Origin of the sequence: Halomonas sp. DP8Y7-3 (assembly GCF_019801675.1) — a bacterium.
Classification (GTDB): domain Bacteria; phylum Pseudomonadota; class Gammaproteobacteria; order Pseudomonadales; family Halomonadaceae; genus Halomonas; species Halomonas litopenaei_A.
This window is the reverse complement of the sequence record NZ_JAHVIO010000009.1, coordinates 576716-634386: the sequence shown is the minus strand read 5'-3', so window position 1 is coordinate 634386 and position 57671 is coordinate 576716. Positions and strand designations below refer to the sequence as shown.

The 57671-nt window shown below is 62.6% G+C and carries 52 protein-coding genes and 1 tRNA gene (2 of these 53 running past the window's edge); 16 read left to right on the top strand and 37 right to left on the bottom strand.

Annotated elements, in window-relative coordinates:
• The 4 genes from KUV86_RS12505 to KUV86_RS12490 all read right to left on the bottom strand — a co-directional run.
• Positions 1-619: the start of a tripartite tricarboxylate transporter permease gene (locus KUV86_RS12505; protein WP_206940936.1), read on the bottom strand. Its footprint begins 908 nt before the window's first position; the window shows 619 of its 1527 coding nt (coding positions 1-619); the start codon lies at positions 617-619; its stop codon lies beyond the left edge, outside the window.
• Between the two features lie 10 nt (positions 620-629).
• Positions 630-1595: a tripartite tricarboxylate transporter substrate binding protein gene (locus KUV86_RS12500; RefSeq protein ID WP_222484991.1), complete on the bottom strand. Its 966-nt coding sequence runs from the start codon at positions 1593-1595 to the stop codon at positions 630-632.
• A gap of 149 nt (positions 1596-1744) precedes the next feature.
• Positions 1745-2914, bottom strand: coding sequence for a UxaA family hydrolase (locus tag KUV86_RS12495; RefSeq protein WP_206940942.1), 1170 nt, complete (start codon positions 2912-2914; stop codon positions 1745-1747).
• 2 nt (positions 2915-2916) lie between these two features.
• Positions 2917-3201, bottom strand: coding sequence for a UxaA family hydrolase (locus tag KUV86_RS12490; RefSeq protein ID WP_206940944.1), 285 nt, complete (start codon positions 3199-3201; stop codon positions 2917-2919).
• A 213-nt stretch (positions 3202-3414) separates the two neighbouring features.
• Here KUV86_RS12490 and KUV86_RS12485 point away from each other — a divergent pair, with 213 nt between their 5' ends.
• Positions 3415-4137 (top strand): GntR family transcriptional regulator, encoded by a 723-nt coding sequence (locus KUV86_RS12485; protein WP_222483910.1) that lies wholly within the window; start codon positions 3415-3417, stop codon positions 4135-4137.
• A gap of 80 nt (positions 4138-4217) precedes the next feature.
• Here the strand turns inward: KUV86_RS12485 and KUV86_RS12480 are convergent, their stop codons facing one another.
• The 11 genes from KUV86_RS12480 to KUV86_RS12430 all read right to left on the bottom strand — a co-directional run bounded on the left by KUV86_RS12480 (position 4218) and on the right by KUV86_RS12430 (position 17727).
• Positions 4218-5513, bottom strand: coding sequence for an adenylosuccinate synthase (locus KUV86_RS12480; protein ID WP_206940948.1), 1296 nt, complete (start codon positions 5511-5513; stop codon positions 4218-4220).
• Between the two features lie 158 nt (positions 5514-5671).
• Complete coding sequence (locus tag KUV86_RS12475) at positions 5672-6853, bottom strand: ATP phosphoribosyltransferase regulatory subunit (protein WP_222237500.1); 1182 nt, start codon at positions 6851-6853, stop codon at positions 5672-5674.
• Positions 6854-7124: 271 nt separating this feature from the next.
• Entirely contained in the window at positions 7125-8030 is a 906-nt protein-coding gene (gene hflC, locus KUV86_RS12470; RefSeq protein WP_222237501.1) for a protease modulator HflC, read from the bottom strand.
• Complete coding sequence (hflK, locus tag KUV86_RS12465; protein WP_206940954.1) at positions 8031-9284, bottom strand: FtsH protease activity modulator HflK; 1254 nt, start codon at positions 9282-9284, stop codon at positions 8031-8033.
• Positions 9285-9440: 156 nt separating this feature from the next.
• The gene (hflX, locus tag KUV86_RS12460) at positions 9441-10757 is read right to left on the bottom strand and encodes a ribosome rescue GTPase HflX (protein WP_206940964.1); all 1317 of its coding nucleotides are present in this window, start codon (positions 10755-10757) and stop codon (positions 9441-9443) included.
• 18 nt (positions 10758-10775) lie between these two features.
• Positions 10776-11021, bottom strand: coding sequence for an RNA chaperone Hfq (gene hfq / locus KUV86_RS12455; protein WP_045993095.1), 246 nt, complete (start codon positions 11019-11021; stop codon positions 10776-10778).
• A 126-nt stretch (positions 11022-11147) separates the two neighbouring features.
• Positions 11148-12107 (bottom strand): tRNA (adenosine(37)-N6)-dimethylallyltransferase MiaA, encoded by a 960-nt coding sequence (gene miaA / locus KUV86_RS12450; RefSeq protein ID WP_222484988.1) that lies wholly within the window; start codon positions 12105-12107, stop codon positions 11148-11150.
• An 11-nt stretch (positions 12108-12118) separates the two neighbouring features.
• The gene (mutL, locus tag KUV86_RS12445; protein WP_222484986.1) at positions 12119-14257 is read right to left on the bottom strand and encodes a DNA mismatch repair endonuclease MutL; all 2139 of its coding nucleotides are present in this window, start codon (positions 14255-14257) and stop codon (positions 12119-12121) included.
• Positions 14254-15690, bottom strand: coding sequence for an N-acetylmuramoyl-L-alanine amidase (locus tag KUV86_RS12440; protein ID WP_409995516.1), 1437 nt, complete (start codon positions 15688-15690; stop codon positions 14254-14256). The genes mutL and KUV86_RS12440 overlap by 4 nt, the downstream gene beginning before the upstream one ends.
• Positions 15690-16196, bottom strand: a complete 507-nt coding sequence (tsaE, locus tag KUV86_RS12435; RefSeq protein ID WP_222484984.1) for a tRNA (adenosine(37)-N6)-threonylcarbamoyltransferase complex ATPase subunit type 1 TsaE — start codon at positions 16194-16196, stop codon at positions 15690-15692. The genes KUV86_RS12440 and tsaE overlap by 1 nt, the downstream gene beginning before the upstream one ends.
• Positions 16177-17727, bottom strand: a complete 1551-nt coding sequence (locus KUV86_RS12430; protein WP_222484982.1) for an NAD(P)H-hydrate dehydratase — start codon at positions 17725-17727, stop codon at positions 16177-16179. Before KUV86_RS12430 ends, tsaE begins: the two co-directional genes overlap by 20 nt.
• A gap of 123 nt (positions 17728-17850) precedes the next feature.
• Here KUV86_RS12430 and queG point away from each other — a divergent pair, with 123 nt between their 5' ends.
• Complete coding sequence (gene queG, locus KUV86_RS12425) at positions 17851-18951, top strand: tRNA epoxyqueuosine(34) reductase QueG (RefSeq protein WP_222484980.1); 1101 nt, start codon at positions 17851-17853, stop codon at positions 18949-18951.
• An 80-nt stretch (positions 18952-19031) separates the two neighbouring features.
• Here queG and orn read toward each other — a convergent pair whose 3' ends face one another.
• The gene (orn, locus tag KUV86_RS12420; RefSeq protein ID WP_222484978.1) at positions 19032-19619 is read right to left on the bottom strand and encodes an oligoribonuclease; all 588 of its coding nucleotides are present in this window, start codon (positions 19617-19619) and stop codon (positions 19032-19034) included.
• Positions 19620-19712: 93 nt separating this feature from the next.
• Between orn and rsgA the strand changes: the two genes are divergently transcribed.
• From rsgA to asd, 3 genes are all read left to right on the top strand, one after another.
• On the top strand, positions 19713-20747 hold the full coding sequence (gene rsgA, locus KUV86_RS12415; protein ID WP_206940990.1) for a small ribosomal subunit biogenesis GTPase RsgA: 1035 nt from the start codon (positions 19713-19715) through the stop codon (positions 20745-20747).
• 43 nt (positions 20748-20790) lie between these two features.
• Positions 20791-21621 (top strand): sulfurtransferase, encoded by an 831-nt coding sequence (locus KUV86_RS12410; protein WP_222484976.1) that lies wholly within the window; start codon positions 20791-20793, stop codon positions 21619-21621.
• Between the two features lie 107 nt (positions 21622-21728).
• Positions 21729-22658 carry an archaetidylserine decarboxylase gene (asd, locus tag KUV86_RS12405; RefSeq protein ID WP_222484974.1) on the top strand — a complete coding sequence of 310 codons (930 nt, stop codon included), beginning with the start codon at positions 21729-21731 and terminating at the stop codon, positions 22656-22658.
• A gap of 27 nt (positions 22659-22685) precedes the next feature.
• Here the strand turns inward: asd and epmA are convergent, their stop codons facing one another.
• Positions 22686-23657 carry an EF-P lysine aminoacylase EpmA gene (gene epmA, locus KUV86_RS12400; protein WP_222484972.1) on the bottom strand — a complete coding sequence of 324 codons (972 nt, stop codon included), beginning with the start codon at positions 23655-23657 and terminating at the stop codon, positions 22686-22688.
• Between the two features lie 123 nt (positions 23658-23780).
• On the bottom strand, positions 23781-24347 hold the full coding sequence (efp, locus tag KUV86_RS12395) for an elongation factor P (protein ID WP_206940998.1): 567 nt from the start codon (positions 24345-24347) through the stop codon (positions 23781-23783).
• Positions 24348-24452: 105 nt separating this feature from the next.
• Between efp and epmB the strand changes: the two genes are divergently transcribed.
• On the top strand, positions 24453-25490 hold the full coding sequence (epmB, locus tag KUV86_RS12390) for an EF-P beta-lysylation protein EpmB (protein WP_222484970.1): 1038 nt from the start codon (positions 24453-24455) through the stop codon (positions 25488-25490).
• A gap of 189 nt (positions 25491-25679) precedes the next feature.
• Here the strand turns inward: epmB and leuA are convergent, their stop codons facing one another.
• Positions 25680-27386: a 2-isopropylmalate synthase gene (gene leuA, locus KUV86_RS12385; protein ID WP_222484968.1), complete on the bottom strand. Its 1707-nt coding sequence runs from the start codon at positions 27384-27386 to the stop codon at positions 25680-25682.
• A 997-nt stretch (positions 27387-28383) separates the two neighbouring features.
• Between leuA and KUV86_RS12380 the strand changes: the two genes are divergently transcribed.
• A complete protein-coding gene (locus tag KUV86_RS12380) occupies positions 28384-29658 on the top strand; it encodes a glycerophosphodiester phosphodiesterase family protein (RefSeq protein ID WP_261397624.1) in 1275 nt (424 codons plus the stop codon).
• A 247-nt stretch (positions 29659-29905) separates the two neighbouring features.
• Here KUV86_RS12380 and arcC read toward each other — a convergent pair whose 3' ends face one another.
• The 9 genes from arcC to pgi form a co-directional block, all read right to left on the bottom strand.
• The gene (gene arcC / locus KUV86_RS12375; protein WP_222484967.1) at positions 29906-30835 is read right to left on the bottom strand and encodes a carbamate kinase; all 930 of its coding nucleotides are present in this window, start codon (positions 30833-30835) and stop codon (positions 29906-29908) included.
• A gap of 77 nt (positions 30836-30912) precedes the next feature.
• Positions 30913-31923: an ornithine carbamoyltransferase gene (locus KUV86_RS12370; protein ID WP_206941006.1), complete on the bottom strand. Its 1011-nt coding sequence runs from the start codon at positions 31921-31923 to the stop codon at positions 30913-30915.
• A gap of 98 nt (positions 31924-32021) precedes the next feature.
• On the bottom strand, positions 32022-33278 hold the full coding sequence (gene arcA / locus KUV86_RS12365) for an arginine deiminase (protein WP_222484966.1): 1257 nt from the start codon (positions 33276-33278) through the stop codon (positions 32022-32024).
• 87 nt (positions 33279-33365) lie between these two features.
• The gene (gene arcD, locus KUV86_RS12360) at positions 33366-34793 is read right to left on the bottom strand and encodes an arginine-ornithine antiporter (RefSeq protein WP_222484965.1); all 1428 of its coding nucleotides are present in this window, start codon (positions 34791-34793) and stop codon (positions 33366-33368) included.
• 528 nt (positions 34794-35321) lie between these two features.
• Positions 35322-36530 carry a phosphoserine phosphatase SerB gene (gene serB, locus KUV86_RS12355; RefSeq protein ID WP_206941012.1) on the bottom strand — a complete coding sequence of 403 codons (1209 nt, stop codon included), beginning with the start codon at positions 36528-36530 and terminating at the stop codon, positions 35322-35324.
• Positions 36531-36594: 64 nt separating this feature from the next.
• Positions 36595-38856, bottom strand: a complete 2262-nt coding sequence (parC, locus tag KUV86_RS12350) for a DNA topoisomerase IV subunit A (RefSeq protein ID WP_222484964.1) — start codon at positions 38854-38856, stop codon at positions 36595-36597.
• A gap of 86 nt (positions 38857-38942) precedes the next feature.
• Positions 38943-40823: a DNA topoisomerase IV subunit B gene (gene parE / locus KUV86_RS12345; protein WP_206941016.1), complete on the bottom strand. Its 1881-nt coding sequence runs from the start codon at positions 40821-40823 to the stop codon at positions 38943-38945.
• 70 nt (positions 40824-40893) lie between these two features.
• Positions 40894-41529 carry a YqiA/YcfP family alpha/beta fold hydrolase gene (locus KUV86_RS12340; protein WP_222484963.1) on the bottom strand — a complete coding sequence of 212 codons (636 nt, stop codon included), beginning with the start codon at positions 41527-41529 and terminating at the stop codon, positions 40894-40896.
• A gap of 93 nt (positions 41530-41622) precedes the next feature.
• Positions 41623-43293, bottom strand: coding sequence for a glucose-6-phosphate isomerase (gene pgi / locus KUV86_RS12335; protein ID WP_222484962.1), 1671 nt, complete (start codon positions 43291-43293; stop codon positions 41623-41625).
• A 178-nt stretch (positions 43294-43471) separates the two neighbouring features.
• Here pgi and cmoA point away from each other — a divergent pair, with 178 nt between their 5' ends.
• Together cmoA and cmoB are read left to right on the top strand one after the other, a co-directional pair.
• Positions 43472-44215: a carboxy-S-adenosyl-L-methionine synthase CmoA gene (cmoA, locus tag KUV86_RS12330; protein ID WP_206941022.1), complete on the top strand. Its 744-nt coding sequence runs from the start codon at positions 43472-43474 to the stop codon at positions 44213-44215.
• On the top strand, positions 44216-45220 hold the full coding sequence (cmoB, locus tag KUV86_RS12325) for a tRNA 5-methoxyuridine(34)/uridine 5-oxyacetic acid(34) synthase CmoB (protein ID WP_222484961.1): 1005 nt from the start codon (positions 44216-44218) through the stop codon (positions 45218-45220).
• Positions 45221-45292: 72 nt separating this feature from the next.
• Here cmoB and KUV86_RS12320 read toward each other — a convergent pair whose 3' ends face one another.
• The 7 genes from KUV86_RS12320 to KUV86_RS12290 form a co-directional block, all read right to left on the bottom strand.
• A complete protein-coding gene (locus KUV86_RS12320; protein ID WP_222484959.1) occupies positions 45293-45544 on the bottom strand; it encodes a Rho-binding antiterminator in 252 nt (83 codons plus the stop codon).
• 430 nt (positions 45545-45974) lie between these two features.
• Entirely contained in the window at positions 45975-47402 is a 1428-nt protein-coding gene (cysN, locus tag KUV86_RS12315) for a sulfate adenylyltransferase subunit CysN (RefSeq protein ID WP_206941025.1), read from the bottom strand.
• A gap of 126 nt (positions 47403-47528) precedes the next feature.
• Entirely contained in the window at positions 47529-48485 is a 957-nt protein-coding gene (cysD, locus tag KUV86_RS12310; protein ID WP_222162835.1) for a sulfate adenylyltransferase subunit CysD, read from the bottom strand.
• Between the two features lie 223 nt (positions 48486-48708).
• The gene (locus KUV86_RS12305; RefSeq protein ID WP_222484956.1) at positions 48709-49446 is read right to left on the bottom strand and encodes a metallophosphoesterase; all 738 of its coding nucleotides are present in this window, start codon (positions 49444-49446) and stop codon (positions 48709-48711) included.
• 124 nt (positions 49447-49570) lie between these two features.
• Entirely contained in the window at positions 49571-50020 is a 450-nt protein-coding gene (locus KUV86_RS12300) for a DUF1249 domain-containing protein (protein ID WP_206941031.1), read from the bottom strand.
• 1 nt (position 50021) lies between these two features.
• Positions 50022-50648, bottom strand: a complete 627-nt coding sequence (locus KUV86_RS12295; RefSeq protein WP_206941033.1) for an NUDIX domain-containing protein — start codon at positions 50646-50648, stop codon at positions 50022-50024.
• Between the two features lie 113 nt (positions 50649-50761).
• Positions 50762-51460 carry a hypothetical protein gene (locus KUV86_RS12290; protein WP_261397623.1) on the bottom strand — a complete coding sequence of 233 codons (699 nt, stop codon included), beginning with the start codon at positions 51458-51460 and terminating at the stop codon, positions 50762-50764.
• Between the two features lie 358 nt (positions 51461-51818).
• On the opposite strand from KUV86_RS12290, the gene greB reads away from it, so the two are divergent.
• Positions 51819-52370, top strand: a complete 552-nt coding sequence (gene greB, locus KUV86_RS12285) for a transcription elongation factor GreB (protein ID WP_206941035.1) — start codon at positions 51819-51821, stop codon at positions 52368-52370.
• Between the two features lie 18 nt (positions 52371-52388).
• Here the strand turns inward: greB and KUV86_RS12280 are convergent, their stop codons facing one another.
• The gene (locus tag KUV86_RS12280) at positions 52389-53375 is read right to left on the bottom strand and encodes a methyltransferase (protein ID WP_222484954.1); all 987 of its coding nucleotides are present in this window, start codon (positions 53373-53375) and stop codon (positions 52389-52391) included.
• The gene (locus KUV86_RS12275; protein ID WP_222484953.1) at positions 53372-54286 is read right to left on the bottom strand and encodes a methyltransferase domain-containing protein; all 915 of its coding nucleotides are present in this window, start codon (positions 54284-54286) and stop codon (positions 53372-53374) included. Before KUV86_RS12275 ends, KUV86_RS12280 begins: the two co-directional genes overlap by 4 nt.
• A 133-nt stretch (positions 54287-54419) precedes the next feature.
• On the opposite strand from KUV86_RS12275, the gene KUV86_RS12270 reads away from it, so the two are divergent.
• The 6 genes from KUV86_RS12270 to KUV86_RS12245 all read left to right on the top strand — a co-directional run.
• A tRNA-Arg gene (locus KUV86_RS12270) sits at positions 54420-54496 on the top strand.
• Positions 54497-54661: 165 nt separating this feature from the next.
• The gene (locus KUV86_RS12265; protein ID WP_222484952.1) at positions 54662-55843 is read left to right on the top strand and encodes a tyrosine-type recombinase/integrase; all 1182 of its coding nucleotides are present in this window, start codon (positions 54662-54664) and stop codon (positions 55841-55843) included.
• A 568-nt stretch (positions 55844-56411) separates the two neighbouring features.
• A complete protein-coding gene (locus KUV86_RS12260; RefSeq protein WP_222484951.1) occupies positions 56412-56705 on the top strand; it encodes a helix-turn-helix transcriptional regulator in 294 nt (97 codons plus the stop codon).
• Complete coding sequence (locus KUV86_RS12255; RefSeq protein WP_222484950.1) at positions 56702-56923, top strand: hypothetical protein; 222 nt, start codon at positions 56702-56704, stop codon at positions 56921-56923. Before KUV86_RS12260 ends, KUV86_RS12255 begins: the two co-directional genes overlap by 4 nt.
• A gap of 445 nt (positions 56924-57368) precedes the next feature.
• Positions 57369-57542 carry a hypothetical protein gene (locus KUV86_RS12250; protein ID WP_222484949.1) on the top strand — a complete coding sequence of 58 codons (174 nt, stop codon included), beginning with the start codon at positions 57369-57371 and terminating at the stop codon, positions 57540-57542.
• Positions 57535-57671, top strand: partial view of a hypothetical protein gene (locus KUV86_RS12245; protein ID WP_222484948.1) — the beginning only. Its footprint extends 163 nt past the window's final position; 137 of the gene's 300 nt are visible here — the first part of the coding sequence; the start codon lies at positions 57535-57537; the stop codon falls past the right edge of the window. Before KUV86_RS12250 ends, KUV86_RS12245 begins: the two co-directional genes overlap by 8 nt.

The following is a 57671-nucleotide window of genomic DNA, read 5'->3' as shown; positions in this document are numbered from 1 at the left end:
TCAGCGCCGACACGGTCTCGATGCCGCCGAGCAACACCGGCATCCCGTAGGTGTAGCGGATATCACCACCAATCACCGCGACGCCGACCGTGGACAGCAATAGTCCCAGGCCAGCCCCCATGAAGCCCTTCAGGGTCGAGTCCTCGGACAGCGCAGAGATCAGGGTGAGCCCGAAGATCGCCAGCCAGAAATACTCGACCGGGCCAAAGCTGAGAGCCACCTGGGCCAGCAAGGGGGCCAGCAGCAGTAGCGCCAGCACCCCCACCAGCCCCCCCACCACCGAGGCAATGGTCGACAGGGTGACGGCCAGATCACCATCACCCCGCTGCGCCATGGGGTAGCCGTCGAAGGTAGTGGCAATCGCCGAGGGTGTCCCAGGCGTGTTCACCAGAATGGCGGAATAGGAGCCGCCGTAGATGGCGCCGGTATAGATGGCACCCAGCATGATCAGCGCAGACTCAGGTGCCATGCCGAAGGTGACAGGGACCAGCACGGCCACCGCCATGGTGGCAGATAGCCCTGGCAGCGCGCCGATCACGATGCCGGCGGTGACGCCCAGCAAGGCCAGCGCAAGATTCAGCGGCGACAGCGCGCCGAGAGCATGAGTGATGAGCTCCATGATCGTAACCTCAATCGATCAAGCCGAGTTCTCGTGCACTGGTCTCGTACTGGGCGCTCTGTTCCACCAGAAAATCCGCTACCTCATCATTGCCGACATCCAGCAGGACGAACCCCAGATCCTCCATTTCCTGGCGGAACTGCGGGTTCTGATTGATCTCGCCGAAGATCTGCGACAGCTTGGCCGTGACCGCGTCGGGGGTGCCAGCAGGCACCGCCATGCCACGGTAGGCACCGCCTACCATGTCGTAGCCCAGTTCCTGAAAGGTCGGAACATCGGGGAACAGCGGATGCCGCTCGTCAGCCGCGACCGCCAGCATGCGCACCTTGTCCTGATGATTGGCGGCGACCGTGGTGTAGCCCCACTCCGCCTGAACCTGGCCACCGAGCAGCGCGGTGACGGCAGCGCCGGTGCCCTTGAAGGGAATATAGGTGGTGGTCACGTCCGCCAGCTGCTGAAAACGCGTATTGGCCACGTCATTGGCGCTGTAGGTGCCGCTGCCCGAAAAGGTCACGGCGCCAGAGGCCTGGCGCGCCGCTTCGACCAGCTCTTCAAGGGTCTGATAAGGGCTGTCGGCATTGACCAGAATGGCATCCGGTGAATAGTGGAAGAAGGTGAAGTTATGGATGTCCTGGGTAGCGAATCCAGCATCCTTGCCCATGGGTTTGAGCACAATATGGGGCAGGTTGGTCCCCATGATGGTATAGCCATCGGCAGACATGTCATTGAGCTGCGACCAGCCGACCGCTCCGCCGCCTCCGGGCATGTACTGGATGACCAGTTGCTCGCCGGTCAGCTCCTGAAAGTACTTTTGCTGCAGGCGGGCGCTGATATCGGACTCGCCCCCGGGACCAAAGGGAATGACATACTGGATATCCTTCGACGGAAAGTCCTCGGCTTCCGCCATCGCCAGCGGAGCGACAAGGGAGGATGCTGCCAGCATCGCAGTCAGTGTGAAGGTAGTGGAAAGGCGCATGACGTGACTCCTGATATTGTCGTTATGGGGTGGTCAGGATCTGAGTGGCGAGCCCACATCGCTCGCCGTTCTTGCACAACTTTCTTTTCCAAACGCGTCGAACCTCCCGACCACTGCCGGGAGGACCTTGCACTAGCAGTGTCGCGGTCTCAGGCGCTTTCGTAGAGACGCGTCAACACGAACTCCCGATGACCCAGCGCTTCGGCGGCGGTATGTCGGCCGTTGGCCGTGCGCACCATCATCTCGAGCAGCTGATCACCCGCTTCTTCCATGTTGATCTCGCGCTTGAGGATGGAGGATACATCCACGTCGATATGCTCGCTCATGGTGCGCACCGTGCGCGGATTGGCGCAGATCTTGACGACCGGCAGGATGGGATTGCCGATCACGTTGCCCTGGCCGGTCGGGAAGAAGTGCACCACATAACCGGCAGCCGCGCACAGCGTGACCATTTCGGCAGCCGCGGACGAAGAATCCATGAACCATAGCCCTGGCTTGTCCGGGGTCTCGGCCTTGTCGAGCACGCCATCGACCTTGCAGCGACGACCGATCTTCTGAATGTTGCCCAGCGCCTTCTCTTCGATAGTGGTCAGGCCGCCCTCGATGTTGCCCTTGGTCGGCTGGGACTCGGACAGGTCACTGGTCTTGTGACGATCAATCATGGCGCTGTAGCGATCGAACATGGCCTGGAACTGCTGGCGTACTTCCGGCGTTGCGCAGCGCTCGGCCACCAGGTGTTCACCACCAGTCAGCTCTGACGTTTCACCGAACACCAAGGTGCAGCCCGCGTCATACAGCTTGTCGAACGCATCACCGACGGTAGGGTTGGCACCGCAGCCGGAGGTGGTGTCCGATTCGCCGCACTTGGTGGACACCCACAGCTCGCTGATGTCGCACTCTTCGCGCTGGATCTCGCTGGCGTACTGGACGAATTCCTTGGCCTTCTTGGAGGCGGCGCAGATGGTGTTGTGATCGCCATTCTGTTCGATCCAGAAGCCCTCGACCGGCTTGCCGGTGGTCTTGATGCCATCCACCACCTTGTTGGTCCAGCCCGGCTCGATGCCGATGACGATCACCGCTGCCACGTTGGGGTTGCAGCCTGTACCAATCAGCGTACGAAAGTGGAGATCCAGGTCAGCACCGAACTGCAGTCGGCCATAAGGGTGCGGCAGCGCCAGCGCGCCCTTGATGTTATTGGCCACGGCCTCGGCGGCAGCGTTGGAAATATCATCCACCGGCAGCACGATCACGTGGTTACGTACGCCCACCCGGCCATTCTCGCGACGATATCCCTGAAACTTGCGTCCCTTGATTTCCATGCTTACCACCTCTTGGTTTTGACGTTGTGGACGTGAAGGTGCTCACCCTGCTTGATCGGCTTGACCACCCGACCGATGTCCACCCCGTACTTGATCACGGTGTCGCCCTCGGCCAGATCTCGCGTGGCCAGCTTGTGGCCAATTGGAATGTCATTGCTGACGGCAAAGGTCACGGTCTGGTCCTGGTGCATCACCCAGCCGGTCAGGGTTTGCCCTGCCTTGATTCCCTCCACCACCACGACCCCGACGCTGTCGTCGGCATCGTGAACCACAAAATCGATGCTCATGCTGTGCTCTCCTGAACGAATGTTATTGACGTTGTGATATCGCCAGCTGACCGGACGGCCTGATCATGGCCGGGTGGTCTCGGGCGACGCTTGCCGCCCTCGCAACTCATGTATAGGACATAGGATATAGTACAGTCAAGTATCATCTACAGGTGGCCACCGCTATACTGTCCAGCAAGCACCGGACCTCGCGGAACGAAGAAAGGACATCCGATGGAACAACCCAACCTCAGCTATCGCCCGCTATATCAGCAGATCAAGGACGTCCTGCTGCAACGCATCGTGTCCGGCGAATGGGCGCCCGGCACGTTTATTCCCAGCGAATCCGCGCTCGCCAACGAGTACAAGGTCAGCGTGGGCACACTACGCAAGGCACTGGACTCCCTGGCCAGCGACAATGTGGTCATTCGCTATCAGGGCAAGGGAACCGTGGTCGCCACCCACGATCAGGACAGCTCGCTATTTCGCTTCTTCCACCTCACACGACTGGACGGCACGCGATCCCTACCGACGTCGCGAATCCTGGTCAGAACGAAGCGCCAGGCAAGCGAACAAGAACGTGAGGCACTGGCACTCGCCCATGGCGCTGAGGTCATTCACATTCAACGGGTACGAGAGCTCGAAGGCACCCCCGCACTGCTTGAGGATGTGGTGGTATGTGCCGAGCGATTTGCCACGCTGGACAGCCATCCAGAAACCCTGCCCAACACGCTGTACCAGCTGTATCAGCAGCGCTTTGGCAGCAACGTAAGCCACGCCGAGGAGCGCCTGTTTGCGGTGGCGGCAAGCAAGGATGAGCAGACCCATCTGGGCATTGCGGAAGGAAGACCTATTCTGGAGATTCGGCGCATTGCCAAGGATATTCAGGACCAGGCACTGGAATACCGCGTATCCCGTTGCGAGACACGCCATCATTGTTACTTCAATGAGTTGTAAAGTGGCTAACGGCAGCTAATGGGCGGGTCAAAAAGACAAAAAAGGCCGGCATCATTGCCGGCCTTTTACGGTCTTGCTGCTTATGCCCCGAAAGGATTACGCAGGACGATGGTCTCGTTGCGGTCCGGGCCGGTGGAGATGATGTCGATAGAGGTACCGACCTGCTCCTCGAGGAAGCTGATGTAAGCACGAGCAGCACTGGGCAGGTCTTCGACGCGCTTGACGCCGAGAGTGGACTCGCTCCAGCCGGGCAGGTCCTGGTAGACCGGTTCGACGGCCTCGTAGCCCTCGGAGTCCACCGGGTTGTCGAGCACGTCGCCGTCCTTGCTGCGGTAGCCGACGCAGACACGGATGTTCTCGAGGCCATCGAGCACGTCCAGCTTGGTCAGGCAGATGCCGGAGACGGAGTTGATCTGTACCGCATGGCGCAGGGCCACGGCGTCAAACCAGCCGCAACGACGGGCACGACCGGTGGTCGCACCAAACTCGTGGCCCTTCTCGGCCAGGTGACGGCCATGCTCATCGAATAGCTCGGTCGGGAAGGGACCGGAACCCACGCGAGTCGTGTAGGCCTTGGTGATACCCAGCACGTAGTCCAGGTACAGCGGACCAACGCCGGAGCCGGTGGCCGTTCCACCCGCGGTGGTGTTGGAGCTGGTGACGTAGGGGTAGGTGCCGTGGTCGATGTCCAGCAGCGAGCCCTGGGCGCCCTCGAACAGGATGTTTTCGCCATCCTTGCGCAGGTCGTGCACCAGGCTGACGGTGTCGGCCACCATCGGACGCAGCTCTTCAGCCATCTGCATGGCGCTCTCGAGCGTCGCCTGGAAGTCCACCGGCTCTTCACCGTGATACTTGGTCAGCACGAAGTTGTGATAGTCCAGCACTTCGCCCAGCTTGGAGGCAAACCGCTCGCGGTGCAGCATATCACCCAGGCGCAGACCGCGACGGGCAACCTTGTCTTCGTAGGCCGGACCAATGCCGCGACCGGTGGTGCCGATCTTGGCGATGCCGCGCGCTTTCTCGCGGGCCTGGTCAAGACGCACATGGTAGTCGAGGATCAGCGGACAGGCTGGCGACAGGCGCAGACGCTCGCGCACGGGCACGCCCTTGCTCTCGAGCTCACGGATTTCCTTGATCAGCGCTTCAGGAGACAGCACCACGCCGTTGCCGATGACGCAGGTCTTGTCTTCGCGCAGAACGCCGGACGGAATCAGGTGGAGGACCGTTTTCTCACCGTCGATCACCAGCGTGTGGCCGGCATTGTGACCGCCTTGAAAACGCACCACGGCGGAGGCAGATTCGGTCAGCAGGTCAACGACCTTGCCCTTGCCCTCATCGCCCCATTGGGTACCCAGTACGACTACGTTCTTGCCCATTGCTCTTCTCGTCTCTCTTGGTTGCGCCTTGGGGAAACACTGCACAGCTCGCGAATCGCGACTGGAGACAGCGTTTGCGTGGCGCCACTGTCGGTGTCAGCGCCAGACCCCGGCGCCCCGATTCGGCCTTCGTGAGAAGGCATCACCTTACTCTGGCGTTACGTGGTGAGGGGTTCTAGCACCCACTCCTGTCCTCTAGCGACCAGCTGCTCGCTGCAGTCGTGCCCTGGAGCACGCTGTCCCGGCAGGCCCTGGATCACGCGGCGGCCCTGTCGCCTAAGCTTCTGTACCGCCTCGTCGAGCCCTGGAGCGCCCTCATCAGCAGGCGCCCACACGCTATCTCCGGCCGGATCCTTGGTGGCCAGGGTAGCCAGCAGCTTGAGGTCCATGGAGAAGCCTGTCGCCGGACGGGCGCGGCCAAAGGCACGACCGGTATCGTCATAGCGACCGCCCTTGGCCAGTGCCTGACCATATCCCGGCACATACGCGGCAAACATCATGCCCGTGTGGTACTGATAGCCACGCAGCTCAGCCAGATCAAAGTAGCAGTCTACCTCGGGATGCTCGCGCTGCACGCCCTGGTACAGGTCATAGAGCTTGTCGAGGGCATCATTGACGGCCTGTGGCGCCTCGGCAAAGGCTTCGCGGGCCTGGTCGAGGACCTCGGGGCCGCCGTGCAGTTCGCCGAGGGTACGAAACATGGTGGCCAGCGCCGGATCGCTGACGGTGCGCGCGACCTCGGCCTCCAGCTGACCGGGTGACTTGAGCGCCAAGGCCGCGGAAATCGCATACTCCGCCTCCGCATCCAAGCCAGCCACTTCCACTAGATTACGGTAGATACCCACATGGCCCAGCGCCAGGTGAACTTCACCGGCACCCGAGGCCTCCAGGCTTTCCAGCGCCAGGCGCAGAATCTCGAGGTCGGCGGCCAGGCTGGCACTGCCGAACAGCTCGACACCGACCTGCACCGGGCTACGTCCGCCCTGATGCTTGTCGGCCTTGGCGCGCAGCACATTGGTGCAATAGCAAAGGCGTACCGGCCCCTCGCGTTTCAGCGAGTGCGCGTCGATCCGCGCGACCTGTGGCGTGACGTCCGCCGTCACCCCCATCATGCGGCCGGTGAGCTGGTCGGTAAGCTTGAAGGTCTGGAGATCCAGGTCCGTGCCGGTACCCGTCAACAGGGAGTCGAGAAACTCCACGGGAGGCGGCATCACCTGGTCGTAGCCCCAGAGATGAAAGAGGTCGAGCAGCGCCCGGCGCAGCTCCTCCATCCGGCTGGCCTGAGGAGGAAGCACCTCGTCCATGCCGTCGGGCAGAAGCCAGCGGTCAGCGATGGTCATGTCGATATCCTGCCTGGTCGATATCTTGCTGTGACGTTTTGCTTGTCCCGCACGCACGCCAAACCTCGCGCACAGGTGAATTCCGGTGATTCGTCTTGGGACAAGAATCAAGGACTTCGGCGTGCAGGCGAACGCGTTGAACTCAGCGATGTCGGGGAATGTCGGCCACAAAAAAACCGGGCCACGCCCGGTTGACGGATTCTATCACGTTTGGCCGCCAGTTGAACCCCGCAGGGGCGTCTTTCGCCCCTGCGAGTCGCAGCCATCTGATCTAGTTCACCACCCGAGGCGTACTGCCAGCATCGGGATTGGCGCTTTTCAGGTAACGGAAGAAGTCACTGGACGGGTCCAGCACCATCATGTTGCCCTCGCCTTCCGCGAAGGAATCACGGTAGGCATTGAGGCTGCGCCAGAAGCGGTAGAACTCGGTGTCGCCCTGATATGCCTGGGAGTAGATCGCGGCGGCTTCAGCGTCACCTTCACCGCGCAGTGTCTCGGCACGCTCGTTGGCCTGGGCCAGCAGCACCTGACGGCGACGATCGGCGTTGGCGCGAATGCGCTCGGACTCTTCCTGACCCTGAGCGCGCCATTCCCGTGCCTCGCGCTCACGCTCGGAGCGCATGCGATCGTACACCGCGGAAGACACATCCTCCGGCAGATCGATACGCTTCACGCGAACGTCGAGAATGGCAACACCCAGCTCGTCCTGCATCAGGGTATCGAGCTCTTCGGTGGGGCCAGACATCAGCTCATCACGCTTTTCAGAGATGATCTGCTGCAGATTCAGCTGACCGAATTCGTTACGCAGGCTCTCGTCGACACGGGGCTGGATCAGGCGCACCGCCATCAGCTCATCCCCTGCCGTCGCCTCGTAGTAGCGGGTGGGGTTGACCACCTGCCATTTCACGTAGGAATCCACGATCACCGCCTTCTGTTCCTGGGTCAGATAGCGGCTGGCATCAGTATCCAGCGTCAGCACCCGGGTATCGAACTTGCGGATGGTCTGGGTGATCGGCACCTTGAAGTGCAGACCCGGCTGAATGTTTTCCTCGATGACTTCACCGAAGCGCAGCTTGACCGCACGTTCGGTCTCGTCGACCACGTACAGGCTGTTGCTGGCTAGCCAGGCCACGGCGGCCAGGCCACCGACGATGAGCAGGGATCGGTTATTGATCATTTAGCGACCCTCCCGCTGAATACCACTGTCGCGGCCGCTGCGACTGGAACTTGAATTGGCGCTCGAAGAGCCGCTCTCGGCGCGAAGGCGCTCCAGCACCTGCGGATCGAGCGAGCTGGCGCTTTCGGATGAGGACTGGCTGCTGCCGCCACGACCAAGGCGGTCCATCGGCAGTACCATCAACGGACTGTTCTGATCGACGTCCACCAGTACCTTGCTGGTCTGGCCGAGCACCTCGGAGATGGTGTCGAGGTACAGGCGCTCACGCATGACCTCAGGCGCATCACGATATTGGGTCAGCAACGCCGTGAAGCGGTTGGCCTGACCGCGGGCCTCGGCAACCACCGACTCACGATAGCCTTGGCCCTGCTCAACGATACGCTGCGCCTGACCCTGTGCTTCCGGGATGATGGCATTGGCGTAGGCCATGGCCTGGTTGATCGTACGCTGACGATCCTCACGTGCCCGGATAACGTCATCGAAGGCATCCTGCACCGCATCGGGGGGCGAGGTGGACTCGACGTTCAAGGTCACCAGACGGATACCCGTGCCATAGTTGTCCAGGTAGGTCTGCAGACGACTGGCCACGGCGCTGCCGAGAATCTCACGACCGGAGGTCAGGATGTCGATCATGTCGGTGCCGCCGACCACATGGCGCAGGGCCGAGTCGAGGGCATTTTCCAGCGACAGCTCCGGATCACGCACGTTCAGCACGTAATCGCGGGGATCTGCGACCTGGTACTGGGCCGACATTTCCACGGACACGATATTTTCGTCTTGTGTCAGCATGGACTGGGTCTGGCTGACAGAGCGCACGCGGGTCACGTTGACCATGCGCACATCGTCGATCAACGGCGGATTCCACTGCAGACCCGGCGTCACGACTTCCTGGAACTTGCCGAAGCGCAGAACCACGCCACGCTCGGACTGGTCTACCAGATAGAAGCCACTGGCCGCCCAGACAGCCAGACCGATAACGATCAGCAGGCCCGGCAGCGCAAAGGTGTTGCGCGGACGATTGCCGCCGCCCTTGCCACCGCTGCCACCGCCACGCTTGCCGCCTCGGCCACCCAGCATGCCATTGAGCTTGTCCTGAAACTTCTTCAGGGCTTCATCCAGATCAGGTGGTCCCTGGTTATCGCCGCCACGGTTGTCACCGCCGCGGTTACCGCCACCATTGCCGCCTCGACGCCCCCCGCCACTCCAGGGATCGTGCTGGTTGCCGTTGCCGCCACCAGGCTCATTCCAGGCCATACGTCGTCTCCACTCTGTGCCCCCGCGTCACGAGGCGCATCGATTGCGATCCTTGGGTCACGCTGCACAGACCTCTGCGCTCGACGTCCATCCAGCGTTTCCCTTGTGGCGTCGCCATCCGGGCGACGCTCTAGCCGACCCGTCTGACGGATCGGTTCACGCTTCCCAGACGTCACGCTCCTTGAGTGCGTCGGGAAGGTAATCATTAACACGCTCACCCAGGCGAGCCATCAACTGATTGAAATCGCGCCGCGGCAAGCGAATCTCCAGCTGAGTCCTGCCCTGTTCATCGAAGGACTCTTCCCGCACCGCGTTCACCTCGTGCAAGGCGGCGCGCAGCTTGCCCTGCTCCGGCGTCAGGGTCAGGGAAAAGTCGATGATGTCCTCAGCCAATCGCTCGGTCAGGGCCTGCGTCAACAGGTCCAGCCCCAACCCCTTCTGGGCAGACAGCCATACGGTCTGAGGCACACCATGCTCATCACGCTCGATGCGCGGCGAGCTGTCGAACAGGTCAATCTTGTTCATCACCTTCAGTGACGGCACATCCAGCGCACCAATCTCGTCGAGCACGGCGTCCACCTGGGTGACGTTGAGCTCGCGATCTGGGTCCGCCGAGTCGATGACATGCACCAGCAGGCTGGCCTCGGCGGCCTCCTGCAGGGTGGCCTGGAAGGCTTCAACCAGCTTGTGCGGCAGGTGCCGGATAAAGCCGACCGTGTCCGCCAGTACCACCGGCCCCACGTCCTCGACGTTCAAGCGCCGCAGCGTAGGGTCGAGAGTAGCGAACAGCTGGTCCGCCGCATAGACCTCAGACGCCGTCAAGCTGTTGAAAAGCGTTGATTTACCGGCGTTGGTATAACCCACAAGCGAGACGCTCGGGATTTCCGCACGAGAACGTGCCCGCCGATTTTGCGTGCGCTGACTGCGCACCTTGTCCAGCCGCTTGTGAATCGACTTGATCCGTGCCCGCAACAGGCGACGGTCAGTCTCGAGCTGGGTCTCACCCGGGCCACGCAGGCCGATCCCCCCTTTCTGACGCTCAAGGTGCGTCCAGCCTCGCACCAGGCGCGTGGACATGTACTCCAGCTGGGCCAGCTCCACCTGCAGCTTGCCTTCATGGGTACGCGCGCGCTGAGCGAAGATATCAAGGATCAGGCCCGTGCGATCGAGCACCCGGCACTTGAGTGCCTGCTCGACGTTACGCTCCTGAGAGGGGCTGAGCGCGTGATTGAAGATCACCAGTTCCGCCTTGTGCACTGCCAAGGCCTCGCCGATCTCCTCCAGCTTGCCCGACCCCACGAAACTCTTGGGGTCAGGACGCTTCCGCGAGCCGGTGACGAGCGTCGCGGGCTCGGCACCCGCAGACCTCACCAGCTCGTGGAACTCACCGGGATCTTCGCGCTCCTTCTCGTCCTGAAAATCAATGTGGACGAGTACCGCCGTTTCACCGGCGTCGGGACGTTCAAAAAACAATCAATACCTCACGAAATATCAGCTCTCCGGCTGCGCCGCAGGATCCTGGGCCGGCAGACGCACGTTGCGTGACGGCACCACCGTGGAGATAGCGTGCTTGTACACCATCTGGCTGACGGTGTTGCGCAGCAGGATGACAAATTGGTCAAAGGATTCGATCTGGCCCTGGAGCTTGATGCCGTTGACCAGGAAAATCGATACCGGAATGCGCTCCTTGCGCAGAATGTTCAGGTACGGGTCTTGAAGGGACTGCCCTTTGGACATGTTGCTCTCCCTGAAGGTGTCTTAGGGTTTTAGGTTATGGTGGCGCCCGCTCCTGCCTTCAAGGCGACGGACATCACAGTATTCTGCGGGACCCTGAAAGCGGCCACACGAAATCGTTATCTTACGCTAAGTCCCAGCGCTGCGCACGAGTTTCAGGAGCCGCTCGGCGGGCTTGCCCGCCAGCGGATCCACCCATGTCAGTTCAGGCCAACTCCGCAGCCAGGTCAATTGACGCTTAGCCAATTGACGGGTGGCGACGACGCCCCGGTGGACGAAGGTGTCACGATCAAATTCGCCGTCCAGGTACTGCCAGGCCTGACGGTAGCCGACGCTCTTCATCGAAGGCATCGACAGCGACAGGTCTCCTCGTGCCTTCAAGGCGGCGACTTCGTCGAGGAAACCCGCATCCAGCATGAGCGAAAAACGGCGCTCGATTCGCTGGTGCAGCACCGAACGGTCGGCAGGAGCGAGACCTATGGACAACAGCCGAAAAGGAAAGGTTTCACGGCGCTGTTCACGCCACAGCTCACTCATTGGCCGACCCGCCAACGCGTAAACCTCCAGGGCACGCATCAAACGCTGGGGGTCGTTGGGGTGGATCCGCGCCGCCGAGGCCGGGTCCACCTCTGCCAGACGCCGATGCAACGCCTCCAGCCCCTCACGCTCAGCGTCTTGCTGCAGCTGGCGTCGCAGGTCGTCGTCCGCCGCCGGCAAGTTGGCCACGCCCTCGACCAGGCGCTTGTAATACATCATGGTGCCACCCACCAGCAGCGGCAGCTTGCCGTGGGCCGCGATATCGTGCATTTCGGCCAGGGCATCGTCGCGAAACTGCGCCGCGGAGTAAGACTCGGCAGGGTCACAGATGTCGATCAGGCGGTGGGGCGCCCGCGCCAGCTCCTGCGCAGACGGCTTGGCCGACCCGATATCCATGTCGCGGTAGATCATGGCCGAATCGACGCTGATGATCTCTCCGTCGAGACGCTCGCGAATATCGATGGCCAGGTCGGTCTTGCCCGCCGCGGTGGGGCCCATCAGCAGCACTGCCAGCGGCCGCTGATCCACTGTCGCGGCCGCTTCTGCGGCCATGTCCTTGCTCATCATTGGCCTCGCAGGAACAGCTTGTCCAGATCCTTGAGGCTCATCTGGGTCCAGGTGGGACGGCCGTGATTGCACTGACCGCTGCGCTCAGTGCGCTCCATGTCCCGCAGCAGCGCATTCATCTCGGCGACGGTGAGCTGACGATTGGCGCGCACGCTACCGTGGCAGGCCATGGTCGAGAGCATTTCGTTGATATGCGCCTCGATCCTGTCCGAGCGGCCATAGCGCTCCAGGTCAGACAGCATTTCACGCACCAGCGGCTCGACATCCGCATCGGCCAGCAGCGCCGGCACCTGGCGTACCAGCAGGGTCTCAGGACCGGCGGCATCCAGCTCCACCCCCAGCCGCACAAAGGCGTCACGCTCTCGCTCCGCGGTCTCCGCCTCGGCCCCGCTGACCGCCAGTGACACCGGCACCAGCAGCGGCTGGGCATCCAGCGCCCCACCGTGTACCTGGGTCTTCATGCGTTCGTAGACAATCCGCTCATGGGCGGCGTGCATGTCCACCAGCACCAGACCCTGGGCGTTCTGCGCCAGAATGTAGATACCGTGCAGCTGCGCCATGGCATAGCCCAGCGGCGGCGCCTGGGTGGCGTCTTCCTCGGGCATCTGCGGGGCGTTCATCCCATGCTGTCCGGCGACCTGGCCATCGCGAGGCATGCTGATCGGTTCAGGCCTGCGTCGTTCGGCCAGCGCCGTCTCGGCGGCCATCCCCCCTGCGCCTGGGGCACCAGGCTGCGGGTTCAACAGGCTCTCTTCATGCTCGGGATGGAGCTTGCGATAACCGTCCATGAACGCCCGCACCCGATCCGGGGTCACGTTCGACTCTCCCTCTTCCCTGCGGGGGTGCAGCGCCATGGGCTGCTGCTGCCAGGAGGGCGACGACGCCTCGGCTGACCTGGCCTGGGAGGATGCCGCAGCTGGTTCGCGAATCTCGCCGGTCTCCGGGTCAACGTCCAGGCCATCATCGCGCTTGGCGTAGCCCTGGTCGTGTCCCTCGACGCCTCCTTCGCGCTGGCCAGCACGAGCTTCTCCCAGCGCGCGATGCAAGCTCGAGAACAGAAAATCGTGCACCATGCGACCGTCGCGAAAACGCACTTCGTGCTTGGTCGGGTGAACATTGACGTCCACCACGGTCGGGTCGACGTCGAGATACAGCACGAACACCGGATGACGGCCGTTGAACAGGACGTCGCGGTAGGCCTGGCGAATGGCGTGAGCCACCAGACGGTCTCGCACCACACGTCCATTGACGAAGAAGTACTGCTGATCCGCCTGGGCACGCGAATGGGTCGGCAAGCCAACCCAGCCCCACAGCCTGAGACTGCCGGTGGCAATATCGAGGGTCAGGGCGTTGTCCAGAAAGTTCTTGCCCAATAGCGAGGACAGGCGTCGCTCCACCGAGTGATCGTCCCGTGCCACCGGCAACTGGTGGATCGTCTTCTGGTTGTGGCGAAGCGTCCAGCCGATATCAAAGCGCGATAACGCCTGACGCCGAAACGCCTCTTCCACATGATTGAATTCGGTTTTCTCGGTGCGCAGGAACTTGCGCCGAGCCGGCGTATTGAAGAACAGATCCCGCACCGCGACCGATGTCCCCCTGGGGTGCGGCGCCGGTGTCACGCGGGGTTCCATGCGGCGGCCCTCAGCCACCACACGCCAGCCACCCTGGGGGTCGTCCTGTACATTCGAGGTCAGCTCGAGCCGTGACACCGAGCTGATCGATGCCAGCGCCTCCCCCCGGAATCCCAGGCTGGCCACGCCTTCCAGCTCTTCCAGCGAAAGAATCTTGCTGGTGGCATGCCGCGACAGCGCCAGCGGCAGATCGTCTTCCCCGATGCCGGAACCATTGTCGCGAATGCGGATCAGCCGCGCACCGCCCGACTCGATATCCACTTCGATGCGCGAGCTTCCCGCATCGATGGCGTTCTCGATCAGTTCCTTGACCACGGACGCTGGCCGCTCGACCACTTCACCGGCGGCAATCTGGTTCGCCAGGCGCGGATCGAGGATCTGAATACGCCGGCGGGCATCCTGCTGTGCCTCCGGGTCGCTCAAGCGATGCCCAGCGCCTGGGGGCTCGTTGTGGACACCACGGCGACCGACATCGTTGCTGGATACGTGCTGGGGATCATTCATGAACTGGGAATCCTCAATACCTGCCCCACACGAATCACGTCGCCAGACAGCTCATTGACCTGCTTGAGCGCATTCAACGCCACGCCATGACGCGAGGCGATGGCCGACAGGGTATCGCCGGGCTGAATACGGTACTCGTTGGACGCCGTCGAGCGCCCCTGGTCACGCTGCCAGGCCAGCAGGCTGGCCGGCGGCGGGTTACGCTCGAAGTGCGCGCGGATCCCGCCAAAGACAGCGCTCATCATGCGCTGCTGGTAGGCACCATCCCGCAGTCGCCGCTCTTCTTCCGGGTTGGAGATGAAGCCTGTCTCCACCAGCAGCGAGGGGATGTCCGGCGACTTCAGCACCACGAAGCCAGCCTGCTCGACGCGGGGCTTGTGAAGGTCGTTGATGCGACCAATACGGCTCAGCACCTCATCGCCGATCGTCAGCGAATCATTCAGCGTCGCTGTCATGGTCAGGTCCAGCAGCACCCCGCGCAGCACCTGGTCCTTGTCATCCAGCGACAGGCTGCCATCGACACCGCCGATGAGGTCGGACCGATTCTCGGCAGCGGCCAGCCACTTCGCCGTCTCCGACGTCGCGCCACTCTGGGACAGCGCAAACACCGAGCTGCCGTGGGGCCTGGGGCTATTGAAGGCATCGGCATGAATCGACACAAAGAAGTCCGCTTTCTGCTCCCGGGCGATCAAGGTACGCTGGCGCAGCCCGACGTAGTAATCGCCGTCACGAATCATCACCGCCTTGAAGCCGGGAGTGTCGTTGAACTGGCGGGCCAGGCGATCCGCCATCTGCAACACGACATCCTTCTCGCGGGTGCCACTGGGGCCCATCGCGCCAGGATCCTCGCCGCCGTGGCCTGCGTCCACCGCGATGATAATGTCACGCTTGGGGTGCGGCTGGGCGGCATCCACCACCGGCGCAGCGGCCACCGGATCGCGCCCTTCCGCCACCGCTACGGTCTTGGCACGTTCCGCGGCGATTTCCTGCTCACGGATCATCGACTCGATCGGGTCGATGGGGTCTTCCACCGCACTTTCGCCCGGATATTCGAGATCCACCACCAGGCGGTGGCCATACTGATTGTTCGGCGCCAGCGAGAAGTGACGCGGCTCAATGGCGCGGCTCAATTCAAGCACCACGCGCAGATCGTTGCCTTCGCGCACGCCGGTGCGCACAGCGCTGATCGCGCTGTTCGACAGGTCCATGCTGTTGGGATCGGCCGCCAGGCTGGTATCCCCCAGGTCGATGACCAGCCGGCGCGGGTTGTCGAGCTCGAATACATTGGCGGTGGCCGCGGCAGACAGGTCAAACACCAGACGCGAATGGTCCGGCGCCGCCCATAGACGCATGTTATCGACGCTGGCGGCATGGGTCGCCGCGCAGACCACGGCAAGCCCCAGCCCCCCGACCAGAGTCAACAGCTGACGCATCATGCCTTGCCCCCTGCCAACCGCACGTCACCGCTGATCTGCTGCGCCAGGCGTTCGAGCACCTCGCTGCCATAGGCGGTCAGCGCGCTGATGTCGGCCCGGCGCCCCCGGGGCTCCGCGTGACTCAACGCCACCTCCAGGTCCGGCGGGGTCAGCCAGCCTTCACCGCGCTCGGCCCATTCGACCAGGCACAGGTTGCCCTCGGCGAACAGGTCCCTGCCACCAATGAATTCCAGCTCTTCAGGATCGCCAAGGCGATACAGATCGAAGTGATAGAGGGTAAGAGGCTCCTCCCCGAGCGCCAGCTCGTAGGGTTCTACCAGCGTGTAAGTCGGACTCTTCACCGCGCCTTGATGGCCGTATGCGCGCAGCACACCACGTGCCAGCGTGGTCTTGCCGGCACCAAGCTCTCCCGACAGGTGGACACGCCCACGCCCATCCAGGGCTCGTCCCAGGCATTCCCCCAGTGCGACCTGGCGGTCTTCATCATCGAGTCGCAGCTGCATCTTCCTCGCCCATCGTCGGATTGACTAATTTTCGTGCACAGGATGCCAGATCGCTGGCCAACAGACCACGCTCGCCGCCCTCTCGCGCTGCCATATCCCCGGCCAGGGCATGCACCAGCACTCCCACTCTCGCGGCACGCTCGAGTGACCAATCGAGCGAGGGACCCTGGGCAACCAGGCCAGCAATGATGCCGGTCAGCGTATCGCCCATGCCGCCACTGGCCATGCCGGGGTTACCGAACGGACACAGCGCGAGTCCCTGGGGACCAGCGATCAGGGTGCCGGCGCCCTTGAGCACGACCACCCCGCCCCAGCGTTCACGCAGGGCCCGTGCGGCACCCGGGCGATCCGCTTCAATCTCGGCCACGCTGCACCCGAGCAGGCGTGCTGCCTCCCCCGGATGCGGCGTCAATATCCAGTCATCGCGGCGCTGACCGGAGAAGCGCGAGACCAGCAGATTAAGCGCATCGGCATCCAGGACCAGCGGAATGGAGCGCCCCAGCGCGGTCTGCAGCACCGACTGGCCCCAGCTGCCCTGGCCAAGCCCCGGACCTACCGCCAGCACCGTCAAGCGCTCCAACAGTTCGTCCAGTTCACTGGCATGGGTCACACCCCGCGCCATCACCTCAGGACAGCGCACCAGACTGGCACCGACATGCTCAGGAGCTGTCGCCAGCAGCACTCTGCCCGCTCCGACACGGGCACAGCACTGTGCCGCCAGTAGCGCAGCACCGCCCAGGCCGGGCGCACCGCCGAAGATGCCGGCGAAGCCCGCAGCGCCCTTGTGCATGTCACGCTCTCTCGGCGGCAGCGCCGACTCGATCAGGCTGGACTGCAGTCGCCAGGCGGTCGGCTCTATGTCGTCATGAGCCAACGCATCGACACCAAGGGGCTCCACGACCACCTCGCCGGCCAACGCTGCGCCGCGGCCAGTGTGCAGGCCCAGCTTGTCGCCGATAAAGGTGACGGTCATCACTGCCTTGACGGCGAGACTCGGCTCGGCACCACCATCGGCGGTAATTCCCGACGGAATATCCACCGCCAGCACCGGCCGCCCACTGGCATTGATCGCGGCAATGCAAGCGGCGTAGTCGGCCCTGAGCTGTCCGGTAAAGCCGGTGCCCAACAGCGCATCGACCACTACCTCACCGTCCACCACGAGCTCGTCATTCCATTCAACAAAGGCCACGCCGGCATCATCTGCCATTTGCGCCGCACGCAAGGCGTCTCCTTTCAGCTGCCCACGTGGACACATCGACACCCGCTGCACCTGGCGCCCCTCGGTGGCCGCCAAGGCTGCCAGTACATGACCATCGCCACCGTTGTTACCGCCGCCACACAGCACGCTCAGCGACTTGGTGGCTGGCCAGCGCGCCTTCAACCAGCGCCAGGCGACACCGGAGGCGCGATGCATCAAGGCAAAGCCGTCCGTTTCTCCGGCAATCGCACGCCGGTCGAGATCACGTACCTGTTCGGCGGTGTACAGCGGCGTCTGACCTGGCTCAGGCGTGCCGACGTCGACGTTATCCATGCGGTTCTCCCTACGATCCGGATGCTTTACCATGACGACCCTTCTTCCAGTCTAAGCGGTTCCCGTGCTGAGCAAAGCTCGGTGGCCCGCCGCTACGCCATCTTGCCAGGGTTGTCCTCATTCATGTCCGCATCGTCTCCGCGCGCCGACGTCGATTTTCACGAGCTGGCAGCCCGCATTCGCACCTGGGGGCGCGAGCTGGGGTTTCAGCAGCTCGGTATCACCGATGTGGACCTCAGCGAAGACGAGGCCTATCTGGAGCGCTGGTTGGCGGCTGGCTACCACGGCGAAATGGGCTTCATGGCCAAGCACGGTACCAAGCGTACCCGGCCTGCGGAACTGGAGCCCGGAACCATCCGCGTTATCAGTGTACGCCTGGACTACCTGCCGCCGGAGGTCGAGACCACCAAGGTACTTGGCCAGCCTGACCGAGCCTACGTGTCACGCTATGCGACTGGGCGCGACTACCACAAGCTGATGCGCAAGCGCCTGCAGCGCCTGGCGAAGATGATCGAAGCAGAAGTCGGCACCTTCGGTTATCGCGCTTTTGTCGACTCAGCCCCGGTGATGGAGCGTGCCCTGGCCCGCAAGGCAGGTCTGGGCTGGTTCGGCAAGAACGCCATGCTGCTCAACCCCAAGGCGGGGTCGATGTTCTTTCTGGGCGAGCTGTATACCGACCTGCCGCTACCGCTGGACGCGCCCTTCGAGCAGGAGCACTGTGGCAGCTGCAGCGCCTGCCGTAGCGCCTGTCCCACTGGCGCCATCGTCGACGACAAGGTGGTCGACGCCCGAGCCTGTATTTCCTACCTGACCATCGAGCTCCACGGTGCCATTCCTGAACGCTTTCGGGCCGATATGGGCAACCGGGTGTTTGGCTGCGATGACTGCCAGCTGGTCTGTCCGTTCACCCGCTTCACCCGAGTCAGCCACGAAACGGACTTCGCCCCGCGCCATGACCTCGACAGGGTCTCGCTACTGAGCCTGTTCGGCTGGAGCGAGGAGGAGTTTCTCGAGCGTACCGCCGGCAGCCCGATTCGCCGCATCGGCTACGAACGCTGGCTGCGCAACCTGGCCGTGGGGCTTGGCAATGCGCCATGGAGTTCCGCCATCGAAAGTGCGCTACTGGTACGCCTGTCCTACCCCTCCGAGCTGGTGCGCGAGCATGTGCGCTGGGCGCTGGATCGTCAGCGCCGTCAACGCCCAGCGCTGATTCCGACCCAGTAACCCGTGCCGCTGGCACGCCCTTGTGGTTGGCCGAGCACACCAGCGAATCAGGACGGCGTCGTCAAAGCCCCCTGAGCGGTTCAGTTGTTGACGTCCGCCTTGAGGAAGGTCTTGCGATAGTGCGCAAGCTCCGCGATGGATTCCTTGATGTCATCCATGGCCAGGTGCACGTTGCGCTTGGAGAATCCTTCAAGGGCCTCGGGGTTCCAGCGCTTGGCCAGTTCCTTGAGGGTCGAGACATCCAGGTTGCGGTAGTGGAAAAAGGCCCAGAGTTCGGGCATTTCACGCTCCAGAAATCGCCGATCCTGGTGGATAGAATTGCCGCACATGGGCGAGCTGCCCGGGGCGACATGGGCCGCCAGAAAGGCCAGCGTCTGGCGTTCGGCCTCGGCGGTGTCGACGGTGCTCTTGCGCACGCGCTCCACCAGCCCGGACTCACCGTGGGTGCGGGTATTCCACTCGTCCATGCCGGCCAGCAGCGCCTCACTCTGGTTGACCGCGATGACAGGCCCCTCAGCGATGACATTGAGATCGCCATCGGTGATCAGCGTCGCCACCTCGATGATCCGCTCTCGCTGCGGATCCAATCCGGTCATTTCCAGGTCAATCCAGATCAGCAGATCGCTTCGCGGTGTGGTGGGAGCCTGTGCGGCAGATGCATCAGCCATGATCGTTTCCTTGCGTCGTAGGGCGCCCGCTGTCGGGACAGGGGGCGTCCGGGTAGGTACAATGCCGCCCATTGTACCGACCATCAGGTGCTCATGAGCAAACGCAAGTTGAGCCGTCAGCAACGCTGGCGCATCGAGAAGATCCAGGCCGAACGTGCCGAGCGAGCCGCCAAGAAGGCTGGGCGGGACGACGAGAAGTTGGCGGCTGGCGAATACGGCGCGGAACGCGACGGCCGAGTGATTGCTCACTTCGGACGCACGCTGGATGTCGCTGAGCGGGCCGGTGATACCCCGACTCGCTGCCATCTGCGAGCCAACCTCGAGGGGTTGGTCACCGGAGACCGTGTCATCTGGCGCGCCGGCGAGGACGGTAGCGGTGTGGTGGTCGCCAGGGGCGAGCGCGACAATGTGCTTGAGCGCCCGGACATGCGCGGGCTGCTGAAGCCGGTGGCCGCCAACATCGACCAGATCCTGATCGTCTTCGCGGTAGAGCCCGAGCCCCACGCCGGACTCATCGACCGCTACCTGGTCGCCGCCGAAGCCACCGGCATTACGCCGGTGCTGGTTCTCAACAAGACCGATCTGCTGCCCGAGCAAGGCGGTGAGCTACGCGCACTGCTCGACCGCTACCGCCATATTGGTTATCAGGTGGTCGCCACGACCACCGCTCACGCGGGTGGACTGGACGATCTGTATGCTCAGCTCGCCGACCGCACCTCCGTATTTGTCGGGCAAAGCGGGGTTGGCAAGTCCTCGCTGATCGACCGCCTGCTACCGGATGAGGAGCTGCGTATCGGCGCCCTCTCCGAGGACTCTCGCAAGGGCCGGCACACCACCACAACGGCCCAGCTCTATCGCCTTCCGCCACCCAGCGACAGCCTTGCCGCGGGAGAGCTGATCGACTCCCCCGGTATTCGCGAGTTTGGCTTGACGCACCTGGACGAGCGCCAGGTGACCGAGGGCTTTATCGAGTTCGCCCCCTACCTCGGCCTGTGTCGCTTCCGCGATTGTCGCCACCGGCAGGAACCGGGCTGTGCGCTGCTCGATGCTGTCGATGCTGGCGCTATTCACCCCGATCGCTTTGCCAGTTATCGTCGCATCGTCGATAGTCTGGATAGCCCGACCTAAATCCGCCGCCGCTATCGTCCGGATGATCCAGAAGGAGACCCCCATGAGCTCAGAAGACAATCTGCTGCCCCTGATCGCCGAGCCAGAGGACCTGGCGAGCGTGCTGGATCACGAGGATATTCTGGTGATCGACGTGCCGCTCAAGGCCGACAGCTACGCCCAGGGCCATGTCCCAGGGGCGATCTTCCTGGACCACCGCCGACTGCTGAAAGGCAGTGGCGACGTGCCCAACGACGTACCCGACGTTGAGGCCTTGTCAGCCCTGTTCTCGTCGCTCGGGCTGACCCGCGACACCCACGTGGTGGCCTACGACGACGAAGGGGGTGGCTGGGCCGGGCGCCTGCTGTGGACGCTTGAGCTGATCGGCCATCGCCGCTACTCCTATCTCAATGGCGGGATTCATGCCTGGCGGGCCGAGGGGCTGCCCCAGTCCACCGAGGAGCACGCCGCCACTCCCTCCGACTACCAGGCCGATATCCTTAATCCGGAGGTCGCCATTGACCGGCTCGAGCTGCAGGAGCGACTGGGCAGCGACCACTTCGCTATCTGGGATGCCCGCTCCGTGGGCGAGTTCGAGGGCACCAAAGGCGACAACAAGCGCCGTGGTCACCTGCCCGGTGCGGTCAACATGGAGTGGACGGATGCCATGGATCGTGAGCGTTCACTTCGTCTGCGCGACTATGCGGAGCTGATCACCGAGTTGGACGCCATGGGCATCACGCCAGACATGGAAGTGGTCACTCATTGTCAGAGCCATCACCGCAGCGGCTTTACCTGGCTGGTGGCCAAGGCACTGGGCTTCGAGCGCATCCGCGCCTATCCCGGCTCATGGAAGGAATGGGGCAACCGCGACGATACGCCGATCGAGGGCTGACGCCGCCGCCTCATTGCGCCAGAGCCACCCGCACGTCTCACACGCTCAGGCTCACCGCCACGGTGGCCTGAGCCTGTTCCAACCCGTTTATCCGGAGCCGTCATTTCGTGACCCTCGCCAAGCTGTTTGCCCTGATCCAGTACCCGATCCCCCAACACCTGCTGTCCAGGCTGGTGGGTCGTCTCGCCGACTGCCGTATCGGCTGGCTCAAGAACCTGTTGATCCGTGCCTTCATCAAGCGCTTCAACGTCGACATGAGCCAGGCCGTCGAAAGCGATCCTGGTGTCTACCCAAGCTTCAACGCCTTCTTCACCCGAGCGCTGACCGCCGACGCTCGCCCGCTGGAGGACGGTCTGCTGTGTCCCGCCGACGGCACGCTGTCACAGTGGGGCGCCATTGATCGTGGTCGCCTGGTGCAGGCCAAGGGGCATCGCTTCAGCGTCTCCGAGCTGCTGGGGGGCGATCCGCTGTCCGCAGCGCGCTATCAGGACGGTAGCTTCGCCACCGTGTATCTGTCTCCCAAGGACTACCATCGCGTGCACATGCCGATGGCGGGCACCCTGACCGAGATGGTCTACGTCCCCGGACGGCTGTTCTCGGTCAATGACGCTACTACCCGCCACGTGCCTGGCCTGTTTGCACGCAACGAGCGCCTGGTCTGTCATTTCGATACCGAGCAGGGGCCGATGGTGATGGTCCTGGTCGGGGCGATGATCGTCGCCGCCATCGAGACCGTCTGGGCAGGCCAGGTCACGCCTCAGTCCGGCCGAGTCGAACGCATACGCTTCGACCGCCCGGTACATCTGGAAAAAGGTGCGGAAATGGGGCGTTTCAAGCTGGGCTCCACGGTGGTGATGGCCTTTGCCGAAAAGGTCGACTTCGACGCCCTGCACGGCAAAGGGGGCAACGCCGTAGCGGTTCGCATGGGTCAGCGCCTGGGGGCACACCCCGGCCAGCAGGCAATTCCAGCAGCGGAAGACGCCAGCGAGGCGAAGGCAGAGGACCAGCCCGGCGCGGCAACAGACGACGCTGAATGACACTAAGGGAAGTGGCAGTGGCCCCGGTCAGCACCGGGGCGTGGCAAAGGCCATGACCTCATCAATACGCGACTTGCCGAGCGCCAGCTGAATCAGCCGGTCGAGGCCCAGGGCGACACCGCTGCCCTCGGGCATACCGGCCTCCAGGGCCGCCAACAGGCGCTGGTCGACATCCACCTCCGGCAAGCCCGCCTGGGCTCGAGCGCGATTGTCTTCGGCAAAGCGCGCTCGCTGCTCCTGAGCATCAGTCAGCTCATCGTAGCCGTTGGCCAGTTCGAGTCCCTGCAGGTACACCTCGAAGCGTGAGGCGACCCAGGCGCCATCCTCGGGATCCCGATGGCGCCTGGCCAGGGCTGCCTGGCTGGCCGGGTAGTCCAGCACCACATCGATGCCGTCGCGGCCAAGCGTCGGCTCGATGACCAGGCTCATCAGCAGGTCCAGGCAGTCATCGCGCTCCGCCGTGCTCATGTCCAGTCCGCCGGTCGCGGAGGCCAGCCTGCGCAGTGCATCCAGCTCGACCGCGAAGGGATCGATCGACAGCTCACGTGCAAACAGCGCTCGGTATCGATGACGCTGGGTAGGGCCAGGATCGTCTGGCAGCAGGGTGCGAATCAGCTGCTGGGTCTCCTCGATCAGTTGATCCAGTGACCAGCCAGGGCGATACCACTCGAGCATGCTGAATTCGATGTTATGACGCCGCCCGACTTCACCGTCACGGAAGCTGCGGGCAATCTGGAAGACAGGGCCTGCCCCTGCCGCCAGCAAACGCTTCATATGGAATTCTGGTGATGTCTGCAGCCACAGCGTTTCAGCACCCGCGGGAGTGCGGGCCTGGCAGGACAACGAGGCCAGGTGCACATCGGTACTGCCAGCATGCCCCAGGATAGGCGTCTCCACTTCCAGCACATCACGCTCGGTAAAGAACGCACGCACCCTTGCCATCAGAGCCGCACGGCGCCGCAGCGTGTCTAGCGTGGCGGAAGGTTGCCAATCGTTCATGCTTGCCTACCTTGGGTAAAAGACGAAGGGCCACGCGATCGCGTGGCCCTCGTTTAGCTATCGATCACTGCAATCGATCGCTGCAATCGATCGCTGCTGTCGATCGACGGCGTTCGCCCCGCCTCAGGCGCGGGAGACGTACTCGCCCTTGCGGGTATCGATCTTCAGCACTTCGCCCTGGTTGATGAACAGCGGCACGCGGACCACCGCACCAGAGGACAGCGTCGCCGGCTTGGAACCGCCCTGGGCCGTATCGCCCTTCAGGCCCGGATCGGTCTCGACCACTTCCAGCTCGATGAAGTTGGGCGGGGTAACGGAGATGGCGTTGTCATTCCACAGGGTGATGGTGTAAACCACCTGCTCCTTGAGCCACTTGTCGCTGTCACCCAGTGCCTTCTTCTCCACCGCATACTGCTCGAAGGAACCATCGGTCTTCATGAAGTGCCACATGTCACCGTCGGTGTACAGGTACTCCATGTCCAGATCCATGACATCGGCGCTTTCCAGGGAGTCGCCGGACTTGAAGGTACGCTCCCACACGCGGCCAGTCATCAGGTTGCGCAGCTTGACGCGGTTGAAGGCCTGGCCCTTGCCGGGCTTCACATATTCGTTCTCGACGATGGCGCAGGGGTCGCCGTCGAGCATCACCTTCAGACCGCCCTTGAATTCGTTGGTAGAATAGTTCGCCATGAAATCTGTTCCCTTTTGGTGCCCGTCCCGGCCATCGGCCCCGGTCGGCACACGACTGACATTCCACGAGGGCCAGCCCCTCGCGCCTATCGATGGATGGCCCGCATGATAACCCGAAGCCCGTCGCTTTTGCATTGCTCTGCCCCGGATGAGCCGGACCTTCCCGCCCCCGGTGGCTGGCAGCGCCAGCTGGCCGGAGCCATTCGCGACCCTGCCGAGCTATGCCGCCGCCTTGGCCTGGATGCCAGCCTGGTGCCTGGCGCCGAGGCCGGCCACTCCCTGTTCGAGGTGCGCGTTCCCGAGGCCTTTGCCGCCAGAATGCGTCACGCTGACCCGCAGGACCCCCTGTTGCGGCAGGTACTGCCCCTGTCCGACGAACAGTCGACGCCATCAGGCTACGTCACGGACCCGCTGCAGGAGGCGCAGCACACCGCCAGACGCGGACTGATCCACAAGTACGCTGGCCGGGTACTGCTGATCACCAGTCCCGCCTGCGCGGTCAACTGCCGCTACTGCTTCCGTCGCCATTTTCCCTATCAGGACAATGCGCCTTCGCGCTCTCAGTGGGACGATACCCTCGACTACCTGCGCGACGATGTCAGCCTGCGGGAGGCCATTCTGTCCGGCGGAGATCCCCTGGCCGCCAGTGACCGCCAACTGTCCTGGCTGGTCGAACGGCTGGACGCCATCAGCCATCTCAAGCGCCTCCGGATGCACACCCGGCTGCCGGTAGTGATCCCCGATCGGGTCGACGGACCGCTGCTCGACTGGCTTGGCAAGACGCGCCTGCAGAAGGTGATGGTGCTGCATATCAACCACGCCAACGAGATCGACGACGCGGTGATTCGCGCCTGCCAGCGACTGGCTCGAAGCGGCGTCACCCTGCTCAACCAGAGCGTGATCCTGAAGGGCGTGAACGACTCGGTCGATGCCCTGGAGGCCTTGTCAGAACGGCTGTTCGAGGCGGGCATCCTGCCCTACTACCTGCATGCCTTCGATCCCGTGGTCGGCGCCGCCCATTTCGATGTCAGTGACCAGCGGGCCGATGCCCTGGTCGATGAGTTACGCACTCGACTCCCCGGTTTCCTCATGCCGACGCTGGTGCGTGAGATACCCGGCGAGGCCAGCAAGACACCTCTGTAAAAACAACAGAAAAGCGAACGGGAAGGAAAGCGAGGAAAGCGAGGAAAGCGAGAAGGGAGAAGAGCAAGGAACAGGGATCGGTGACACCAGGGCGCCAGCGCCCAGGCCAAGGAAAAGGCCCCCGCCACAGGGAAGCTGCGGCGGGGGCCTCGTCATCGCGCCTGGCGGCGGTTAGGCTTAGGCTTAGGCTTAGGCCACGCTGTCGGCGGTGACGTTGGGCGCCACCTCTTCGGTGGACAGGCATCGGTTGATCGCGCTCATCACCCCCTTGATCGAGGCGCTGGTGATGCTCTCGTCGGTACCGACGCCGAACACCGCCTCACCCTTGACCCGAACCTCGACGTAGGCGATCGCCTCGGCGTCGGCGCCCTGACCACGGGAGTGCTCGTGGTAGTCGATGATCTCGACGTCATGGCCTTCACTGCGCAGCGCCTTGACGAAGGCCGCCAGCGGGCCGTTGCCTTCGCCGCTGATGGTGTGGCGCTCACCGTCCTTGGCGATGCAGGCCTCCAGCGTCACCGTCGGGCTGTCCGGCTCGGACGACAGACGGTGGCTGACCAGGCTGTAGGGCTCGGTCTTGGCCAGGTACTCGTCGACGAAGGTCTGGTAGATCATCGCCGAGGTAATCTCCTTGCCGACCCGATCGGCCACCTCCTGCACCACCAGGCTGAACTCCATGGACAGCCGGCGCGGCAGTTCGATGCCGTGCTCCTGCTCGAGCAGGTAGCTGACGCCGCCCTTGCCGGACTGGCTGTTGACGCGGATTACCGCCTCGTAGCTGCGGCCCACGTCGAGCGGATCGATGGGCAGGTAAGGTACCGCCCAGACGCTGTCCGGATCTTCCTTGCGCAGCGCCATGCCCTTCTTGATGGCGTCCTGGTGAGAGCCGGAGAAGGCCGTGAACACCAGATCACCCACGTAGGGGTGGCGCGGATGCACCGGCAGCTGGTTGCAGTGCTCGACCTCGCGCATGATCGGGGTGATGTTCGAGAAATCGAGCCCCGGATGCACACCCTGGGTGTAGAGGTTCATCGCCAGGGTGACGATGTCGACGTTACCGGTACGCTCGCCGTTGCCGAACAGGGTGCCCTCGACCCGGTCAGCGCCGGCCATCACCGTCAGTTCAGCGGCGGCCACGCCGGTACCCCGGTCATTGTGGGGATGCACACTGACGATCAGGTGATCACGGTGCTCAACATTGCGGCAGAACCACTCGATCTGGTCGGCATAGTTATTGGGGGTCGCGCACTCCACCGTCGCCGGCAGGTTGACGATCATCTTGTTGTCAGCGCTTGCACCGTAGGTCTCGCGCACCGCATTGACGACTTCAACAGCAAAGTCCATCTCGGTGGTGGTGAACAGCTCCGGTGAATACTGGAAGGTCCACTGGGTGTCGGGCGCCGCCTTCATCAGGTCGCGAATCTGGGTGGTGGCGTCAACTGCAATCTGGATGCACTCGGCCTTGTTGACGTTGAACACCACACGACGGAACACCGGATCCGTGGCGTTGTACACGTGCACGATAGCCTTCTTGGCGCCCTTCAGGGCCTCGAAGGTGCGCTCGATCAAGTGCGGACGTGCCTGAGTCAGCACCTGAATGGTCACATCGTCCGGCACCTTGTTGTCTTCGATCAGGCTGCGCACGAAGTCGAAGTCAGTCTGGGACGCTGACGGGAAACCCACTTCGATTTCCTTGAAGCCAATTTTCAGCAGCAGGTCAAAGAAACGCTGCTTGCGTTCCTGGTCCATCGGATCGATCAAGGCCTGATTACCGTCGCGCAGGTCGACGCTGCACCACTTCGGCGCGGCCTCGATACGCTGGTTGGGCCACTGCCGATCAGGCAGGTCCACGGCGACGAAGGGACGGTACTTGCTGGAAGGATCGTTGAGCATCATGGCGAATTCTCCGGATACGGGCTGTGTCTAGCGATCGTTGGTACGATCTTGCTCGCGGTATTGTCGAGCTATTGTTGGCAGGCCTGACGTGCGCCTTATGGGCTGTGGCCAGGCATAAACGGCGACGCCCCGCTCACCAAAGGAGAGCGGGGCGTCATAAGTCGTAGCGCAGTGACATCAATATCGGCACCCACACAAACCGTGACGATCCTCGGCTCATGACGAGCACAGGCACCTGAGCGAGCAGGGGCATGCTGATCCATCACAGGACGTTCCATCCCAGCACAACCGATCACTGGGCGGTCGGTACCGAGGCGGCTCATGCCGGGGCGATTCATGGCGGGTGACTGGACACTGACTAACATGGTTCAACCTCGATTCGACTAACTCTTGGCAACAAGCTCCAGGCGATGAAGGCGGCTCGGGAAGAGCCAGGGCAGGCGCCATCGCCACGCGCATTTACACGCGTAGTAGTAGTCGTAGGTCGAGGAGTCGAAGTGTCATGTTCATGCGCCTAGAAAATCAGTCTTGGCTGCCCTTGTCAACCATTCCCCTGCATGACCCCGCCCGCAACGCAGCGGCCAAGTCCCCTGTCATCCCTCGCAGAAGCGGCGCCAGCGGTACGCGCGAACGACGCTTTTCTGCTGATTTGCTGACCTACCTCGCTGTCACGCATTTGTCCTCTACCCCGTCTAGAGTAGGTGTCAGGTCACAGGCCCCGATACGGCCGCAAGCCATGGACAAGGCGGCACGCCACCGGTTGTCTCCCGGCCGCGGCTTTACGGTCCCTACACCCTATCTGGACGATTTCGGGACGCCACGCCTCGCACCCAAGGCCATTCAATCCCCCACGTCATTCCTACACTGCTGGAGACACAAGATGGTTGCGCTGAACCACAGCACCCCACTTGCTATTACGCGATATCGCACACCAACCGCCCCCCAGGACCGCAGTCCCCACAGGCCCCGTCACGCCGTTCTGAGCACAGCCCTGTGCTTGAGCGTTGGCATCAGCCTGCTGACGATGGCCCTGTCTTCCTCGGCAGTGGCAGCATCCGATCCCACCAGCGCATCGAACTCTCTACCGGTCAGCGTCGGCCCGCGGCCCTACTTCCTGATCGACGACATGGATGAGGACAACGCTCAGTCCGCCGAGCTCAAGGCCACACTTCAGCAGTGTGCGTCGTCCCTGGACCAGCTTGAGCCCAGCGACTTTTCGATTGGCCATCGCGGTGCGCCTCTCATGTTCCCGGAGCACACGAAAGAGTCCTACCTGGCGGCGGCAAGAATGGGTGCAGGGGTGCTCGAGTGTGACGTGGCCTTCACCGAAGACAAGGAGCTGGTGTGCCGCCACTCCCAGTGTGACCTGCATGGCACCACCAACATTCTGGAAACCGAACTGGCCAGCCAGTGCAGCGTGCCACCAGCCTTCAATGCCGACGGCACCCTGAGCAACGCCAGCGATATCCAGTGTTGTACCAGCGATATCACCCTGGCCGAGTTCAAGACCCTGGAAGGACGCATGGATGGCGTCGACACCAGTGCCGACACCCTGGAAGCCTATCTGGCTGGCAACCCACGCTGGCGCACAGAGCTCTACGCCGATCGCGGCACCCTGATGAGCCATGCCGAAAGCATCGCGCTGTTCCAGCAGCTCGGAGTCAAGATGACGCCGGAGCTGAAGACGCCTAGCGTGGAGATGCCCTTCGACGGCATGAGCCAGCAGGACTACGCGCAGAAGCTGCTCGATGAGTACGCCGAGGCAGGCGTGGCGCCAGCCGACGTCTTTCCGCAGTCATTCCTGCTGGAAGACGTGCGCTACTGGGTCGACAACACCGAGTTTGGAGATACCGCCGTCTATCTGGACGACCGCTATGACGTGGAAGGCTTTGACGTGACCGACCCCAGCACATGGCAACCGTCCATGCAGGAGCTGGCGGATATGGGCGTCAAGATTCTGGCCCCGCCGATGTGGATGCTGCTGGCCGCCGGCGACGACCCTGACAAGCCCATCGTGCCATCGGTCTACGCCGAAGAGGCCAAGCAGGCGGGACTCGAACTGGTCGCCTGGTCCTTTGAGCGCTCGGCACCCTTGACCCGGGATGGCGCCTGGTACCACCAGACCATTGATGACGTGGTAGACAACGATGGCGACAAGATGGTCGCGCTGGACGTCATGGCCAGGGATATCGGCGTAAAGGCAGTGTTCTCGGACTGGCCCGCGGCGGTCACCCTGTACGCCAACTGCATGGCAGACGAGCTGGCGCTCTAGGCTCCCGGCAAGAAGATTAGCGCCCACCACGTAAAAACGGCCGGGTGGCAAGCCACCCGGCCAGAACGCCTTCCGTGGCGTTGGCGCCCCTAACGCCATTCCGAGGGTTCCATCCTAACGACCCTGCCTGGCTGCGGCGCTCCCCCATCGGCGGTACCCAGGCCCCCTCAGACGAGGGGACCACCAGCGGCACTGCCATCTCGCCAAGTCCGTCACCAGCCAGGGGCACTCACTTGCGGCCAGCCATTCAGGCGAAAGACAAGCCCTGCGCCTCGACGGTAATGCGGGTGCCGGCACGTCCCGCCACGATGGCCTCGATATCAGCGAGTGCTCCGATCACCGCCGTCTTGCCGCTGGCTCGCACAAACTCACAGGCCGCCTGCACCTTGGGGCCCATGGACCCTCTAGCAAAGTCGAGTGCTTCCAGGCTGTCAGGATCGGCCTCCGCCACCCGCCGGCTCTGGGGCGTTCCCCACTCCAGATAGACACCGTCAACATCCGTGGCGATGATCAGCAGATCACTGGCGAGCTCTCGAGACAGCAGCGACGAGCACATATCCTTGTCGATGACGGCCTCGATGCCCTGAAGCTTGCCGTCCTCAGCGTACACGGTGGGAATCCCACCGCCGCCGGCACAGATCACCACCGTGCCCTGCTCGAGAAGCCAGCGCAGTGGGCGAATCTCGAAGATCCTTTTGGGCCTGGGACTCGGCACCACCCGGCGATAATGATCACCGTCCTTGGCCATGGCCCAGCCCTTGAGCTCCGCCAGACGGCTGGCCTCTTCCTTCGAGTAGATGGGACCGATCGGCTTGGTAGGATGAGCAAAGGCCGGGTCAGCGGCATCGACTTCCACCTGGGTCAACAGCGAGGCGAACGGCACCTCGCCAGGCAACAGATTGCCCAGCTCCTGCTCGATCATGTAGCCGATCATGCCCTCGGTCTCGGCCCCCAGCACATCCAGCGGGAAGGCATTGTCCTCGTCATAGGCCGCCCCCTGCAGCGCCAGCAGGCCTACCTGGGGCCCGTTGCCGTGGGCAATAACCAGCTCATTGCCCGATGCGATTCGCGCGATCTGCTCACAGGCGATACGAATGTTGGCGCGCTGGGCGTCCCCATTCATGACTTCGCCTCGTCGCAACAGTGCATTACCGCCAAGCGCTATGGTGATACGCATACGCTACTCTCCCGGTTCAGGTTGGCGAGCGGCACCAGGCCACTCGCCAGGTTCAGGCCAACATCGACGCCAGCGACTCACACATCTCCCAGCGTCGACACCATTACCGCCTTGATCGTGTGCATGCGGTTTTCCGCCTGCTCGAAGGCAATGCAGGCCGGGGATTCGAACACCTCCTCGGTGACTTCAATACCGTTCTTGAGGACCGGATACTGCTCGGCGACCTGACGCCCCACCTTGGTGTCGCAGTTGTGAAAGGCGGGCAGACAGTGCATGAACTTGACCCGTGGGTTGCCCGACGCCGCCAGCAAGGCCTGGTTGACCTGATAGGGCAGCAGCTGGTCGATGCGCTCGGCCCATGCCTCCACCGGCTCACCCATGGAGACCCACACATCGGTGTGAATGAAGTCGACGCCCTTGACCGCTTCCTGGGGATCTTCGGTCAGGCAGAGTCGTGCCCCACTCTGCTCGGCAAAGCGACGACAGTTGGCCAGGTGCTCTTCATCCGGCCAGAGCGCCCTTGGCGCGGCGATACGCACGTCCATGCCCAGCTTGGCGCCGATCAGCAGCAGCGAGTTGCCCATGTTGTTGCGCGCATCCCCCAGATAGGCGAAGGAGATCTCGTGCAGCGGCTTCTCTGCGTGCTCACGCATGGTCAGCACGTCAGCGATCATCTGGGTCGGGTGGTACTCATCGGTCAGCCCGTTGTACACCGGCACCCCAGAGAAGGCCGCCAGCTCCTCCACCACCTCCTGGCTGAAGCCGCGATACTCGATGGCGTCATACATGCGTCCCAGGACCCGAGCGGTATCACGCATGGACTCCTTGTGTCCGATCTGGGACGAGGTCGGGTCGATGTAGGTCACATTGGCGCCCTGGTCATAGGCGGCCACTTCAAACGCACAGCGGGTACGGGTGGAGGTCTTCTCGAAGATCAGCGCAATGTTCTTGCCCTTCAGCCGCTGGGTCTCGCAGCCGCTGTACTTGGCGCGCTTGAGATCACGAGACAGGTCCAGCAGGTAGCGCAGCTCGCGCTCGGAGTGATGCATCAGTGACAGCAGGTGACGATGGTGGATGTTGAACGCCATGAGTGTCTCCTTGACGGCTGCCTGGCAGCCGTCGATGGGAAGCCAAAAGAGAAAAAGACGGTTCCGCTGACGTCAGCGATCGACGTCACAAGCCGGTATCAGTAGTCGACGGCATCGCGGGAAATGGGGCAGGTCATGCAGTGACCGCCACCACGTCCGCGCCCCAGTTCGCTGGCACTGATGGTGATGACCTCTACGCCTGCCTTGCGCAGCAAGGTGTTGGTGTAGGTATTACGGTCATAGCCGACCACCACACCGGGCTCGAGGGCGACCACATTGTTGCCGTCATCCCACTGCTCGCGCTCGGCCTCGTAGCTGTCGCCGCCGGTCTCCACCACACGCAGCCTGGGCAGACCAAGGGCCTCGGCCACGACCTCGATGAAGCCTTGATTCTCGCGTCGCACGTCGATGCCACTGGGCTTGCTCTCGTCCGGGCGCAGGCTGAACGGCACGATATCCTTGACCACCTCCGGGAAGACCGTGACCAGATCGCGATCACAGAAGCTGAACACCGTATCCAGATGCATCGCGGCACGAGAACGCGGCAAGCCCGCCACGATGACCCGTTCGGCTTCACCCGCCCGGAACAAGGCGCTGGCCACCTGGCCGATGGCCTGGTGCGAGGTACGCTCCCCCATACCGATCAACACGACGCCGTTGCCCACCGGCATGACATCGCCACCTTCCAGCGTTGCAGCACCGTGGTCCTGATCAGGGTCGCCATACCACACCTTGAAGTCGGCGCCGACAAACCTCGGGTTGAAGCGATAGATGGCTGACGTCAGCAAGGTTTCCTGGCGCCTGGCCGGCCAGTACATGGGGTTGAGGGTGACGCCACCGTAAATCCAGCAGGTGGTATCGCGAGTGAACAGGGTGTTGGGCAACGGCGGCAACACAAAGCTCGAGCGCCCCAGATAGTCACGGAAGGTCTTGAGGGTCTCGCCACCATGACTCTCGGTGATATCGGCCCAGGACACCCCGCCGATCAGAAAGTCGGCTAGACGCCGAGGCTCAAGGTCGGTCAGCCAGGCGCGAACTTCATCCGCAAGTCCATGGCCGACCAGGTTGGAGGTGATCTTGCGGTCCAGAATCCAGCGTACCGCGTCACGATTTTCCAGTGTTTCGGTCAGCAGATTGTGCATCTCGAGCACTTCGACATCACGCTCACGCATCTTGGTCACGAAGTCGAAATGATCACGCTTCGCCTGATTGGTCCAGAGCACATCATCGAATAACAGCTCGTCGCAATTACTGGGCGTCAGCCTGAGGTGCGCAAGCCCCGGTGAACACACCATGACCTTGCGAAGCTTACCCACTTCCGAGTACACACCCAATCGAGAACCGCCTGTCTTCATCGCTTTTCTCCTTCCCCTATAAACAAGGGAATTCGTATCAGAAAGTCACTCTCCAGAACCTCTTTCACCTACTCTATTCGACTCCCCCTAGAGGCTTAACCACCCTTGATAAAGACCTGCTACTGCCAAGGCAAAAGCACCGACAGTCGCCATAAAAATGATCATCTCGTAGCGCTTGAAAACAGCCTCACCGCGCTCACGCTTAGCCCAGATAAACAGGATCGCGCCTGGCGCGTAGAGAAGCGCCGAGAGCAGCAGATACTGGATACCTCCCGCATACAGAAGCCAAAGGGCATACAGCGTGGCCAAGCCACTGATGCAAGCATCCTTCAGGCGATCTTCCGGGGAGCCCTCGTACCCCTCGCTCTTCAACGTCAGCATGAGGGCATAGGCAGCGGACCAGAGGTAAGGCACCAGAATCATCGAGCTGGCGAGATACAAGAGACTGAGATAGGTCGACTCGCTGAGCAGCGTGAGCAGAAGAAACACCTGGATCAGGCCATTAGATAGCCATAGCGCTTTGACCGGCACCTTGTTGACGTTTTCCCTGCTCAAGGCTGCTGGCATGGTGCCGTCACTGGAAGCGGCACGAAGTATCTCGGCGCACAGTAGCGTCCACGACAGCAAGGCTCCCAATAGCGAGACCGCCAAGCCTGCGCTGATCAGGTATCCCCCCCAGGGACCCACCACATGGCTGAGTACCAGCGCCATGGAAGGGTTTTTCAGGCCCGCGAGTTCAGGCTGGGACATGATGCCCATGGACAGGACGTTGACCATGACCAACAGCAGCAGTACGCCGAGAAACCCGAGCACAGTGGCCCGTCCCACATCGCGACGCTCCCGAGCCTTCGAGGAATAGATGCTCGCGCCCTCGACGCCGATGAACACCCACACCGTCACCAGCATCATGTTGCGCACCTGATCCATCACGTTGCCAAGATCAGGGTTGGCCTGCCCCCAGATGTCCAGAGTGAAGACGTCCAGCCGAAACCCAATCGACGCCAGCACGATGAACAACACCAGCGGAACCACCTTGGCGACGGTGGTCACGATATTGATATACGCCGCCTGCTGAATGCCCCTCGAGACAAGCCAGTGAACACTCCATAGCAGCACTGATGCGCACAGCACCGCGAGCGGCGTATTGCCATCACCGAAAGCAGGAAAGAAGAAACCGAGGGTACTTAAAAGAAGAACGAAATAACTGACATTTCCGAGCCAGGCGCTGATCCAGTAGCCCCAGGCAGAAGAGAAACCAAGGTAGTCACCGAACCCCGCCTTGGCGTAGGCATAGATACCGGCATCCAGTTCCGGCTTTCGATTGGCCAGCGTCTGAAAGACGAACACCAGCGCCAACATGCCGACCGCCGTAATACTCCATCCGATCAGCATCGCTCCGGGAGATGCACTTGCCGCCATGTTCTGCGGCAGTGAAAAGATTCCTCCACCAATCATCGAACCAACGACCAGCGCAAGCAGTGCACAAAGCCCGAGCTTATGTCTGGGTGTTTCCATCGAGGCTTCCTCGCAGGAAAAAAGTTTGCCGATTCAGCCTACGCTCTTTTTTCTCCGCGATAACGCCCCAAACCGAGGTATTCCCTTCTTCGGTGACTCGTATCAACAGCGTGAAGTAAGACGAATTTATTCGACATCGATCATGAAATGCGGCTCCGCAACCCATCATTGATCTGCATGCCTGGACGGCAACGATAGCCACCTCATGTGACCACCACTTGGGTCAAGTATTGAGCACTTTCACGAACGTCCACTCCTCTGCCTCAGGACGCCATAAAAAGAGACACCTGCACCAGAAAGCCGCCCAAAAGAAGTCGTAAACAGAACAACACACAGCATGAGAGAACGCGCAGAGCATACGAGAACGCACCGAGACACGGCGAACACGCAGGGAGAAAGCACAGGAAAAACGAAAAAGAGGAGTCCGAAGACTCCCCTTTCGAGTGTGCTGGCATGGTGCCCCATCCAGCGTGATGTCCTTTCCGGTCAGTCTTGGCCGATCAGTCTTGGCCGGTCAGTCTTGGCCGGTCAGTCTTGCTCCAAATCCGCCTGGCGATAGCCGATCAGGTACAGCACGGCATCAAGACCAAGGGTCGAGATACTCTGTCTCGCCTGGGCTCTGACCATGGGCTTGGCCCTGAAGGCAATTCCCAGGCCGGCTGCCGCCAGCATCTTGAGATCGTTGGCACCATCTCCCACGGCGATGGTCTGCTCCATGGAGATGCCCTCGCGCTGGGCGATCTCGCGCAGCAACAGCGCCTTGCGATCGGCATCCACAATCGGCTCACGCACCTCACCGGTGACCTTGCCGTTCTCGATGACCAGCTCATTGGCGTGGATTTCATCGAAGCCTAGGCGTTGCTGGAGATAGCGCGCGAAGTAGGTAAAGCCACCGGACAGGATAGCGGTGCGATAGCCCAAGCGCTTAAGCTGAGCCATCAGTGTCTCGACGCCGTCCATTAACGGCAGCTCAGCGGCGATCTCGGCCAGCACGGACTCATCCAGCCCCTTGAGCTTGGACATGCGCTCGCGGAAGCTCTCCTGGAAGTCCAGTTCACCGCGCATGGCCCGCTCGGTGACCTCCGCCACTTCGTCATAGACACCGTGACGCCTGGCCAGCTCATCGATGACCTCGGCCTTGATCAGGGTCGAATCCATGTCGAAACACACCAGACGACGGTGGGTACGCCAGATCGAGTCTTCCTGCAGCGCGATATCCACCCCGTGGGCCGCGCCCAGGGCCAGGGCCTTCTCGCGCAGCGACTCGAGATCGATCTGTTCGCCGCGCAGCCAGCATTCGACGCAGCTGCCCTGGGCCGGTGCCTCGCCGTCCAGCGGCTCGCGTCCGGACAGGCGATGCATCAACTCCACCGTCAGGCCATGCTCTGCCGTCAGCGCCCCCACTTCGGCCAGGATGCCAGCAGGCAGTCGCGGCGCCAGCAAGGTCATGATCCAGCGCGGCTGACCCGCGGTCTGACTCCAGCGATGGTACTCCTCGGCGCTGATCTGGATCGCCTGCACATCGAGCCCGAGCTCGTCGCCGGTGTGGGCCAGCGCACCTTCCAGGTCCGCCTCGTGATCCAGCGCCACCAGAGCCTCCAGCGAGACGATGCCAAAGGTCACGCTCTGGTTGATATCGAGAAGTCTTGCCCCGCTGCGGGCCAGCGCCTTGCCAAGTCCGGCCAGCTGGCCAGGACGAGCCTGGCCGGTGGCACGCATCAAGATTCTTCTGGTCATGTAGTCTGTCCTGTAACCTCACCGCCTTGTATGGGGTGGCGACAACGTGAACCCCCACCGAGGATCAGGCCTCGACGCGCTCCAGCCGATCAACCTTCTGCAGACCGCGCGGCAGCTTGCTGCCCCGACGCCCGCGTTCGCCGCGATAGTAGTCGAGTTCGCCATTCTTGAGCGATAGCTTACGTTTGCCAGCATGGACCACCAGGGTATCTCCTGGGGCCAACACGACCAGTCCACGCACGAATTCTTCACGCCGGGCGGCCCGGGCGCCAGGAATGTCGAGCATCTTGTTGCCCTTGCCCTTGGACATCTCCGGCAACTGCTCCAGCGGGAACAGCAGCAACCGCCCCTCGTTGGATACCGTGGCCACGGTCAGCTCTTCGGCCGCCGGCAGCTCCACCGGGGGCAGCACGTTGCAGCCCTTGGGCAGTGACAGCACCGCCTTGCCGGAGCGATTCTTGCCGGTCAGGTCCTCGAGTCGCGCAACAAAGCCATAGCCGCCGTCGGAGGCCAGCAGGTAGCGGGAGTCGCCGGGTGCCAGCATGACCCCGGCCATATGCGCACCGGCCACCACGTTGACCTTGCCGGTCACCGGTTCGCCCTGGCCACGGGCGCTGGGCAACTGATGGGCCGGCAAGGTGTAGGCACGGCCGGTATCGTCCAGCAGTACCAGCGGCTGGTTGGTCTTGCCCCGGGCGGCGAGATGGAAGGCATCTCCCGCCTTGTAGGACAAGCCAGCCGGATCGATATCGTGGCCCTTGGCCGCGCGAATCCAGCCCTTCTCGGACAGCACCACGGTGACCGGGTCGGCACCGACCAGCTCGACTTCGGACAGCGCCTTGGCTTCGCCACGCTCGACGATGGGCGAGCGACGCTCATCGCCGTGTTCTTCCGCCGCCTGTCTGAGCTCCTGCTCGATCAGATCGGTCATGGCCTCGTCGCTGCCCAGCAGCTTCTCGAGCCGCTTGCGCTCCGCCTCGAGCTCACTCTGCTCGGTGCGGATCTTCATTTCCTCCAGCTTGGCCAGATGACGCAGGCGCAGCTCAAGGATGGCCTCGGCCTGACGGTCGCTGAGACCGAAAGCCTCGATCAGGGCGCTCTTGGGCTCATCCTCTTCACGGATGATCCGGATCACCTCATCGATATTGAGGTAGGCGATCAACAGACCTTCCAGCAGGTGCAGGCGATCGTTGACCTTGCCCAGCCGATGCTCCAACCGCCGGCGTACCGTGGTACGGCGGAAATCGAGCCATTCGCCCAAAAGCTCCGGCAGTGGCATCACCCGCGGACGGCCGTCGAGACCGATCACGTTGAGGTTGACCCTGACGTTCTTCTCGAGGTCGGTGGTGGCAAACAGGTGCGCCATCATTGCCTCGATGTCGACCCGATTGGAGCGGGGCTCGATCACCAGACGGGTCGGCTCCTCATGGGTGGACTCATCGCGCAGGTCGGCCACCATCGGCAGCTTCTTGGCCTGCATCTGGGCAGCGATCTGCTCGAGCACCTTGGCCCCGCTGACCTGATACGGCAGCGCGGTGATGATGACCTGGCTTTCTTCCTTGTCGAACTCGTAGCGGGCGCGCATCTTGACGCTGCCACGGCCACTTTCATAGATCTTTCTGAGGTCGGCGCGGGGAGTGATGATCTCCGCCTGGGTGGGAAAGTCCGGTCCCGGCAGGTGCGCCATCAGATCCGCCGTCGTCACCGAGGGGTTACGCAGCACCTGGCAGGTGGCCTCGACCACCTCGCGCACGTTATGGGGCGGAATATCCGTGGCCATACCCACGGCAATCCCGGTGCCGCCATTGAGCAGCACGTGGGGCAGCCGTGCCGGTAGCACCACCGGCTCGTTCATGGTGCCATCGAAGTTGGGCGCCCAGTCCACGGTGCCCTGACCCAGCTCACTGAGCAGCACCTCGGCAAACTTCGACAGCCTGGCTTCGGTGTAGCGCATCGCCGCGAAGGACTTGGGATCGTCTGGGCTACCCCAGTTGCCCTGGCCATCGACCAGCGGATAGCGATAGCTGAACGGCTGCGCCATCAGCACCATGGCTTCATAGCAGGCGCTATCGCCATGGGGGTGAAACTTACCCAGCACGTCACCGACGGTACGCGCAGACTTCTTGTACTTGGCATTGGCGTTCAGCGACAGTTCACGCATGGCGTAGACGATGCGCCGCTGTACCGGCTTCATGCCGTCGCCAATATGGGGCAATGCCCGGTCGAGAATGACGTACATCGAATAGTCGAGGTAGGCCTTCTCGGTGTATTCGCGCAGGGACAGTCGCTCGACGTCGCCCTCCGCCACCTCAATGTCCAGAGTCATGTTCCCTCGTTCTCATCCTGGTCGCCGCAAGCGACGACATGGTATTCCCAGGCGCAACCGGCGCCGGCCGCTCTGCCTCGGCCGGATCAGACGTCGATATCGGCCAGGTTGCCGTAGTCTTCAAGCCAGCTCTTGCGGTCCGAGGCGCGCTTCTTGGCCAGCAGCATGTCCATCATCTCCAGCGTGCCGTCGCCATCTTCCCGGGTCAGCTGCACCAGGCGGCGCGTCTCTGGCGCCATGGTCGTCTCGCGCAGCTGCAGCGGACTCATCTCACCCAGGCCCTTGAAGCGCTGAACATTGGGTGTCCCGCGCTTGCCTTCCAGAGAACGCAGAATGGCGGCCTTCTCGCTCTCGTCCAGGGCGTAGAAGACCTCCTTGCCCAGATCGATGCGGTACAGCGGCGGCATGGCGACAAACACATGGCCGGCGTCGACCAGCGAGGGGAAGTGGCGCACGAACAGCGCGCACAGCAGTGTGGCGATGTGCAGCCCGTCAGAGTCAGCGTCGGCGAGGATGCAGATCTTGTGATAGCGCAGCTTGGACAGGTCGGCGCTGGCCGGGTCGGCACCGATGGCCACGGCAATGTCGTGGACCTCCTGGGAGCCGTAGATATCATGGGAGTCGACCTCCCAGGTATTAAGGATCTTGCCGCGCAACGGCAGGATCGCCTGGGTCTCGCGGTTGCGTGCCTGCTTGGCGCTGCCGCCAGCGCTGTCGCCCTCGACCAGGAATAGCTCGCTCATGGCAGGGTCCTGACCGCTGCAGTCGGCCAGCTTTCCGGGCAGTGCAGGACCAGAGGTCACCTTCTTGCGGGCCACCTTCTTGGAGCTCTTCTGGCGCCGCTGAGCCGCGCTGATGACCAGCTCGGCCAAGGCCTCTGCCTGGTCCACATGGTGGTTGAGCCACAGCGAGAAGGCGTCCTTGACCACCCCGGACACGAAGCCCGCCACGGTGCGCGACGACAGCCGCTCCTTGGTCTGCCCGGCGAACTGCGGATCCAGCATCTTCACCGACAGCACGTAGGCGACGCGCTCCCACAGGTCTTCGGCGGTCAGCTTGACGCCACGGGGCAGCAGGCTGCGGTACTCGCAGAATTCCTTGAGCGCGTCGAGCAGGCCGGAGCGCAACCCATTCACATGGGTGCCCCCCTGGGCGGTGGGGATCAGGTTGACGTAGCTTTCCATCAACGAGTCGCCGCCTTCGGGAAGCCACTGGATCGCCCAGTCCACCGCCTGCTCGTCGTCGGCAAAGTGACCGACGAAGGGCGAGCTTGGCAGGACCTCGTAGCCGTCCGTGGTCTGGGCCAGGTAGTCGCGCAGACCGTCCTCGAATTGCCAGGTGGTGGCGGTGCCATCGGCCTCGACCAGCTCCACCTTGAGCCCGGGGCACAGCACTGCCTTGGCGCGCAGCAGGTGCTTGAGGCGGCCCACGGCCAGATTGGGACTATCGAAATAGCTGACGTCCGGCCAGAATCGCACCACCGTGCCCTTGGCCCGCTTGGCCGCAGTACCGATGACGTGCAGATCCTCGACCTTGTCGCCGTGCTCGAAGGCCATGGCGTGGCGCTCGCCATCGCGCAGCACTTCCACTTCCAGGCGCCTGGACAGGGCGTTGACCACGGATACCCCGACACCGTGAAGACCGCCGGAAAAGCGATAGCTCGATGAGGAGAACTTACCGCCTGCGTGCAGGCGCGTCATGATCAGCTCGATCCCCGACACTCCGTGCTCGGGGTGCACGTCGATGGGCATGCCACGACCGTTGTCCGACACCTCGATACCGCCATCATCGCGCACCACCACGCGAATCTCGTTGGCGTGCTCGGCGAGGGCCTCGTCGACACTGTTGTCGATGACCTCCTGCACCAGGTGATTCGGGCGGGAGGTGTCGGTGTACATGCCGGGGCGCTTGCGAACGGGCTCCAGCCCGGAAAGCACCTCGATCGAACTGGCACTGTATTGGGTCATGCGTGGTCCATCATCAGGATGACTGGAATCGTCTCTTTTCTGCCTTGGCGCCAGTCGCGAGGGCCTGCGCCTAGTCCATCACCGGCGCCATCACGCCTGGTTCAAGGCGATGCCCGGCGTGGGCGAACACCGCTGGCAGGTAATCGGCCAGGGCATTGAAGCCGTGCTCCCCTCCGGGATGCAGCACCGCTCTGGCGCCGCGATAGGCCTCGAACGCATCGTGACTGTTCAATGTCTCGTCCTGGGTCACCAGCAGCAGCAGGTAACGCCATGGGGTCACGCTCTCGGGCGTCAGCTGGGCCACCTGGTCACGATGCCCCTGCTCGACCACGAAGCGTTCTCCGGTGTAGGCGTTCACAAAGCTCTGGCCCAGCATAGTATCGACCAGCCGCGCCGGGCGCACCGCCGGATTGACCAATACCGCCTTGAGCCCGTGTCGCTCGGCCAATACCGTGGCCAGAAAGCCACCCATGGAACTGCCCATGACCAGCGGCTGCTGCCCGAGACGCGACATCAAGGACTCGCCCAGTGCCAGCGCATCGACGGCGCGTGACGGCAGATCCGGGGTCTCGCAGGGCAGGTCCAGTGCGTCGCAGGCGGCCTTGACCAGGCGTGCCTTTGGCGACGCCCCGGCGCTATTGAACCCGTGCAGGTACAAGATGCCGGTGGCGACTGGCGACGTCTGAGGCGTCATGGGGCTCAGCATAACGGAAAACCTGTATAAATGGCCAGTTTACTGACAGGGCCGCCCCGCTGACCCACTGCGGGAGGCAGGGAACCAGCGGGAACTGTCATCGCTTCAGCGCTCCCGCGAGGCCTGCCAGGTTGCCTCGATCAGGCCTCGGGTGGAATCGTCCATATCATCAAGACCCTGACGGCCTTCAATGATGTCACGGGTCTCGTTGGCGATCTTCTTGCCCAGTTCAACGCCCCACTGGTCGAAGGGATTGATGCCCCAGATGGTCGCCTGCACAAACACCTTGTGCTCGTACAGCGCAATCAAGGCGCCCAGGGTTTCCGGCGTCAACCGCTCCAGCAGCAAGGTGGTAGAGGGCTGATTGCCACGATAACGCTTGTGCTCGGGCCGTGGGCCGTCCTCGGCAATGGCGTCATCACCCAGCATCAACACGCGCGACTGGGCAAAGCAGTTGGCCAGAGTCAGGCGGTGCTGACCCATCAGGTGCTCACGGGTGGCCGGATCCTCGACATCCTCGTAGCGCGCCAGGGGCGCAATGAAGTCACACTCCACCGCCTGGGTGCCCTGGTGCAGTAGCTGGTAGAACGCATGCTGGGCGTTGGGACCGAGCTGTCCCCACAGCACCGGGCAGGTGGAATAGTCCACAGTGTCACCGTCATTGGTGACCGACTTGCCGTTGGACTCCATCTCAAGCTGTTCGAGATAGGCGGCGAAGTACTCCAGTCGACCGTCGTAGGGCAAGATCGAGTGGGCGCGGATGTCCAGGAAGTTGTTGTTCCAGATACCGGCCAGGGCCAGCAGCACCGGCAGATTGTCGGCCAAGGGCGCCTTCTGGAAATGCACGTCCATGGTATGGGCACCGGCCAACAGCGCACGGAAGCCCTCCATCCCGATCACCAGTGCGATGGGCAGGCCAATGCCCCCCCACAGCGAGTAGCGCCCGCCGACCCACTCCCAGAATTCGAGCTGGTGGTCACAGGCGATGCCCCACTCGGCCATCTTCTCGGGACTGGCGGATACGCCGATGAAGTGCTGACGCAGTACCAGCTCATGGTCGACGCCTTCCTGGCGCGAGCCCACCAGCCGGGACAGCAGCCAGTCCCGCGCCGTATTGGCGTTGGACAGGGTGTCGATCGTGGTGAACGATTTTGACGACAGCACGAATAGCGTGGTTTCAGGATCGAAGCGCGTCAGGTAGTCGACCAGCTGCGAGCCGTCCATGGTCGAGGCGAAATGGACCTCCACCGGATGAGTCCCCTGAGGACGATAGTCGGCCAGGGCGTGGGTCACCATCAGCGGCCCGAGGTCGGAGCCGCCCACCCCCAGGTTGACCACATCACGAATCGGCTTGCCGGTGGCGCCGCGCCACTGCCCCGAGTGGAAGCGCTCGACCATGGTGGCCATCTTGTCCAGGGTGGCATGCACCGCCGGCACCAGGTCTTCCCCCTCGACCACCAGCGACGCATCGGCGGGCAGGCGCAAGGCGGTATGCAAGGCAGGCCGATCCTCGCTGATATTGACCTTCTCGCCGGCCAGCAGACGCTGAGTGGCTGCCGGCACCCCTGCCTCCTCGGCCAGGTGCAGCAAATCCGCGAGGGTGTCCTGATCCCAACGCTGCTTTGACAGGTCCAGCTTGAGGCCAGCCGCTTCCCGGCTGAAGGTGGCGAAACGCCCCTGGTCCTGACGGAACATATCGCACAGGTGGCGCTGTCCCACCTGTTGGGCCTTGTCCTGCAGGGACCGCCAGGCCTGGGTTTGGTCGATCGTCGGCATCTATCCTCTCCTTGGGCATAGTCTGGGGAGCGGCAGCCTTGGCTGCATCCATGTCACGTCTGCGACGGTTCCCCAGGTCAAAGGTGTAACGGGTCAGCGACGGCAGCTGCCTCATCGTGCAGCGCGGGCCCAGGACGCGTACAATCACAGCCCCCGAGCCCGACAACACTGGCAATCCATGAGTGACGCATCTTACCGTGACGCCATCTTTTCCACACCCCTGGACAAGGTAGCGCGCTTTTCGTTCGACGAGCGTGTCGTCGCCTGCTTCCCCGACATGATCCGCAGGTCCGTTCCTGGCTACGGCCAGATCCTTGGTATGCTGGGCGTGCTGGCCGAGCGCCATCTACGCCACGGCGCCCACGTCTACGACCTTGGCTGCTCGCTGGGCGCCGTAGGCCTGGCGCTGGCCGGCCAGCTTCCGCGGGACGCCTTCACCCTGACCGGTATCGACCTGTCCCCGGCCATGGTGGAACGGGCACGTCAGACCCTGGCAGAGGAGTGTCCCGAGCACGCCATCGAGGTCATCGAAGGGGACATCCGTCACATCGATTACCGCCCCAGCGGCATGATCGTGCTCAATTTCACGCTGCAGTTCCTGGCACCGGAAGATCGCAACGACCTGCTGGCACGGCTGTATCAGGCGCTGGAGCCCGGCGGCGTGCTGGTGCTGTCGGAGAAGATCAAGTCCGGCGACGAGCAGGACAACGCCTGGCTGGTGGAGCGCTACCATGATTTCAAGCGGGCCAACGGCTACAGCGACATGGAAATCAGCCAGAAACGCAACGCCCTCGAGAACGTGCTGATTCCCGATACCCTTGAGCAGCATCATCAGCGCCTGGCGGATGCCGGCTTCGGCCGCTCGCTGACCTGGTTTCAGTACCTGAACTTCGCCTCCATGATTGCCTTCAAGGAGGCTTGAGTGATCCCCGAGCATCAGCGTGATCTGTATCGCGCCTTCCTTGAACACTCCTTTCGCCACGCCGGCATGGGCACCTGGCTTGCCAGACTGCCCGAACAGTTTGCCAGCGGTCTGGACCGTCAGCGTCATGGCGACCTTCCCGCCTGGGAAAAGGCCGTGGCCAAGCTCCCGGCGCTACCCGACAAGCGCCAGGTCCACCTTGACCAGGACACCGTCGAGGTATCGCTTGAGCTGGATGAGAGCCGTCAGCGTCAAAGCGAGAGCCTGCTTCGGGCGCTGATCCCTTGGCGCAAGGGGCCCTACCGGCTGGCTGGCATCACCATCGATACCGAATGGCGCTCGGACTGGAAATGGCAGCGCCTGGCGCCGCACCTGGCGCCGCTGCGGGGCCGCAAGGTGCTCGACGTCGGTGGAGGCAATGGCTACCACGCCTGGCGCATGGCCGGGGCCGGGGCCGACTTCGTGCTGGTCATTGATCCATCGCCGCGCTTCTACTGGCAGTTCCAGGCCGTCAAGCACTTCGTCGGCGAGGCCGATGGCGGACGCACCCATTTCCTGCCGGTCGGTATCGAAGACGTTCCTGATCGGCTCGGCTTCTTCGACACGGTGTTTTCCATGGGCGTGCTCTACCACCGTCCATCACCGCTGGAGCACTTGATACAGCTACGGGACGCCCTGCGCCGCGGTGGCGAGCTGGTGCTGGAAACCCTGGTGGTCGAGGGCGATGAAACCCGCGTGCTGGTGCCGGGAGACCGCTACGCCGCGATGCCCAACGTCTACTTCCTGCCGTCGTCCAAGGCCTTGGTTGGCTGGCTTGAAAAGGTCGGATTCTGTGACGTGCGCGTTGTCGATGAGGGCCCTACCAGCCTGGACGAACAGCGCGCGACGGACTGGATGACCTTTCAATCACTGAATGATTTTCTTGATCCAGAGAACCCCCAACTCACCCGAGAGGGACATCCGGCACCACGGCGTGCGGTGATCATCGCCACCCGGCCAGCATGACCGACGGCAAGACGCCCTGCCGAGTCTATCGGCAGGGCGTCGTCATGCAGCACGCCATCGCGACTGCAGGTGTCAGACGAAGTCCAGCACCATGAAATGAGGGTTGTCGACCAGCACCTCCATGCGGGTGATGTCATCGAGCAGCACCAGCCGGTCACCTCCTTCTGTGCGCAGCGACAAGCACTCCTCATGGTCCTCATTGAACGAGGTGTCTACCGCTTCGCCCTGTTTTTCGACCCCACCCTTCAAGGAAAGCTTGACCGGAAAATGGTACAAGCAAGCAAGTTCAATATTATCGTAGAGATGGCAAGCCACCATGCTCATGCCCTCCCCTGTTGATCAACTCACCCAGGTGTTAACTCACCCAGGTATTAACTCACCCAGGTATCAACTCGCCTAGGTATTAACTCGCCAGTGTCGAGATCTGTGGATCACGTTGAGATTGCCGATATGCGTCGCCCTGTCGATGCCGTGACATGTGACATATCTCACATGCGAGGCATCCTGCCTTTGGTCTAGCCCAGATACCAGCGCGGCACCATTTGGTTGCACAAACCGCGTTAGTTTCACCGAAAAGCACGAGCCTTGCCGCTCAGACAGAGCGCTGGTATTGCGCCAATTCGAGCTACCATTCCTGATCCAGCGGATGCTTCCATCGGCTATCCAGAACGGGCATCCAGCACGGCCATCCCCGCACATAACAAAGGCTCCTGCGTCAGCACGCAGGAGCCTTGTTCGCACTGCCTTGACGGCGTCAGCGGTTCAGTAGGTCACGTACATCCTTGGCTTCCCAGTGGGGGAAGTATTTGCGAACCAGGGCGTTGAGCTCCAGCTCGAAACCTGCCCAGTCGACTTCCCCGACAGACGCGCCCTCGGCACTGGCGGCACCCCGAATCATGCCGGCGCCGACGGTGACGTTGGTCAGACGATCGATGACGATAAAGCTGCCGGTGCCGGCAATCTTCGCATAGTCGTCGATCGGCACTTCGGCCGTCAGCGCTACCCGGCAGCGAGCGATGGCATTGAGCTCAAGCTGCTGCGCCTGGTGACGCTCCAGGGTGTTGACGTCGACCTGGTAGTGAATCGCCTCGACCTGTCCGGACACGGCACGCCCGGCCATGCGGATATCGTATTGGCGACCAGGCACCAGCGCGTCGTCATGCATCCACACGATATCGGCGTCGAAGGCACTCGACAGGGTGATGTCGGCATCGGCTGCCACCAGCCAGTCGCCACGAGAGATATCGATCTCGTCTTCCAGGGTCACGGTGATCGCCTGCCCCGGATAAGCGTCATCCAGGTCGCCGTCGAAGGTCACGATGCGCTCGACCTTGCTGAGCTTGTTGGACGGCAACACCTTGACCGACTGGCCAGGGCGCAGGATGCCCGCCTCCAGGGTGCCCGCATACCCCCGGAAATCGAGGTTCGGACGATTGACGTACTGCACCGGGAAACGCAGGTCACTGAGGTTCTGGTCGCGGCTGACTTCCACCGTTTCCAGCAGTTCGAGCAGGGCCGGGCCCTGGTACCAGTTCAGGTTGTCACCGCGCTCGACCACGTTGTCGCCCTTGAGGGCAGACAGCGGTACGAAACGAATGTCCGACGCCGACAGCTGCTCGGCAAAGGCGCGATACTCGGCGACGATCTCGTCGAAGCGCTCCTCGGCGTAGTCGACCAGGTCCATCTTGTTGACCGCGATGACCAGGTGCTGGATGCCCAGCAGGTCAGCGATAAAGCTGTGACGACGGGTCTGGGTCTGCACGCCGTAACGGGCGTCGATCAGAATCACCGCCAGGCCCGCGGTGGAGGCACCGGTGGCCATGTTGCGGGTGTACTGCTCGTGCCCCGGGGTATCGGCGATGATGAACTTGCGCTTGTCGGTGGAAAAGAAGCGATAGGCCACATCGATGGTGATGCCCTGCTCGCGCTCCGACTGCAGACCATCTACCAGCAGCGCCAGATCCACCTCCTCGCCGGTGGTGCCCTTGGTCTTGGAGGCCTGGGTGATGGCCGCCAACTGGTCATCGAAGATCATTTTGGAATCGTGCAGCAGGCGACCGATCAGGGTCGACTTGCCGTCATCGACGCTGCCGCAGGTGATGAACCTGAGCAGGTCCTTGTTTTCGTGCTCGTGCAGATACTGCTCGATGTTGTCAGCAATCAGACTGGACTGGTGAGACATGCTGTACCCCTATGGGTGACCCGACGTCGCGCTGGACGTCCGGCCCTTGATCTGTCATCTGCGTCCTTGTCCCCGGTCACTGTCGGCCGGGTCAAGGCGCGTGGCTGCGTGCGGTCGGTGCCGTCGTCAGAAGTAGCCTTCGCGCTTCTTCTTCTCCATGGAGCCGGCCTGATCGTGGTCGATGGCGCGGCCGGAGCGCTCGCTGGTACGGGTCAGCAGCATCTCCTGGATGATCTCCGGCAGGGTCTGGGCCTTCGACTCCACCGCACCGGTCAGCGGGTAGCAGCCCAGGGTCCTGAAGCGCACCCACTTTTCCTCGGGCTGCTCGCCCTCGGCCAGGGGCATGCGGTCGTCGTCGACCATGATCTGCATGCCGTCACGCTCGACCACCGGACGCGGGGCCGAAAAGTACAGCGGCACGATGTCGATGTTTTCGAGATAGATGTACTGCCAGATGTCCAGCTCGGTCCAGTTGGACAGCGGGAAAGCGCGAATCGACTCGCCCTTGTTGATGCGAGCGTTGTACAGGTTCCAAAGCTCGGGGCGCTGATTCTTGGGGTCCCAGCGGTGATGCTTGTCACGGAACGAGAACACGCGCTCCTTGGCACGGCTGGCCTCTTCATCACGGCGGGCGCCACCGAAGGCAGCGTCGAACCCGTACTTGTCCAGCGCCTGCTTCAGCGCCTGGGTCTTCATCACGTCGGTGTAACCGCTGGACCCATGGTCAAACGGGTTGATCCCGGCAGCCTTGCCTTCCTGGTTGGTATGGACGATCAGCTCCATGCCCGCCTCTTCGGCCATGCGGTCACGAAAGGCGATCATCTCGCGGAACTTCCAGGTGGTGTCCACGTGCATCAACGGAAACGGCGGCGGCCCCGGATAGAAGGCCTTGCGCGCCAGGTGCAGCATCACCGAAGAATCCTTGCCGATCGAGTACAGCATCACCGGGTTGGAAAACTCGGCGGCCACCTCACGGATAATGTGGATGGACTCGGCCTCAAGCTGCTTGAGGTGAGTCAGTCGCTTCGGCGTAAGAGAAGCCTGAGCGGCTCTCTCGCGGGCTGGTGCGGAAAGGCTGGTCATGACCGGGACACCTCGCATGACGGAAATAAGGAAGATGCCAGCGAGGATACTGCGAAGGGAATAATAACGTAAAAGAATTAATAACTATCTTTTTAGAACCATAAGAACTTTTGCCCAGGCGCGCCCAACGACCAACTACGCCCAACGACCCTCTGCGCCCAACGACCATCAATGCCCAAGCAAGCGACACTGGACGTGGGCGCAGGTATGTCAGCAGCGTTGGCTACAGCTCGACCCGTTCCACCCAGGTCAGCCACTCCCCCCCTCGCTTCAGGTCTACCACGCGATAGCCTGGCCGGGACGCCTCATCCACGGCGAACTCATCGCTGCCAGGCAGAAACTGATCCGAGGTAGCCGGACAGGCATACACCTCCACCTGACCATCAGGCAGTGCCCTGGTGCCATGGAAGGCCTGGTGCACATGACCGCACAGGACCATCTTTACCTGCGGATATCGTCCCACCACGTCCCAGAAGTCATCGGCATCCTCAAGCCCCAGGGCGTCGATCCAGGCACTGCCCACGGCCATGGGGGGATGGTGCATGACGATCACGGTGGGACGAAGCTCCTGGCCTAGACGCTGGTCGAGCGCAGCCAGGGCATCCTCGCCCACCCGGCCGCTGGCCTCGCCCGGTATCTGGGTATTGAGCTTGAGCACTCGCCAGGCTCCCGCGTCGACCTCTGCCAGCACCTCTCGCTCTGCACTCATCAGCGCCAGGTCATCATGATTGCCGGGCAGCCAGAACCACGGACAGTCCAGCGCTGCCAGACGCTCTGTGGCCAGGCGGTACGCGCCTTCGGATTCATCCTGAGCGATGTCGCCGGTCACCATCACCAGGTCTGGCCGGTCCAGATCCACCGCGGCGATGACCGCCTCGAGCTGGCGAGCGGGCAGGCCCCGTCGGGAGCGAGCCATGGGATCGGCATACAGGTGGCAATCGCTAAGCTGGATCAAACGCATGGCAATGTCTCGACAGCCCAAACCAAGGAAAGCCCTCCGCCAGAAGGGCCAGCGCAGGGTCAGGGTATCGCAGACAGCGTCGAGCGCAAGCGATCGAGATCAGAGGTTGGGCCCGGAGCTGTGGTCAGGGCAGCTGAGGAAGGTCCAGGGAGTGGCCATGGGCCAAGCCGTGATCCAGCCATTCGCCGAGGAAGCGATTGATCTGCAGCTTTTCATCCGGCTGATGCATGTGCGCGTTGGGGTAGCGATAGCGCCCATCGAAATGCCGCCGACGCTGAAAGTCGGTGACTTCTGCCATGCGCACGTCGTGGTACAGGTGCACTCGCATGCGCGGGCTGTCGATGACACTGTCGAGAACGCCTTCCTGGGTCACGCGAACAATGGTGGTGTAAGGAGCCAACTCTTCGACGTGCAGACGCAGCGCGCCCAGGCGCCGCTCACCATTGCGCAGCTCGACGTCGCGAATCTCGCCCTCCTCCAGGTCACCCAGAAGCCGAGACAGACGGATGTAATTGGCGGTGCACTCGCTTTGCAGGGTGCGCAAGTCCGTTACATAAGCGCTGCGATGGGTCACGTTACCTCCTTGCTCTCAACGATGCGCGTTCGGCAGCCAACCAATGGAAACCGATCAGGCACATGGCGTTATCGAGTCGTCCCTGGCCGAGAAGTTCCCAGGCCCGCTGGAAGGGCAACACATGCACGCGAATATCTTCATGCTCTTCATCAAGGCCATGCACCCCGCCCAGCCCACGGGTGTCGACCAGCCCGCAGAACAGCGTCACGCGTTCGTCGCAGGCACCAGGACTAGGATAGTAGCTATGCAGCAGGATGAGGTCACCGACCTCGCAGCCCGCCTCTTCCAACGCTTCGCGCCGAGCCACATCTTCCAGCGACTCATCCTTGTCGACCAGTCCGGCCACGCATTCCAGCTTCCACGGGGTGTGGGGGTCTTGCAGCGCTCCCGCGCGAATCTGCTCCACCAGCACGACGCTGTCGCGCTCGGGATCATAAAGCATGACGCCCACCGCATCGTGACGACTGTGGACTTCCCTCACCACGGGCTCGCTCCAGCCGCCTTCGAACTTGCGATGGCGGTAGGTCAGCTTGTCCAGGCGGAAGAATCCCTGGTACAGGCAGTCCCGTGACACCAGCTCGACATCCTGAACGGTGAAGGGGGCATCAATGTGGCTCGTTTCCGGCATGGGGGCCTCCGCTGACAGATCGGCCCATTATCCGGATCGGTCATGGGCCCCACAAGGCGAGTCCAGGTGGGGCCTCCTGTCAAGGCGGAAAACAACAGGAAAGTCGGCGGGGTTCAGAGCTCGTTGAGCAGTGCGCGCGCCTCGGCCTTGAGCGCCTGGTCCGAGGCCTCGCGACCGGCGCGAACCGCGCCATTGATGGCCTTCTCCGCGTGCTGGCGGGCCTCGGCGTCGCGGCCTTCATCGGCCAGGTAAGCGGCATAGTAGTAGTTGACGTCCACTCCACCCGGGCGAATCGCCAGCGCGCGCTTGAACATCTCCTCGGCCTTGTCGTCATCGCCAAAGGCGACCGGCCAGCCCGGCGCGCGGTCGTACAATGCTCCCAGGGTCACGTAGGCCGAGCCTTCGAGGCCGTTGGCATCCAGTGCGATGGCCCGCTCCAGCGCGCGGCGCGCTGCCTTGGCGTTGTCCAGCGCTCCGAGCCCGCCCTTGGCCTTGGCCAGCGACGCCTCGATGATGCCCTCCCACACCAGCAGTTCGCTGACGTTGGGATTGGCCGAACTCAACGCCCGGGCCTCGGCAGCCAGCGCCGTCAACGGGGCTTCCTGGGCCGACAGGGCGCTTGAGGTGGTAACGCTCTCCCAGCGATTCTTGATCTGGTCGAGCTCACCCTGCCAGGCCAGCGCCACAGCGCTGGTGAGGCACGCGGACAGGGTGACAAGCGTCAGCGCCGTTGTGGCCAGCAGCCGTCGCGGACGTTGGCGCAAGGATGTGGATGGAACATCAGGCGAGGTGGAAAACAGAGTTCGTGACATTTGGCGGCTCCGGATACTGTTATTGTGATGCACCCTGATGCTGGGTGGTCATGGTGGGCGGCCGAACTGAGCGATCAGGCCAAGCATTCAGACCCAGCAATCAGGTCAAGCCATCAGGTCAAGCAATGGCGAGCACTGACCGGCTGGGGTGTAGCCCGATACGAGAGACCACATCGCGGTCTGGCGCCCTCCTCGAAATGTAACGAACGTTTGATTTATTCGCCAGTCGCATTCTGGCTGACCGCCCACTGCATCACTCTCCTGGCCTTTCCCCCACCACCCAAGGCGCTTGCGCGGCGGCCCAAGTCGCGGCACCCTCGTGGACCTTGTCTGTTTCAACGACTCACCGAGGATCGCCATGAAAGGCCGCAACATGACACGTTGGCGTGACCCGGCCAAGGACCCGCGCCAGGAACCCAAGAGCAACCTGATCACTCAGGAAGGCGCTGATCGCCTCAGGGGGATCCTTGACCATCTCAGCCGGGTCAAGCGACCACAGCTGTCGGCCAAGGTGGGGGAAGCGGCAGCGCTGGGGGACCGCAGCGAAAACGCCGACTACACCTATAACAAGAAGGAGTTGAACCGCGTCATCGGGCGCATTCGCTACCTGACCAAGCGCCTGGACGAGCTGCAGGTCATCGACCGACTTCCCGCCGACACCGACCGAGTGTTCTTCGGTGCCTTCGTCACCCTGGAGGACGAAGACGGCGAAGAGATGTCGCTGCGCATCGTCGGCCACGACGAGACCGATACCAGCAAGCGCTGGATCAGCGTAGATGCGCCCTTGGCCAAGGCCCTGCTGGGCAAGTCACTGGATGACGAGGTGACGGTGGCCGCGCCGGGCGGCGAGACCACCTGGTTGATCACCGAGATTCACTACCGCACGCCAGGCAAGACCGCCGGCCGCTGACCGAAGCTCACAGGGGCTTCAGCGACGCACCGCGCGGTACACGCGAAAGCGTCCGTTGTCGGCCAGGATCTCGAAGCTACCGAAGGCCCGCTCAAGAGGGTCGGCATAGGGCAAGAAGGCGTTGGCCACGAGGATCAGCTGGCCGCCAGCATCGAGATGGTCCGGCGCCTGCTGAATCAACCGGGCCGCCGGGCCGTAGTCGATGGACCGCTCCTGGTGAAAGGGCGGGTTACTGACAATTGCTGTGAAGCGCTGGCCGTCCAGCGCCGAATAGACATCGCTTTCCAGCACCTCCCCCGTCAGCCCGTTGGCCTTGAGCGTGCGCCGCGTGGCTTCTGCCGCAAAGGCGCTGACATCCACCGCCGTGACATCACGCCCCAGCTGCGCCATCCAGGCCGCCAGAATGCCGTCACCGCAGCCCATATCCAGCACCTTGCCCTGGGGTAGCTGCTGCTCCAGCTGTTCGATCAGCAGTTGCGTGCCCTCATCGAACTTGCCGTGGCCAAACACCCCCGGATGACTCGACAGCTGCAGGCCCGCCGCCTCGAACGAGGTCCAGACCGCTTCAGGATCTAGCGCCAGTGCGCTGGTGCGCGTCTCGAACAGCGAACAGCGGCGTGCGCTGTCGAGCTTGCGACAGCCCATGCCCAGCGCCGCCAGGACCTTGAGCACTCGCTTGATGCCCCCCTGGTGCTCCCCCACCAGCTGCAGCGGCGTGCCCTCGGGCAGGGTCCTACACAACCACAGCAGCCACCATTCTCCCAAGGCATGCGCCTTCGGCCAGAACAATACCGCCCCCGGGGGTGACGCAGGCCCCGTACTGAAGGGCGACAGCGCCGAACGCTGGCGCGCTTCCCAGGCGGCCCGCACCGAGACGTCAGCGCTGACCAGACAGCCCTCCCCGGCCTCCAGCCAGCTATCTCGCGGCGGCGCGACCCACCACCAGCCGCGATAGTCGGCGTCTTGACGCTCAAGCAGCTGGCATACAGCGGTATCGGCACTCATGGTGTTATCTCCTGACGCTTGGCGTCTGCCGGCAAGGGGCGGCGAAAGGTGTAAAGCAGATAGCGCCCCAGGCGCCAGTGCGGATCCATCTGGCAATAGCGGTGTTCCAGCGCCACCAGCTTTTCCAACTCTCGATCGTCCTGCGGGGGGCGACGTAGATAGTCGTGGAACACCCGGATACCGGCCGCGTCCTGACAGACAAGCCCTTCCTGCTCGGCCCATTCGGTGACCTGCGCATGGGTCAGGGGAGAAATCGGCGTCAGCCGCTGGCGTTGGCCCTTACCTTCCAGGCGATCTTCCAGCGCCTTGTCCAGGTTGCCCTTGACCACATTGGACAGCCTCAGCGCGTCGCGATTGAACACCATCAGTGACAGCTGGCCGCCTGGGGCTAACAACGAGGCCAGGTGAGAGATCGCCTCGCGAGGACTGCCCAACCATTCCAGCACCGCGTGACATACCACCAGGGGCCAGGGACCCGGCACCTCGCTGACCAGCTCCTGCAGCGGCAGCGGCAGATAGCTCGCCTTGTCGGCCGCCAGCTCGCGACCGGCTGCGGCCTGCTCGATTCCCGCCTGGGCCCGCTCCAACATCTCGGCAGAGGGCTCAGCCAGCGTTACCTGATGGCCCCGTTGCAGGAACCACTGCGCCTGCTGGCCAAGGCCAGCCCCGACGTCTAGCACCGGCTGCTGCGCCAACTCGAGCATCTCGGGCAGCAGACGATCCAGCAGGGACAGGCGAAGCTCACCGCGCAGGTGGCCGTAAAGTGAGGCCGAGAACTTGTCGGCCAGACCATCGAAATGGCGGTCACCGCGGGGCGACAGCGAAGAGGACGCTGCGGGCGTATCGACCGCTGGCGACGAGCAGGTCGCCTCGGACAGCGAAGCAGCGGGGCCGTGTGACGGTTGGGACATCGACAGAAACCAGTGAGATCGCACAAAAGGCGCATTCTACCGAGCATGGCAGGCGCTGGCACCCACCCACGCCCTTCACCGGGCAACTGCGGGTTTATCTTGTGGAGTCAGCCGCTTATAATGCCGCCCCAACGCCCTCTTAGCTCAGCAGGATAGAGCAGCCGCCTCCTAAGCGGCAGGTCGCAGGTTCGAATCCTGCAGAGGGCGCCATTTCAGGGTCCCAGGCGTTCCTTACGATTCCAAAAATCTCTGAAAAACCCCTGAAAGTCAGCTGTTTTTCTTCCCACCCCTTCCTGACACGTCCTTCCCAATCCGGCACCACAGTGGTATAGAACATGGTATATCCTCCTGTTCGAAGATGCTCGCTATACCACCATGCCGCTAACCATCAGAAAAATCGAGACAACCAAGCCAGGCAGCAAGGAAGTGACGCTATCTGACGGTTTAGGACTCGAACTCAGGATCTCCCCCAAAGGCCGTAAAGGCTGGCGACTTCGCTATACCCGCCCCAACGGTAAACGCAACATGATGAGCCTGGGTAGCTATCCCGACGTCAGCCTTGCCGAAGCCCGTGAGAAGCGCACCGATGCAAGACGCTTGCTGGACAAAGGGATTGATCCGGTGGAGCAGCGCAAACAGGAGAAGAGGGAGCTGCGATACGCCTCCGAGAACACCTTCAGGGCGCTGGCCGGTGAATGGCACGCCACCATGGTCAAACGCTGGAAAGCCACGTCTAAGCGTGCGCCTCAGAGCTGGAGTGCCCTGGAGAGCCATATCTTCCCCTTCGTCGGTGACTTGGCCATCGATAGCATCAAACCACTTGAGTGGCTGGAAGTCTTGCGTCGCCTAGAGGCCGCGGGCAAGTTCGAGCAGCGTCGTAAACTCCACTCGTTCTGCCGAGACATCTATCGATTCGCCATCATCACTGGTCGCGCCTCGTATAATCCCCTCTCTGACCTTGGCGCCGCCCTGGAGCGGCAGCAACGTCGGCACTTTCATCATATCGAGCAATCTGAGCTGCCAGAGCTCGTAGAAGCAATCGAGGGATACGACAAGAGCCCATTGGTCCGAATCGGACTCAAGCTACTGCTTTTGACGGCGGTGCGGCCGGGTGAGCTGCGACAGGCCAGATGGAAGGAATTCGACCTCGAGGCCGGCATCTGGAAGATCCCCGCCGAGCGGATGAAGATGGGCAGAGCGCATCAGGTCCCAATACCGACGCAGGCTCTTGATATCCTGAACGAGCTCATCGCTATGACGGGGAGCTACGTGTTGTTGTTCCCTGGACGCAATGATCCTCGCAAGCCCATTTCGGATGCCGCCTTTGGCATGGCGCTCAAACGCATGGGGTTCGAGGGTCGACATGTACCCCATGGGACCCGCCACGTCGTGGCCACCGGCCTGAAGGAGATGGGCTATCCCAGGGAGTGGATCGAAGTTCAGCTCTCACACAAGCTTCCCGGCATCGAGGGTGTCTATACGCACGCGGAACACATGGCACCCGAGCAGCGCCCTGCCATGATGCAGGCGTGGGCAGATCAGTGTTTCCCTAAATAGCCCTGGTCCAGCGATGTCGCTTGTATCCGTGCTCGACGCCTAACGCGGCTTCTTACATGCTCCAGAGCGATCCCCTGTTGTACCGGGTGGCCGGTACAACGCCTCCTCATGGCGCCCCTTGCATTTTCACCTCAACCTGAAAGCGACCTCGGGCAGCAACCCGGTAATCACACCACCCTAAGTCGCTACAGGAACGAAAATGTCCAGCCTACGTATTGAAAAACCGCCTTCCTTTGCCTTTCTGAATCGGGGTGACACCAGTACTCCAACGCCGAGAGCAGAAGACAAGCCAGGTGGAAGCTCATGCCCTCTACCCAGAAAAGCTTGCAAAAGTCACTGTCGCGCCCCTGTCAATAGCCTCAAGCCACTTTTTTTCGGACTTTTGGTTGTGGGAGAGGTCTCCCACACCGTGTGCTGCTCGTTTTCCTCACTTGATCTCGTCAAGCTGAGTATGTCCTGGGCAGCAGGTAGGGACCGAGACGTTTTTACCGACAGTCCTACCCAGCAACCAGCATGACAAAACGGCACCGTCCGACGATCAATTAGCAGCTTGGAAGAGGAATGCGGTATGACCGTTCGAACTACGGAATCCACATCGCGGTTTACTCCGGTGGAGCACCTTCACCTCGGCAATCGCCTTCTGCGACGGCGAGATGTTGAGCTCAAAACCGGAAAGAGTCGATCCGCCATCTATGCGGGAATTAGCAATGGCACTTTCCCTGCGCCGGTCCCTATCGGAGACAAAAGCGTAGCTTGGCTTGAGGAAGAGGTAGACGCCTGGATCGCCGCACGCATCCAGGAGCGCAATCAGAGCCTAGGCCAAGCCCAGGGCTTCAACCACCAACTGGAGGTATCCGCATGAGCCACTACGTCATCTCCTTGAACGGCAAATCCCTGGCTTTCACTGAGGGCGATATTCCGGCGATCAAGGAGGCACTGGACAATGCCTCGACCAACCATTGTTCGACACAACGATTCGCCCAAAGCGGATTGGTGAAGGTGACGCGGAGCTTTGCCACGGTCTCTTCATCGCTTGACCAACTTGGCGCTGATAGCCCGATTATCCAGACCGACTGCTAGCGCTTCCTAACTCAACAGCAAGAAAAGACGCTGCTCGGCGAAAGCCGAGTGGGTATGGGGGGCCTTTGCGCCCAAAAAACAGAAAACCCTTGCTGCGCGGCCACGCGGCAAGGGTTCAAGAGACATAGCTCATGACTAACGATACCACATATCTCGCCTGCAGCACGGGCAATCACTTGCACATGGATGGAAAGGCTGGCTATGATGCGATCACCACTGCAAATTCAGTGGTCGATCTTGGCGGATCGTTTCACTCTAGGCGCACAAGCGCCCCTTCCATAGCAGGCGCTATTTTTGTGCCCGCTATGCGTTATGGCGGCTGTGCGTGGAATGCCTTCGGGCATGCCGGTTTCCTAGAGTGCCGGTCCGCCAATCCGCGTACAGTCGCCCCCATTCGCTGCTTGGCGGCAGCCGGGGACGACTCCACAACTCTAGGAGTCACCCTATGGCATCTCGCCTGTTCCCTGCCCGCAATCCGTCTGCAAAGGCCTGCGCCCATCGCGCCATGGCCCGTGCAGCGCTCTTCTCAAACTCCAGCACCCGCACACGACTCAAGCGCTACAACCACCACATGCAGCAGGCCCTCCTCCTCGAGGCACTGGAGGTGCACCATGGCTGAGCATCTCGAGAATGGGCTGTGTCTGACAGAAACCGAATGCCTACTGATTGACCCTTCATCGGATCCCGAAACCCTTTACGACTCAGCAGAGCAACGCCTGGATGCCGTTAAGGATCTAATGTTCACACT

What these genes read in the sequence shown, in the direction of transcription:
- KUV86_RS12500 (WP_222484991.1), bottom strand. Translation starts at nt 1,595, where the DNA reads ATGCGCCTTTCCACTACCTTCACACTGACTGCGATGCTGGCAGCATCC.
- KUV86_RS12495 (WP_206940942.1), bottom strand. Translation starts at nt 2,914, where the DNA reads ATGGAAATCAAGGGACGCAAGTTTCAGGGATATCGTCGCGAGAATGGC.
- KUV86_RS12490 (WP_206940944.1), bottom strand. Translation starts at nt 3,201, where the DNA reads ATGAGCATCGATTTTGTGGTTCACGATGCCGACGACAGCGTCGGGGTC.
- KUV86_RS12485 (WP_222483910.1), top strand. Translation starts at nt 3,415, where the DNA reads ATGGAACAACCCAACCTCAGCTATCGCCCGCTATATCAGCAGATCAAG.
- KUV86_RS12480 (WP_206940948.1), bottom strand. Translation starts at nt 5,513, where the DNA reads ATGGGCAAGAACGTAGTCGTACTGGGTACCCAATGGGGCGATGAGGGC.
- KUV86_RS12475 (WP_222237500.1), bottom strand. Translation starts at nt 6,853, where the DNA reads ATGACCATCGCTGACCGCTGGCTTCTGCCCGACGGCATGGACGAGGTG.
- hflC (WP_222237501.1), bottom strand. Translation starts at nt 8,030, where the DNA reads ATGATCAATAACCGATCCCTGCTCATCGTCGGTGGCCTGGCCGCCGTG.
- hflK (WP_206940954.1), bottom strand. Translation starts at nt 9,284, where the DNA reads ATGGCCTGGAATGAGCCTGGTGGCGGCAACGGCAACCAGCACGATCCC.
- hfq (WP_045993095.1), bottom strand. Translation starts at nt 11,021, where the DNA reads ATGTCCAAAGGGCAGTCCCTTCAAGACCCGTACCTGAACATTCTGCGC.
- miaA (WP_222484988.1), bottom strand. Translation starts at nt 12,107, where the DNA reads ATGGCCGCAGAAGCGGCCGCGACAGTGGATCAGCGGCCGCTGGCAGTG.
- mutL (WP_222484986.1), bottom strand. Translation starts at nt 14,257, where the DNA reads ATGAATGATCCCCAGCACGTATCCAGCAACGATGTCGGTCGCCGTGGT.
- KUV86_RS12440 (WP_409995516.1), bottom strand. Translation starts at nt 15,690, where the DNA reads ATGCGTCAGCTGTTGACTCTGGTCGGGGGGCTGGGGCTTGCCGTGGTC.
- tsaE (WP_222484984.1), bottom strand. Translation starts at nt 16,196, where the DNA reads ATGCAGCTGCGACTCGATGATGAAGACCGCCAGGTCGCACTGGGGGAA.
- KUV86_RS12430 (WP_222484982.1), bottom strand. Translation starts at nt 17,727, where the DNA reads ATGGATAACGTCGACGTCGGCACGCCTGAGCCAGGTCAGACGCCGCTG.
- queG (WP_222484980.1), top strand. Translation starts at nt 17,851, where the DNA reads ATGTCCGCATCGTCTCCGCGCGCCGACGTCGATTTTCACGAGCTGGCA.
- orn (WP_222484978.1), bottom strand. Translation starts at nt 19,619, where the DNA reads ATGGCTGATGCATCTGCCGCACAGGCTCCCACCACACCGCGAAGCGAT.
- rsgA (WP_206940990.1), top strand. Translation starts at nt 19,713, where the DNA reads ATGAGCAAACGCAAGTTGAGCCGTCAGCAACGCTGGCGCATCGAGAAG.
- KUV86_RS12410 (WP_222484976.1), top strand. Translation starts at nt 20,791, where the DNA reads ATGAGCTCAGAAGACAATCTGCTGCCCCTGATCGCCGAGCCAGAGGAC.
- epmA (WP_222484972.1), bottom strand. Translation starts at nt 23,657, where the DNA reads ATGAACGATTGGCAACCTTCCGCCACGCTAGACACGCTGCGGCGCCGT.
- efp (WP_206940998.1), bottom strand. Translation starts at nt 24,347, where the DNA reads ATGGCGAACTATTCTACCAACGAATTCAAGGGCGGTCTGAAGGTGATG.
- epmB (WP_222484970.1), top strand. Translation starts at nt 24,453, where the DNA reads ATGATAACCCGAAGCCCGTCGCTTTTGCATTGCTCTGCCCCGGATGAG.
- leuA (WP_222484968.1), bottom strand. Translation starts at nt 27,386, where the DNA reads ATGATGCTCAACGATCCTTCCAGCAAGTACCGTCCCTTCGTCGCCGTG.
- arcC (WP_222484967.1), bottom strand. Translation starts at nt 30,835, where the DNA reads ATGCGTATCACCATAGCGCTTGGCGGTAATGCACTGTTGCGACGAGGC.
- KUV86_RS12370 (WP_206941006.1), bottom strand. Translation starts at nt 31,923, where the DNA reads ATGGCGTTCAACATCCACCATCGTCACCTGCTGTCACTGATGCATCAC.
- arcA (WP_222484966.1), bottom strand. Translation starts at nt 33,278, where the DNA reads ATGAAGACAGGCGGTTCTCGATTGGGTGTGTACTCGGAAGTGGGTAAG.
- arcD (WP_222484965.1), bottom strand. Translation starts at nt 34,793, where the DNA reads ATGGAAACACCCAGACATAAGCTCGGGCTTTGTGCACTGCTTGCGCTG.
- serB (WP_206941012.1), bottom strand. Translation starts at nt 36,530, where the DNA reads ATGACCAGAAGAATCTTGATGCGTGCCACCGGCCAGGCTCGTCCTGGC.
- parC (WP_222484964.1), bottom strand. Translation starts at nt 38,856, where the DNA reads ATGACTCTGGACATTGAGGTGGCGGAGGGCGACGTCGAGCGACTGTCC.
- parE (WP_206941016.1), bottom strand. Translation starts at nt 40,823, where the DNA reads ATGACCCAATACAGTGCCAGTTCGATCGAGGTGCTTTCCGGGCTGGAG.
- KUV86_RS12340 (WP_222484963.1), bottom strand. Translation starts at nt 41,529, where the DNA reads ATGCTGAGCCCCATGACGCCTCAGACGTCGCCAGTCGCCACCGGCATC.
- pgi (WP_222484962.1), bottom strand. Translation starts at nt 43,293, where the DNA reads ATGCCGACGATCGACCAAACCCAGGCCTGGCGGTCCCTGCAGGACAAG.
- cmoA (WP_206941022.1), top strand. Translation starts at nt 43,472, where the DNA reads ATGAGTGACGCATCTTACCGTGACGCCATCTTTTCCACACCCCTGGAC.
- KUV86_RS12320 (WP_222484959.1), bottom strand. Translation starts at nt 45,544, where the DNA reads ATGAGCATGGTGGCTTGCCATCTCTACGATAATATTGAACTTGCTTGC.
- cysN (WP_206941025.1), bottom strand. Translation starts at nt 47,402, where the DNA reads ATGTCTCACCAGTCCAGTCTGATTGCTGACAACATCGAGCAGTATCTG.
- cysD (WP_222162835.1), bottom strand. Translation starts at nt 48,485, where the DNA reads ATGACCAGCCTTTCCGCACCAGCCCGCGAGAGAGCCGCTCAGGCTTCT.
- KUV86_RS12305 (WP_222484956.1), bottom strand. Translation starts at nt 49,446, where the DNA reads ATGCGTTTGATCCAGCTTAGCGATTGCCACCTGTATGCCGATCCCATG.
- KUV86_RS12295 (WP_206941033.1), bottom strand. Translation starts at nt 50,648, where the DNA reads ATGCCGGAAACGAGCCACATTGATGCCCCCTTCACCGTTCAGGATGTC.
- KUV86_RS12290 (WP_261397623.1), bottom strand. Translation starts at nt 51,460, where the DNA reads ATGTCACGAACTCTGTTTTCCACCTCGCCTGATGTTCCATCCACATCC.
- greB (WP_206941035.1), top strand. Translation starts at nt 51,819, where the DNA reads ATGAAAGGCCGCAACATGACACGTTGGCGTGACCCGGCCAAGGACCCG.
- KUV86_RS12280 (WP_222484954.1), bottom strand. Translation starts at nt 53,375, where the DNA reads ATGAGTGCCGATACCGCTGTATGCCAGCTGCTTGAGCGTCAAGACGCC.
- KUV86_RS12275 (WP_222484953.1), bottom strand. Translation starts at nt 54,286, where the DNA reads ATGTCCCAACCGTCACACGGCCCCGCTGCTTCGCTGTCCGAGGCGACC.
- KUV86_RS12265 (WP_222484952.1), top strand. Translation starts at nt 54,662, where the DNA reads ATGCCGCTAACCATCAGAAAAATCGAGACAACCAAGCCAGGCAGCAAG.
- KUV86_RS12260 (WP_222484951.1), top strand. Translation starts at nt 56,412, where the DNA reads ATGACCGTTCGAACTACGGAATCCACATCGCGGTTTACTCCGGTGGAG.
- KUV86_RS12255 (WP_222484950.1), top strand. Translation starts at nt 56,702, where the DNA reads ATGAGCCACTACGTCATCTCCTTGAACGGCAAATCCCTGGCTTTCACT.
- KUV86_RS12250 (WP_222484949.1), top strand. Translation starts at nt 57,369, where the DNA reads ATGGCATCTCGCCTGTTCCCTGCCCGCAATCCGTCTGCAAAGGCCTGC.